This window comes from Gordonia sp. N1V (assembly GCF_029269935.1).
GTDB classification, from domain to species: Bacteria; Actinomycetota; Actinomycetes; order Mycobacteriales; family Mycobacteriaceae; genus Gordonia; species Gordonia polyisoprenivorans.
Genome location: NZ_JARJDD010000005.1, coordinates 1 through 57,671, shown reverse-complemented (window position 1 = coordinate 57,671; position 57,671 = coordinate 1). Strand labels below are relative to the sequence as shown.

General features: G+C 68.0%; 50 protein-coding genes and 2 pseudogenes (1 of these 52 running past the window's edge). 14 read left to right on the top strand and 38 right to left on the bottom strand.

Going from position 1 to position 57,671, the window contains the following annotated elements:
• On the top strand, positions 1-404 hold the 3' portion of the coding sequence (locus P3L18_RS08515; RefSeq protein ID WP_079929604.1) for an OsmC family protein. It extends 64 nt beyond the left edge of the window; only the last 404 of its 468 coding nucleotides appear in the window; its start codon lies off the left edge, out of view; its stop codon occupies positions 402-404.
• Between the two features lie 209 nt (positions 405-613).
• Positions 614-1,369 (top strand): alpha/beta hydrolase, encoded by a 756-nt coding sequence (locus P3L18_RS08510; RefSeq protein ID WP_079929603.1) that lies wholly within the window; start codon positions 614-616, stop codon positions 1,367-1,369.
• 25 nt (positions 1,370-1,394) lie between these two features.
• On the opposite strand, the gene P3L18_RS08505 is transcribed toward P3L18_RS08510, so the two are convergent.
• From P3L18_RS08505 to aspS, 7 genes are all read right to left on the bottom strand, one after another.
• Complete coding sequence (locus P3L18_RS08505; protein ID WP_276113872.1) at positions 1,395-2,834, bottom strand: MFS transporter; 1,440 nt, start codon at positions 2,832-2,834, stop codon at positions 1,395-1,397.
• Positions 2,835-2,921: 87 nt separating this feature from the next.
• Positions 2,922-4,307 carry a replication-associated recombination protein A gene (locus tag P3L18_RS08500; protein WP_079929602.1) on the bottom strand — a complete coding sequence of 462 codons (1,386 nt, stop codon included), beginning with the start codon at positions 4,305-4,307 and terminating at the stop codon, positions 2,922-2,924.
• A gap of 7 nt (positions 4,308-4,314) precedes the next feature.
• A complete protein-coding gene (locus P3L18_RS08495; protein WP_006370234.1) occupies positions 4,315-5,487 on the bottom strand; it encodes a hypothetical protein in 1,173 nt (390 codons plus the stop codon).
• A gap of 112 nt (positions 5,488-5,599) precedes the next feature.
• Positions 5,600-6,568, bottom strand: a complete 969-nt coding sequence (locus tag P3L18_RS08490; RefSeq protein WP_006370233.1) for a transglutaminase family protein — start codon at positions 6,566-6,568, stop codon at positions 5,600-5,602.
• Positions 6,565-9,321 carry a circularly permuted type 2 ATP-grasp protein gene (locus P3L18_RS08485; RefSeq protein WP_276113871.1) on the bottom strand — a complete coding sequence of 919 codons (2,757 nt, stop codon included), beginning with the start codon at positions 9,319-9,321 and terminating at the stop codon, positions 6,565-6,567. The genes P3L18_RS08490 and P3L18_RS08485 overlap by 4 nt, the downstream gene beginning before the upstream one ends.
• Positions 9,318-12,815, bottom strand: a complete 3,498-nt coding sequence (locus P3L18_RS08480) for a transglutaminase family protein (RefSeq protein WP_006370231.1) — start codon at positions 12,813-12,815, stop codon at positions 9,318-9,320. Before P3L18_RS08480 ends, P3L18_RS08485 begins: the two co-directional genes overlap by 4 nt.
• A 172-nt stretch (positions 12,816-12,987) precedes the next feature.
• Positions 12,988-14,826 carry an aspartate--tRNA ligase gene (gene aspS / locus P3L18_RS08475; protein WP_276113869.1) on the bottom strand — a complete coding sequence of 613 codons (1,839 nt, stop codon included), beginning with the start codon at positions 14,824-14,826 and terminating at the stop codon, positions 12,988-12,990.
• Positions 14,827-15,007: 181 nt separating this feature from the next.
• Here aspS and P3L18_RS08470 point away from each other — a divergent pair, with 181 nt between their 5' ends.
• Positions 15,008-15,880, top strand: a complete 873-nt coding sequence (locus P3L18_RS08470; protein WP_006370229.1) for a neutral zinc metallopeptidase — start codon at positions 15,008-15,010, stop codon at positions 15,878-15,880.
• A pseudogene (locus P3L18_RS08465) lies at positions 15,880-17,535 on the top strand (DUF885 domain-containing protein); the annotation flags it as partial. The gene P3L18_RS08470 and the pseudogene P3L18_RS08465, both read left to right, overlap by 1 nt.
• Before the next feature lie 63 nt (positions 17,536-17,598).
• Here P3L18_RS08465 and hisS read toward each other — a convergent pair.
• Positions 17,599-18,864, bottom strand: a complete 1,266-nt coding sequence (gene hisS, locus P3L18_RS08460) for a histidine--tRNA ligase (protein ID WP_014359897.1) — start codon at positions 18,862-18,864, stop codon at positions 17,599-17,601.
• Positions 18,861-19,592, bottom strand: a complete 732-nt coding sequence (locus P3L18_RS08455) for an MBL fold metallo-hydrolase (RefSeq protein ID WP_014359896.1) — start codon at positions 19,590-19,592, stop codon at positions 18,861-18,863. Before P3L18_RS08455 ends, hisS begins: the two co-directional genes overlap by 4 nt.
• Before the next feature lie 215 nt (positions 19,593-19,807).
• On the opposite strand from P3L18_RS08455, the gene P3L18_RS08450 reads away from it, so the two are divergent.
• Positions 19,808-20,911, top strand: a complete 1,104-nt coding sequence (locus tag P3L18_RS08450) for a peptidylprolyl isomerase (RefSeq protein WP_079929597.1) — start codon at positions 19,808-19,810, stop codon at positions 20,909-20,911.
• A 53-nt stretch (positions 20,912-20,964) separates the two neighbouring features.
• On the opposite strand, the gene P3L18_RS08445 is transcribed toward P3L18_RS08450, so the two are convergent.
• The 10 genes from P3L18_RS08445 to ruvC all read right to left on the bottom strand — a co-directional run bounded on the left by P3L18_RS08445 (position 20,965) and on the right by ruvC (position 32,892).
• Positions 20,965-23,340: a RelA/SpoT family protein gene (locus tag P3L18_RS08445; protein ID WP_079929596.1), complete on the bottom strand. Its 2,376-nt coding sequence runs from the start codon at positions 23,338-23,340 to the stop codon at positions 20,965-20,967.
• Positions 23,341-23,508: 168 nt separating this feature from the next.
• On the bottom strand, positions 23,509-24,222 hold the full coding sequence (locus tag P3L18_RS08440; RefSeq protein ID WP_079929595.1) for a PBS lyase heat domain-containing protein repeat-containing protein: 714 nt from the start codon (positions 24,220-24,222) through the stop codon (positions 23,509-23,511).
• A 26-nt stretch (positions 24,223-24,248) separates the two neighbouring features.
• A complete protein-coding gene (locus P3L18_RS08435) occupies positions 24,249-24,866 on the bottom strand; it encodes an adenine phosphoribosyltransferase (protein WP_253193941.1) in 618 nt (205 codons plus the stop codon).
• Positions 24,848-26,548, bottom strand: coding sequence for an ABC transporter substrate-binding protein (locus tag P3L18_RS08430; RefSeq protein ID WP_276113868.1), 1,701 nt, complete (start codon positions 26,546-26,548; stop codon positions 24,848-24,850). The genes P3L18_RS08435 and P3L18_RS08430 overlap by 19 nt, the downstream gene beginning before the upstream one ends.
• A 65-nt stretch (positions 26,549-26,613) precedes the next feature.
• Entirely contained in the window at positions 26,614-27,849 is a 1,236-nt protein-coding gene (gene secF, locus P3L18_RS08425) for a protein translocase subunit SecF (RefSeq protein WP_020171444.1), read from the bottom strand.
• On the bottom strand, positions 27,846-29,648 hold the full coding sequence (secD, locus tag P3L18_RS08420; protein ID WP_276113867.1) for a protein translocase subunit SecD: 1,803 nt from the start codon (positions 29,646-29,648) through the stop codon (positions 27,846-27,848). The genes secF and secD overlap by 4 nt, the downstream gene beginning before the upstream one ends.
• Before the next feature lie 237 nt (positions 29,649-29,885).
• Complete coding sequence (gene yajC / locus P3L18_RS08415; RefSeq protein ID WP_006370218.1) at positions 29,886-30,308, bottom strand: preprotein translocase subunit YajC; 423 nt, start codon at positions 30,306-30,308, stop codon at positions 29,886-29,888.
• A gap of 282 nt (positions 30,309-30,590) precedes the next feature.
• On the bottom strand, positions 30,591-31,709 hold the full coding sequence (gene ruvB / locus P3L18_RS08410; RefSeq protein WP_276113866.1) for a Holliday junction branch migration DNA helicase RuvB: 1,119 nt from the start codon (positions 31,707-31,709) through the stop codon (positions 30,591-30,593).
• Positions 31,706-32,302, bottom strand: a complete 597-nt coding sequence (ruvA, locus tag P3L18_RS08405; RefSeq protein ID WP_276113865.1) for a Holliday junction branch migration protein RuvA — start codon at positions 32,300-32,302, stop codon at positions 31,706-31,708. The genes ruvB and ruvA overlap by 4 nt, the downstream gene beginning before the upstream one ends.
• On the bottom strand, positions 32,299-32,892 hold the full coding sequence (ruvC, locus tag P3L18_RS08400; protein ID WP_276113864.1) for a crossover junction endodeoxyribonuclease RuvC: 594 nt from the start codon (positions 32,890-32,892) through the stop codon (positions 32,299-32,301). Before ruvC ends, ruvA begins: the two co-directional genes overlap by 4 nt.
• A 108-nt stretch (positions 32,893-33,000) precedes the next feature.
• Between ruvC and P3L18_RS08395 the strand changes: the two genes are divergently transcribed.
• Positions 33,001-33,618 (top strand): hypothetical protein, encoded by a 618-nt coding sequence (locus P3L18_RS08395; RefSeq protein ID WP_276113964.1) that lies wholly within the window; start codon positions 33,001-33,003, stop codon positions 33,616-33,618.
• Positions 33,619-33,669: 51 nt separating this feature from the next.
• Here the strand turns inward: P3L18_RS08395 and P3L18_RS08390 are convergent, their stop codons facing one another.
• The 16 genes from P3L18_RS08390 to P3L18_RS08315 all read right to left on the bottom strand — a co-directional run bounded on the left by P3L18_RS08390 (position 33,670) and on the right by P3L18_RS08315 (position 49,330).
• Entirely contained in the window at positions 33,670-34,422 is a 753-nt protein-coding gene (locus P3L18_RS08390) for a YebC/PmpR family DNA-binding transcriptional regulator (RefSeq protein WP_006370213.1), read from the bottom strand.
• A 127-nt stretch (positions 34,423-34,549) separates the two neighbouring features.
• Positions 34,550-35,161, bottom strand: a complete 612-nt coding sequence (gene pdxT, locus P3L18_RS08385) for a pyridoxal 5'-phosphate synthase glutaminase subunit PdxT (protein ID WP_276113863.1) — start codon at positions 35,159-35,161, stop codon at positions 34,550-34,552.
• Positions 35,158-36,012 carry an acyl-CoA thioesterase II gene (locus tag P3L18_RS08380; RefSeq protein WP_079929589.1) on the bottom strand — a complete coding sequence of 285 codons (855 nt, stop codon included), beginning with the start codon at positions 36,010-36,012 and terminating at the stop codon, positions 35,158-35,160. Before P3L18_RS08380 ends, pdxT begins: the two co-directional genes overlap by 4 nt.
• A 96-nt stretch (positions 36,013-36,108) precedes the next feature.
• Positions 36,109-36,549, bottom strand: coding sequence for a LuxR C-terminal-related transcriptional regulator (locus tag P3L18_RS08375; RefSeq protein WP_276113862.1), 441 nt, complete (start codon positions 36,547-36,549; stop codon positions 36,109-36,111).
• 222 nt (positions 36,550-36,771) lie between these two features.
• Positions 36,772-37,473, bottom strand: coding sequence for an FHA domain-containing protein (locus P3L18_RS08370; RefSeq protein ID WP_253193938.1), 702 nt, complete (start codon positions 37,471-37,473; stop codon positions 36,772-36,774).
• A 77-nt stretch (positions 37,474-37,550) separates the two neighbouring features.
• Positions 37,551-38,597 carry a protein phosphatase gene (locus P3L18_RS08365; protein ID WP_346348424.1) on the bottom strand — a complete coding sequence of 349 codons (1,047 nt, stop codon included), beginning with the start codon at positions 38,595-38,597 and terminating at the stop codon, positions 37,551-37,553.
• 94 nt (positions 38,598-38,691) lie between these two features.
• A complete protein-coding gene (pdxS, locus tag P3L18_RS08360; protein WP_276113861.1) occupies positions 38,692-39,651 on the bottom strand; it encodes a pyridoxal 5'-phosphate synthase lyase subunit PdxS in 960 nt (319 codons plus the stop codon).
• Positions 39,652-39,780: 129 nt separating this feature from the next.
• Entirely contained in the window at positions 39,781-40,320 is a 540-nt protein-coding gene (locus tag P3L18_RS08355) for an NUDIX hydrolase (RefSeq protein WP_276113860.1), read from the bottom strand.
• A gap of 24 nt (positions 40,321-40,344) precedes the next feature.
• Positions 40,345-41,469: a glycosyltransferase family 4 protein gene (locus P3L18_RS08350; protein WP_276113859.1), complete on the bottom strand. Its 1,125-nt coding sequence runs from the start codon at positions 41,467-41,469 to the stop codon at positions 40,345-40,347.
• Positions 41,466-42,401, bottom strand: a complete 936-nt coding sequence (locus P3L18_RS08345) for a phosphatidylinositol mannoside acyltransferase (protein WP_079929582.1) — start codon at positions 42,399-42,401, stop codon at positions 41,466-41,468. Before P3L18_RS08345 ends, P3L18_RS08350 begins: the two co-directional genes overlap by 4 nt.
• Before the next feature lie 14 nt (positions 42,402-42,415).
• Positions 42,416-43,102 carry a phosphatidylinositol phosphate synthase gene (gene pgsA / locus P3L18_RS08340; protein WP_208791059.1) on the bottom strand — a complete coding sequence of 229 codons (687 nt, stop codon included), beginning with the start codon at positions 43,100-43,102 and terminating at the stop codon, positions 42,416-42,418.
• A gap of 28 nt (positions 43,103-43,130) precedes the next feature.
• Positions 43,131-43,754 (bottom strand): HIT domain-containing protein, encoded by a 624-nt coding sequence (locus P3L18_RS08335; RefSeq protein WP_079929581.1) that lies wholly within the window; start codon positions 43,752-43,754, stop codon positions 43,131-43,133.
• Positions 43,747-45,816 (bottom strand): threonine--tRNA ligase, encoded by a 2,070-nt coding sequence (gene thrS / locus P3L18_RS08330; protein WP_079929579.1) that lies wholly within the window; start codon positions 45,814-45,816, stop codon positions 43,747-43,749. The genes P3L18_RS08335 and thrS overlap by 8 nt, the downstream gene beginning before the upstream one ends.
• A 116-nt stretch (positions 45,817-45,932) precedes the next feature.
• A complete protein-coding gene (locus P3L18_RS08325; RefSeq protein WP_079929578.1) occupies positions 45,933-46,346 on the bottom strand; it encodes a TIGR02611 family protein in 414 nt (137 codons plus the stop codon).
• On the bottom strand, positions 46,274-47,809 hold the full coding sequence (locus tag P3L18_RS08320; RefSeq protein WP_276113858.1) for a glycosyltransferase 87 family protein: 1,536 nt from the start codon (positions 47,807-47,809) through the stop codon (positions 46,274-46,276). Before P3L18_RS08320 ends, P3L18_RS08325 begins: the two co-directional genes overlap by 73 nt.
• An 81-nt stretch (positions 47,810-47,890) precedes the next feature.
• On the bottom strand, positions 47,891-49,330 hold the full coding sequence (locus P3L18_RS08315) for a carboxylesterase family protein (protein ID WP_276113856.1): 1,440 nt from the start codon (positions 49,328-49,330) through the stop codon (positions 47,891-47,893).
• A gap of 101 nt (positions 49,331-49,431) precedes the next feature.
• Between P3L18_RS08315 and P3L18_RS08310 the strand changes: the two genes are divergently transcribed.
• From P3L18_RS08310 to P3L18_RS08295, 4 genes are all read left to right on the top strand, one after another.
• The gene (locus P3L18_RS08310) at positions 49,432-49,869 is read left to right on the top strand and encodes a DUF1622 domain-containing protein (protein ID WP_271355633.1); all 438 of its coding nucleotides are present in this window, start codon (positions 49,432-49,434) and stop codon (positions 49,867-49,869) included.
• Positions 49,870-49,949: 80 nt separating this feature from the next.
• Positions 49,950-50,837, top strand: coding sequence for a D-hexose-6-phosphate mutarotase (locus P3L18_RS08305; protein WP_276113855.1), 888 nt, complete (start codon positions 49,950-49,952; stop codon positions 50,835-50,837).
• Positions 50,838-51,016: 179 nt separating this feature from the next.
• Positions 51,017-51,625, top strand: coding sequence for a recombinase family protein (locus P3L18_RS08300; RefSeq protein WP_079929574.1), 609 nt, complete (start codon positions 51,017-51,019; stop codon positions 51,623-51,625).
• Positions 51,622-51,885: a hypothetical protein gene (locus tag P3L18_RS08295; protein ID WP_276113854.1), complete on the top strand. Its 264-nt coding sequence runs from the start codon at positions 51,622-51,624 to the stop codon at positions 51,883-51,885. Before P3L18_RS08300 ends, P3L18_RS08295 begins: the two co-directional genes overlap by 4 nt.
• Before the next feature lie 204 nt (positions 51,886-52,089).
• On the opposite strand, the gene P3L18_RS08290 is transcribed toward P3L18_RS08295, so the two are convergent.
• Entirely contained in the window at positions 52,090-52,800 is a 711-nt protein-coding gene (locus P3L18_RS08290; protein ID WP_276113963.1) for an SDR family NAD(P)-dependent oxidoreductase, read from the bottom strand.
• A gap of 129 nt (positions 52,801-52,929) precedes the next feature.
• On the opposite strand from P3L18_RS08290, the gene P3L18_RS08285 reads away from it, so the two are divergent.
• Positions 52,930-53,436 carry a TetR/AcrR family transcriptional regulator gene (locus P3L18_RS08285; protein WP_276113853.1) on the top strand — a complete coding sequence of 169 codons (507 nt, stop codon included), beginning with the start codon at positions 52,930-52,932 and terminating at the stop codon, positions 53,434-53,436.
• Between the two features lie 443 nt (positions 53,437-53,879).
• On the opposite strand, the gene P3L18_RS08280 is transcribed toward P3L18_RS08285, so the two are convergent.
• Both P3L18_RS08280 and P3L18_RS08275 read right to left on the bottom strand, forming a co-directional pair.
• On the bottom strand, positions 53,880-54,092 hold the full coding sequence (locus tag P3L18_RS08280; RefSeq protein ID WP_276113852.1) for a hypothetical protein: 213 nt from the start codon (positions 54,090-54,092) through the stop codon (positions 53,880-53,882).
• 182 nt (positions 54,093-54,274) lie between these two features.
• Positions 54,275-54,841, bottom strand: coding sequence for a nitroreductase family protein (locus P3L18_RS08275; protein ID WP_276113962.1), 567 nt, complete (start codon positions 54,839-54,841; stop codon positions 54,275-54,277).
• Positions 54,842-55,433: 592 nt separating this feature from the next.
• Here P3L18_RS08275 and P3L18_RS08270 point away from each other — a divergent pair.
• The 3 genes and pseudogenes from P3L18_RS08270 to P3L18_RS08260 all read left to right on the top strand — a co-directional run.
• A pseudogene (locus P3L18_RS08270) lies at positions 55,434-55,640 on the top strand (hypothetical protein); the annotation flags it as partial.
• 142 nt (positions 55,641-55,782) lie between these two features.
• Positions 55,783-56,331 carry a hypothetical protein gene (locus P3L18_RS08265; RefSeq protein WP_276113850.1) on the top strand — a complete coding sequence of 183 codons (549 nt, stop codon included), beginning with the start codon at positions 55,783-55,785 and terminating at the stop codon, positions 56,329-56,331.
• A gap of 166 nt (positions 56,332-56,497) precedes the next feature.
• A complete protein-coding gene (locus tag P3L18_RS08260) occupies positions 56,498-57,580 on the top strand; it encodes a hypothetical protein (RefSeq protein ID WP_276113849.1) in 1,083 nt (360 codons plus the stop codon).
• Positions 57,581-57,671: the final 91 nt, after the last annotated feature.

The following is a 57,671-nucleotide window of genomic DNA, read 5'->3' as shown; positions in this document are numbered from 1 at the left end:
CCGGGTACCGCGACTACGACCGCACCGTCCGCATCGGCGTCGACGGTAAACCCGATGTGATCGGTTCGGCGGATCCGGCGTTTCGCGGCGATGCGACGCACCACAATCCCGAGGATCTGCTGCTCATCGCGATCTCGCAGTGTCACCTGCTGTCGTATCTGCACGCGTGTGTGACCCGCGGCGTCGTCGTCACCGGCTACACCGACGAGGCGAGTGCCGTCATGGCGCAGGAGGGCAACGGCGGACATTTCACCTCGGCGACGCTGCGCCCGACGGTCACGGTTGCCGACGAGTCGATGGTCGCCGACGCCCACGACGCCCACCACGACGCCCACGAGTGGTGTTTCATCGCGAACTCGGTCAACTTCCCGATCGGCCACCACGCCACCGTTACCGTCGGCTGATCGCTGATCACCGACTGCGCCGCCCTTGGCGAAGCGATCAAATAGGTTGGACGGCAGCACGATAGACCGGCTATGGTCAGGTTTCCGTGCAACGTCCCGAGGAGGTGCCACCTGTGAATCAATTGTCGTCGGTGCTCCTCGGAGGAGTCACGGTCGGACGATAGGTCGCCCGGGGCGCCGCACCTGTGCACGCTCCGAAAGGCACGGCCATGCATTTCACTTCTGAACGAGTTCTCGATGACGGTATCGCCGAGCGGGAGTTCACCCTCGGCGACTTCACCGGAATCCTGTGGACACCGCCGGCGGCTTCCGGGTCCACTCCGGTCCCACTGATCGTCCTCGGACAACCCGGCAGTATCGGGACCCGACACATGTATCCCCGGCTGGCGGCACGGGCCCGTTGTGCGGCCGCGGACGGCTTCGCCGCTGTCACGATCGAGCCGCCCGGTGCCGGCGATCGCACCCCGCTGCCCGGTGCCGACGACGTTCGAGCAGACCTGCGCCGCGCGATCGCCGCCGGCGAACGGCCCGGGGCAGACCTCATCGATCGGCTGGTGCTCCCCCTCCTTGAGCAGGCGGTGCCGGAGTGCCGGATCACTCTCGACGAGATCCTCGGGCGACTGGAGATCGGTGACAAGGTCGGGCTCTCGGGCGGCGTGATCGCCGTTGGTACCCGCCTGGCCGCCGTCGACCCACGTATTGCGGCAGCCGGGCTTTTCGCAGGTAGCTACGTGCCGTCGGTGACAATGGAAGAGGCACGCCTCGTCACCGCCCCGCTGCACGTTCTTCTCCAGTGGGATGACGAGAGCAACGACCGGCGGATGGCTCTCGATCTCTTCGACGCCTTCGGATCCACCGAGAAGACGCTCTGCGCCAACATGGGTGGCCACACAGGCGTCCCGCAATTCGCGGGTGAGGAGGCCGCCCGATTCTTCGTCCGCCACCTCGGCTCTGACGCCGGGTGAGGGGGGACCCACAACACCTCTCCCCTCACCGACTCTGACCAGTGACAGCGGCCGCACGCCGCCCGGGCATCGCGAGCGACACGACCGCGCCGAAAACAAGCAACGCCACCATCGCGGTCATCGACGCCCGGTATCCGGCGCCCACCGACGTCGCGGAGGTGAAGATCGTCCCGATCGCCGCGGCACCCACCGCGACCGACAACGCCTGCACGGTGTTGAGGACCCCCGACGCGGCACCCGCGCGGTGAACCGGAACCTCGTCGAGCACCAGCAGGCCTGCCGACCCGACCACGAGCCCGAAACCGGCCCCGGCCAGGACCAGGGTCAGCGCCAACCACCAGTAGGGGTCGTCAGTGCGTGCCGCGAGCATCATCGTGACCACGCCGACGGCGAAGACCAGTGCGCCGCATCGCAGCACCGATGCCCCGAACCGGGGTGCCAGGACTGTCGCCGACAGGCCTGCGGCGACGAACACCGTCACCGAGAACGGCAGCCACATCAGGCCGGTGCGCAGCACCGAGAAACCCAATGCAGATTGCACGTAGAGCGACTGGACCAGGAAGAACCCGCCGGTCGGCACCATGAAGGCGGCGAATGCCGCGAGTCCGGCGGTGAACGACCGGGTGGCGAACACCGCCGGGGGCACCATCGGCTCCACACCGCGCCGCGCCGAGGTCCACTGCCGACGACCGAATTCGGCCAGCAAACCCACCCCGAGCGCCATACATCCGAATCCCCATGCAGGCCAGCCATGTTCGGGACCCACGGTGATCGGAACCATCAGGCTCGCCAGCCCCGCGCCGAGCAGCACCGCCGACCTGACGACGATCGGGGCCGGCACCTGCGCCTTGGACTCCGGGAGGAACGCGCGAGCGGCCAGGATCGCCAGGACGGCGATCGGGACATTGATGAGGAAGATCGGCCGCCACGACATCCCCCACCAGTCACCTGCGGTGATGACGCCGCCGAGCAGCGGGCCCGCCACGGCGGCCAACCCGATCACGGAGGTGAACATCCCCATGGCGGTACCCCGCTGCGCGGGCGGATACAACACCTGGATGCAGGTGAGCACCTGTGGAACCATCAGGGCCGCGGCGAGTCCCTGAAGGAATCGGAAGGCGACCAGCGACGCCGGATCTGCGGCGAGGCCGCACGCCAACGAGGCGGCACCGAAGGCGGCCAGCCCGACCACGAACAACCGGCGCCGCCCGTAACGATCGCCGAGTCGCGCGCCGAGCACCAGTCCCGACGCGTACGCCAGCGGGTACCCGGCGGCAATCCACTGCAACGCCGCCGCGGACAGCCCGAGATCGGACTGCATGGTGCGCAGCGCGACGTTGACCACGGTGGCGTCCATCAGTTCCATGAACGACGCGGTCAACAGGCACAGCAGCGCCACTGTGCGGGCACGGGCGCTCAAGGCAGGTGGGTCCTGCACTCCCCCAACGGTTTCGGTGATCGACATGGTAAGTGTTCCTTCGGCTCGTCTCGGTGGGGAGATCCCCTGTGACGAAGACGGTAGGAACCATTGCGGTCAGAACCGGTCCGCGAATCAGCGTCGCTTCGAGGTTGCCCGTCGAATGATCGACCGCAATTTGCCCACCCGCGGCCCGATTTCGCGTTCGAAGCCGTGGTCGGTCGGCTGGTAGTAGTCGACGCCGACCAGCTCGTCCGGCGGATACTGTTGCGGCACAACACCATCTGGGTCATCGTGCGGGTAGCGGTAGCCGACGCCGCTGCCCATCTTCTTCGCGCCGGCGTAGTGGCTGTCCCGCAGATGAGGCGGTACTGCGCCGGCCTTACCGGCCTCGACGTCGGCCAGCGCGGCTCCGATCGCGCCGACGACGCCGGCCGACTTCGGAGCGGTCGCGAGATGGATGGTGGCTTGCGTCAGAGCCAATTTCGCCTCGGGCATCCCGACCAGGGCGACCACCTGCGCGGCGGCAACGGCGGTCTGCAGGGCCATCGGGTCGGCCATCCCGATGTCCTCGCTGGCGTGGATCATCAACCGCCGCGCGATGAATCGCGGGTCCTCCCCCGCGGCGATCATCCGCGCCAGATAGTGCAGCGCGGCGTCCACGTCGGACCCGCGGATGGACTTGATGAACGCCGAGGTGACGTCGTAGTGCTGGTCGCCGTCGCGGTCGTAGCGCACCGCGGCCTTGTCGATGGCCGCTTCCACGTCGGCGAGATCCACCGCCGGGATCTCGCTCGCGTCGCCCTGCGCATCGGGATCGGACCGATCCTGGGACACGACGTCGGCGGCGGCCTCCAGGGCGGTCAGGGCACGTCGGGCGTCGCCACCGGCTACGGCGACGAGGTGATCGTAGGCGGCGTCGGTCACGCGAACCGCCCCACCGAGTCCTCGCTCGTCGGTGACCGCCCGGCGGAGCACCTCGCGGATGTCGTCGTCGGTCAACGACCGCAATCGCAACACCAGCGAACGCGACAACAGCGGCGAGACCACCGAGAAGGACGGATTCTCCGTGGTGGCGGCCACCAGCAACACGATCCGGTTCTCGACGGCGTCGAGCAACGCGTCCTGCTGGGTCTTGGAGAATCGATGGACCTCGTCGATGAACAGGACGGTCTGCTCGCCGTCGACGAGTCGTCGGCGGGCAACCTCGATGACCGCCCGCACCTCCTTGACCCCCGCCGACAACGCCGACAGCGCCTCGAACCGGCCGCCGGCCGCGGTGGAGATCAGCGACGCCATCGTGGTCTTGCCGGTGCCCGGCGGGCCGTAGAGCAGGACCGACGCCGCACCGGAACCGTTGATGAGCCGACGCAACGGCGACCCCGAACCCAGCAGATGGGTCTGCCCGATGATCTCGTCGAGTGAGCGGGGCCGCATCCGGACGGCGAGCGGTGCCGAGACGCCGACGGGGGGTCCGCTGCTGGGTGACGCGGGATCGGGAGTGTCGAAAAGTCCGTTCATTCCCGCGTCAGGACAGCCAGACCCGGTGCAGCGCAACACCGATCGCGGCGGCGAAATCGGCGACGTCGGCGTTGACCGATCGCGCGGACGCGGCCAGGTCCGACCACCTCGCGACGATCACGCGTGGATCGTTGGAATGCAGTGCCCAGTCGTGCGCGTGGTCGGCGGTCGCGAACTCCTGCGGTCCTGCCGGGTCCGCCGATGTGAGGTCGGCATCCTCCTCGGGCAGCAACCACACCGTCGACAGCCACGCCCACAGCAGCCGGGCGACGACCAGCTTGCGCTGCAGATCGCCGTCGCGGCGCAGCGCCGGCCAGATGGTGTGCACCTCCGAACGCCACGCGTCGACCATCGCGGTCTCGAGCTGGTCGCGACGTTCGAGCGCATGCGGGCCGAGTTGCGCCGGGAAGGTCACCAGCGCGTAGGCGATATCGAGGGTCGCGTCGCGGAACCCGCCCCACTCGTAGTCCATGAACTGCACGCCGGCCTCGTTGAGCAGGATGTTCTCCGGACCGACATCCGACGGGCTGAACGCACGATGATCGCCCTCGTCGAACAGGGTGCACGCCCCCTCGAGCGCGGAGACGACCGCGCAACCCATCTCCACCCCGAGGTCGGCGGCTCGCGTTCGTGCGATCCGGACCGCGCGTCGGGCCTCCTCGCCGAGCAGGTCGCGCCCCTCGGTCCCCGAGGGCCCGCGGCGGACCAATGCGTCGAAGTCGACCTCGCCGCCGACGGTGGCCGCGTGCATGCGACCGAGCGCCTGACCCCACGCGCTCACCGCACGGGAGATCTCGACGACGTCGAGGCCACCGAGCAGGGTGGTCATCGCGTTGCCGCGGCCGAGATCGGAGAGCACCATGAGCCGCGCGTCCGGGTCGGAGGCGATCAGCTGGGGCCCCGGTCGGGACTCGATGGGCAGTGCCGTCGCGTACTTGTACGACGCGATCTCGCGGTGGAACGCGTGCGGATCCTCGTGCTCGGGGAGCGCTTTGATGACGAGGGTGCGGTCCATCGACAGGGGGTTCTGGGCGACGCGTACGCGCACCACGATGGTGCGCCCGCTTCCTCCGAGATCCTCCGGTTCGGCGAGCACGACCGGCGAACCGGCTCGATGCGACAACAGGGCCTCTGCGGCACGCACCACGCTGGTGATGCGGCTTTCTGTGATGACCGTCATGGCAACTCCCACGGTACCGAATGCCACCGACAGTCGTCACCGGCCGTTGGGGTTTCGTGACCGATCGGAGGACATCCGAGCGCGCACGCGGGGTACCCGGCCTCGGCGAACCTCACGCGGTTCCGGTGTCGGCGGCGACGTCCGGACGGACCGGGGCCGGCGGTGCGTCGGAGTCCGCGTCGACCGGGCTGACGTCGACCGATACCTTGATCTCGCTGCGTGTGGCATCGGTGTAGATGACCCCGCGCAGCGGCGGCACGTCGTCGTAGTCGCGACCCCAGGCGACGGTGACATGCCGTTCGTCGACGAGTTTGTCGTTGGTCGGATCAAAAGGCAGCCAGCGACCGTCGGGGAGCCAGACCGCCGCCCACGCATGGCTGGCGTCGGCGCCGAAGATGCGTTCGCGCCCCGGGGGCGGATCGGTCGCCAGATACCCCGATTCGTAGCGGCCGGCGAGCCCGACCGAGCGCAAGGCGGCGATGGCCACCCGGGCGAAGTCCTGGCACACGCCTTCGCGGCGGGCCATGACGGTGTCGACACGAGTGCTGATCGCGGTCGACCCCGATTTGTAGGTGAAGTCGCGGTAGATGCGGGTCGTCAGGTCGGTCACCGCCTCGATGAGCGGCCGGTCGGGGGTGAACACGGTGGCCGCGTACTCGGTGACCGCCTCGGTGATCTCCGGCGGATCGAGATCGAGGGTGAACTCCGTCGCCAGTTGCGGGCCGAGGGTCGCCGGGCGGGCCTGCTCCCAGGGCACCCGCGCCGCCGGGCTGACGATCAGGCCCGGGTCGATCGGGTCGACCTCGACGTCCGAGGTCCCGGTCACCACCAGTTCGGTGTGCGGGGTGTGGACGTGGAAGTAGGTGTCGGTGTTGCCGTAGACGTCCAGCCCGGTCGAGCGGTCGTCCGGTTCGGGGTCGACGCTCACGTCGTTGCGCAGCACCCGCTGGTGCGGCAGATCGCGCGGGATCAGGTAGCACCGCCCGTACGACGAGGACACCTCTGCGTCGTAGGTGTAGACGGTGCGGTGGGTCACGCGGTAGCGACGGGTCGTCGGCGCGACGGGTTGCGGGCCGGTCACGTGTCACCTCTCCCGAAGCCCCAGATGGGCTGCGCCGGTCGTGGCAACGCGAACCTGCTGCGGGCCAGCACCTCCGACAATTCACGTGACCCCTCGCGCAGCGTGGTCATCAATTCGACGAGGTCACCACGCCTGCCGTCGTCACCGACGGCGCCGAGATCGGCGGGATCGATACGTCGCAGTTCGGCGGTCATCTCCTCGACGAGACGCTCGGCCGCCGCCGACCGCAACGCGTCGGGCAGGCCGGTCAGGTCGGCGCGCATGCGGTCGAGCTGGTAGATCATCGCGCGCGGATTGGTCTCGTCGAACAGCAACAGCTGCGCCACCGGGAGCAGTCGGTAGAGACCACGGCTGCGCCTGCGGTAGATCACCGCCGACTCACCGGCGATCAGATAGGACTCCAACAATGCCTGTTCGACGGCGGTCTCGTGGGGTGTCTCGAAGAGCGCCCCGGTCAGATCGGCGAGGGTGATGACCCGTTCGATCCGGCGTCCGACGTCCATGAACAGCCAGGCCGCGTCGTGAACCATCGACTCGGCCTGCAACCCGACCAGCCCCAGCACCCCGTGCATGATGTCCTCGTGCGTGCGGGCCAGGTCGGGGGCGAGATCCAGCGACGCATCGCCGAAGATGCCCGCGGTGCGCGCGCCGGTGGTCTGGTCGACCTCGGCTGACCTGGCCACCTGCCGGGCCAGCGATTCCACCGCCCGTTCCATCGACGTCAGCACCATCCAGGTACTCGTCGACATCTGATCGCGCACCGCGCGGGCCGCCGCGACGAGCCGGTCCACGGCGAAGGCCACGGTGCCCGGCACCGTCGCGTCGACGGTCAGCTCGACGATGCGCATGATCGCGGAGTTGACCTGCTCGGGCGAGCGCTGGCCGTCGTCGACCAGCAGGTCGGCGGTGCGCAGGTGCTCGGCGGTTCCGGTGATCGTCGCCACCGCGTGCAGGAACAACGGAACCGCCGAGGTGCCCTGCATCCACGGCCGGTACTGGAAGTCCTGGCATCGTTCGCGAGCGACCTTCGTCAGGCGTGTCACCAGTTCGGTCCGCTCGCCGTAGCGGCCGAACCAGAACATGTCGGAGAGCACGCGCGGGCTCGCCGCGACGGCGGTGTCGACGTACTCGGCCGCCGACGGGCGCGGCGAGCGGATCTCGATGACCTCCTCGGCCGGCTCCCCGCGCGTTTCCGAACGACGCGAGACATGACCGCCGACCTCCGGGTTGGTCACCCACACATCCTTGGCGGCCACGGTCTGCAGTGCCGCCCCGCCCACGCCGTCGGCCAGCACCGACCCGAGTCCGCCGGGCATCACCGCATACGTCGGGCCCTGCGCGACGCTGAAGGCACGCACCGAGACCGGCGCGGCGCGCACCGCACCCGGACGCCCGGTCCCGCCGGGGGTGATGGTCGGCGCCACCGAGTATGCCTCCAGCGAGCGCGCGACCCACTCCGCGCCGTGCGCGGTGATGCGGCGCGCGAGGTCGTCGCGGGTACGCACATCGGTGAGGGGGCCGACGAACTCCTCGCCGGTGCGCACGTTGGTGACCGACAGGTCGGCGAGTTCGGCGAGCACCTTGGATCGCTGGAGCTCCTCACCCGCCCAGAACGTGGGTATCGACCCGAGCGCCAACTCCTCGTCGAGCAGCACCGGCGCGGCCGCCTCGAGCACCGTGTGCAGGGCGGGGTTCTCGCAGACACCGCTGCCGAGGGTGTTGACCACGGTCACCGTGCCGCGCGAGATCGCCTCGACGAGACCGGCGACGCCGAGACGTGAATCGGTGCGCAGGTCGAGTGGATCGCAGTATGCGGCGTCGATGCGGCGCAGCAACACGTCGACGCGTTTGAAGCGGCCCAGCGAACGCATGTAGACCGCACCGTCACGCACGGTCAGATCGGCGCCCTCCACCAGCGGGAAGCCGAGCATCGACGCGAGATACGCCTGGTCGAAGGCGGTTTCGGACATGCTGCCGGGGCTGAGCACGGCCACCGTCGGGTCGTCGACCCCGGGCGGTGCGTAGTCGAACAGCGCCAAGCGCAGCGTTCCGGCGAAGGTCGCCATGGGGCGCGGGGCACACGACTGGAACAGCTGCGGGAAGGTCCGGGAGACCAGTCGACGGTCGACGGTGGCATAACCGATGCCCGACGGCGCCTGCGTGCGATCGGCGTGGGCGACGAAACGTCCGTCGCTGCGCCGGACGAGATCGATGGCATGCAGGAACAGCGCATGCGGACCGGCAACCTCCAGACGTGCGGCCTTGCGGATGTATCCGGGATGGGCGAAGACCATCTCGGGGGGAATCAGCCCGGAGGTGATCAGTCGCTGGTCGCGGTAGAGGTCACGCAGGATCAGGTCCAGCAGCATCGACCGCTGGGTGATCGCCTTCTCCAGCGCCGCCCACTCGACGCCGTCGATGATCAGCGGGACGGCATCGACCGACCACGGTCGGGCGACGGTCGTGCTGCCCTGCACGGCGTTGTAGACCACGCCCTCGTCCCGGGTCGCCGACGCCAGGCGGGCGGCGGCGGTCCGCAGCCGCTCGTCACCGCGCATGCCGTAGCCGGCCACCAGCTCGTCCCAGGCCGGGCGCACCGCGCCCCCGACGTCGAGCATCTCGTCATGGTGGACGGGGCCGGCAGCGGCGCGCAGGACCCCCTCGTCGATCTGCGCGAGATCGAACAGCGCGTAGCCGTCGGAGCGATACCTGTCGAACACCGCGGGCAGTGGGCCACCCGCAGAATCGGTCACCGGAGAACTGTACGTGCCCGACGTAGGTCGAGGATCGCCGGGACCCCGGCGTCGATCGCGGCGCGCGCCAACCGTTCCCGCAACAGGCCGGTGTCGAGGGTGCCGGTCGTGTGTCCGGTGGCCTCGAACCGGCCGTTACGACGCGATTCGGCCTCGACCGCGTTCACCGGCGGCCGCTCGTAGGCGCGCCCGCCCGGATGCACCACGTGATAGGTGGCACCGCCGACCGACCGTCCGTTGACGGTGTCGACGAGATCGAAGGTCAGCGGGGTGTCGATGCTGATCGTCGGATGCAGCGCACTCGGCGGTTGCCAGGCCCGGAACCGGATACCGGCCACCCGTTCGCCGGCCCGGCCGGTCCCACGCAACGGAACCGGGAAACCGTTGCAGGTCAACACGTATCGATCGTCGTCGCCACCGGCGACGCGTACCTGAACCCGTTCGATCGAGGAGTCCACATAGCGTGCGGTGCCGGTGCCGGTGGCCTCCTCACCGAGGGTGTTCCACGGCTCGATCGCACCCCGCAGTTCGATCTCCTGATCGCGGATCTGTACCGTCCCGAGCCGCGGGAAACGAAACTCGGTGAACGGGTCGAGCCACGCCGTGTCGAACGGATACCCGGCCTCGCGCAGTTCCTCGGCCACCGACGCGATGTCGGCGATGATGTAGTGCGGCAACAGGTATTTGCCGTGCAGATCGGCGCCGTGCCGGATCAGCCGCGCCCGATAGGGCTGCTCCCAGAACCACGACACCAGCGAGCGCACCAGCAACGACTGCACCATCGCCATCCGGTGATGCGGGGGCATCTCGAACCCGCGCAGTTCCAACAGCCCGAGCCGGCCGCGCGCCGAGTCGGGACTGTAGAGCTTGTCGATGCAGAACTCGGCGCGGTGGGTGTTGCCGGTGATGTCGGTGAGCAGATGACGCAGGGCGCGGTCGGTCACCCACGGATTCGGCGCGACCCCGACCGTCGGCGCGTGCGGCTCCCCCTTGGCGTGCTTGACCGCGACCGGTGTCTTCTCGGCGAGCCGGTCGATCTCGGCGAAGGCGATCTCGAGTTCGTAGAGCGCCGATTCGCGGCCCTCGTCGGCCCGCGGCGCCTGGGAGGTGGTGCCGATGAACTTGCCGCTGAACAGATACGACAGCGCCGGATGGCGCTGCCAGTAGGTCAGCATCGACACCAGCAGGTCCGGGCGCCGCAACAACGGCGAGTCGGCAGGCGTGGGACCGCCGAGCGTGATGTGGTTGCCGCCGCCGGTACCGCCGTGCGAGCCGTCGAGGTCGAAGGTCTCGGTACCGAGCCGGGCGCGGCGGGCGTGATCGTAGAGCGACTCCAACAGCTCCGACTGTTCGGCGAAACTCGACGTCGGCTGGATGTTGACCTCGATGACGCCCGGATCGGGGGTGACGGTCAGCGTGGTCAGACGCGGGTCGGCGGGCGGGCCGTATCCCTCGATGACCACGGCGGTACCGGTCGCCTCGGCGGCGTCGGCGATCATCTCGATGATCGCGAGGTACTCCTCGAGTGCCGCCGTCGGCGGGATGAACACGAACAGCGTCTCCCCGCGCTGTTCGGCCACCACCGCGGTCCGCGGCACGAACTGCGTCGGGTCCATCTCCAGCACGGTGAAGCCCAGATCGTCGGAGGCCTTGTCGGGCAACGCGTCATGAGGCGCCGACGGATCGGACACGAACACCGCGGGAGCCGGCCCCCACGACAGCGAGTTCAGCGGCAACCGCAGTCCCGCCGGGGAGGTGCCCGCGGTCAGGACCAGACGGCCGCGGCGGGTGGTCCATCGTGCGCTGTGCCAGGCGGTCTCGTCCTCGGATCGGCTCAACGGCAACACATATGCCGTCGGGTGCACGACGTTGGCATCGAGGCGGTCGAGCAGTTCCCGACGCGCGGCGGTCGAGTCGGCGGGCGGTTCGAGGTCGACGTCGGGATCGTCGATCTCGACGGCGGCCTCGGCCCGCGCGAATGCGCGTGCGGCCGGCGTGGTGGGGTCGGCTCCCGGGTCACCCGGTGGCAGCGCGGCGAGTTCGCGCATCCGGACCAACGGGTCCTCAAAGGCCGGCATCACCTGCGAGGAGGGCACACCCAGGCGAGAAGCGAAGGTCTGCAACAACTTCTGGGCGCGCTCGGCACCCTCGGCGGTGGGCACCGGTCCCGCGGTCTCGATGGCGATGGACTCGGCGGCGCGCGCCGGATTCGACCACGGGTCGGCGAGCAATTCCGGCCGGGTCCAGATCGGCCGGCCGTCGGCGCGCCACATGATCGCGATCTGCCAGCGCGGCAAGGGCTCCCCGGGATACCACTTGCCCTGGCTGCGCTGGACCAGTCCGGTCGGGGCGTAGTCGCGGTGCAGGCGCTCGGCGAGGTCGGAGGCGAGCAGTCGTTTGTGCGGGCCGTCGGCGGCGGTCGTCCACTCCGGGTCGGTCTGGTTGTCGATGGAGACGAAGGTCGGTTCGCCGCCCATGGTGAGCCGGACGTCGTTCTCCGCCATCGTCGCGTCCACGCGGGCGCCGAGTTCGCAGACGCGATCCCACTGGGAAGCCGTGTAGGGCAACGTGACCCGCGGGTCCTCGTGGAATCGGGTGACCGTGTTGGAGAAGTCCAGGGTGGCGTGGCAGGGACCGGTCGATCCGGTGATGGGTGCGGCGGCACCGGGACTCGGGGTCGCCGCGAGCGGGATGTGTCCCTCCCCCGCGAACAGTCCCGACGTCGGGTCCATGCCGACCCATCCGGCGCCGGGTAGATACACCTCGGTCCACGCGTGCAGATCGGTGAAATCGGCGTCGGGGCCCGATGGTCCGTCCAGGGACCGGATGTCGGAGGTCAACTGGACGAGGTAGCCGGAGACGAAACGCGCCGCGAGGCCCAGCTCGCGCAACAGGGCCACGAGCAACCACGCCGAATCACGACAGGATCCGATCGCACTGGACAGCGTGTACTCGGGGCTCTGCACACCCTGCTCGAGACGCACCGTGTACCCGACGGCCTGCTGCACCGCCTGATTCAGCCCGACGAGGAAATCGATCACCCGAATCCTCGACGTCGGCCGGTGCGCGGCGGCGAACTCGGCGATCGCCGGATGCACGGGCGCACCGGCGAATTCGCCCTCGATGACCCCGACCGGACGCAGGTAGGCCTCGAGATCCTCCTTCAGATCGTCGGGGTAATCGAACCCGTAATGCTCGGCCCAGTCCTCGATGAAGAAGTCGAACGGGTTGATCGCCGTCAGGTCGGCAAGCAGGCTGACGGTGATCGTCAGCGACGTCGACGGCTCCGGGAACACCAGTCGCGCAAGGTAATTGCTGAACGCATCCTGCTGCCAGTTGAGGAAGTGCTCACCCGGTTCGACCTTCAGCGAATAGGCCTCGATCGGGGTGCGCGAATGCGGTGCGGGCCGGAGCCGGACCACGTGCGGGAAGATCTTCACCGGCCGGTCGAAGGCGTAGCTCGTGCGATGTTCCAGCGCGACCTTGATGGTCACAGCAGCCCACCTACCTTTCACGTCACCTCGGCGCGGGTGCGGGCGCCACAGGTGTCGGTGAACCCGCGGTCCCGCCTGCGGAAAATCACATCACAGATGTGACCCGTGCGCCCGTCGTGCGATCGGGCTCACCCCGATGGCCACCCGGGGTGGGTGGCCATCGGGTGGGCGGTCAGGCGGTGGGCTCGGCCGACCCGGCAGCGGGGGCGTCGGGGCCCTTCTTCGGTGCCGGCTTGGCGTCGATACCCGACTCCTTGCGCTGCTGTGCGGTGATGGGCGCAGGCGCGTCGGTCAGCGGGTCGACGCCGCCACCGGATTTGGGGAAGGCGATGACCTCACGGATGGACGATTCACCCGCGAGCAGCGCGGTGATGCGATCCCAGCCGAAGGCGATCCCGCCGTGCGGCGGGGCGCCGTAGGCGAAGGCGTCGAGCAGGAAGCCGAACTTCTCCTGCGCCTCCTCGGGCCCGATGCCCATGATCTCGAAGACCCGTTCCTGCACGTCGCGGCGATGGATACGGATCGATCCGCCACCGATCTCGTTGCCGTTGCACACGATGTCGTAGGCGTAGGCCAGCGCCGCACCAGGATCGGATTCGAGGTGCTCCAACGATTCCGGGGTCGGCGAGGTGAAGGCGTGGTGCACGGCGGTCCAGGCTCCGGAGCCGACGGCGACGTCGCCCGCGGCACTCGCCTCGTCGGCCGGCTCGAACAGCGGCGCGTCGACGACCCAGGTGAATGCCCAGTCCGCGGTCGCGGGGTCGATCGGTTCACCCGCTGCCGGGATGAGTCCCAGTCGCATCGCGATCTCCGAGCGTGCGGCGCCGAGCAACGCTCGCTGCGCCTTCGCGGGCCCGGCGGCGAAGAACACGCAGTCGCCTGGCGCGGCCCCGACATGTGCTGCCAGACCGTCACGTTCGGCGTCGGAGAGGTTCTTGGCGACCGGTCCGCCGAGAGTGCCGTCGTCGTTGACGAGCACATAGGCCAGGCCCTTGGCCCCGCGTTGCTTGGCCCACTCCTGCCAGGCGTCGAGGGTGCGTCGCGGCTGCGAGGCTCCCCCGGGCATGACGACGGCGCCGACGTACGGCGCCTGGAACACGCGGAACGGGGTCTCGGAGAAGTACTCCGTGCATTCGACCAGTTCGATGTCGAAACGCAGGTCGGGTTTGTCGCTGCCGAAGCGACGCATCGCGTCGGCGTAGGTGATGCGCGGGATCGGTGTGGTCAGCTCCACCCCGATCAGCCGCCACAGCGCGACGAGGATCTCCTCGGCGAGGGCGATCACGTCGTCCTGATCGACGAAGCTCATCTCGACGTCGAGCTGGGTGAACTCCGGCTGACGGTCGGCGCGGAAGTCCTCGTCGCGGTAGCAGCGCGCGATCTGGAAGTACCGCTCCATACCCGCGACCATCAGCAACTGCTTGAACAGCTGTGGGCTCTGCGGGAGGGCGTAGAACGAACCCGGCTGCAGGCGTGCGGGCACGAGGAAGTCGCGGGCGCCCTCGGGGGTCGAGCGCGTCAGCGTCGGGGTCTCGATCTCGACGAAGTCGCGGGCGAGCAACACCCCGCGGGCGGCGGCGTTGACCTTCGAGCGCAGCCGCAGCGCCGATCCGGGACCCTCGCGGCGCAGGTCGAGGTACCGGTGGCGCAGGCGCGTCTCCTCGCCGGGGTTCTCGTCGAGCTGGAACGGCAACGGCGCCGCCTCGTTGAGCACCTCGAGTCGCGCGGCGTTGATCTCGATCTCACCCGACGGCAGATTGGCGTTCTCGCTGCCCTCGGGGCGCACCTCGACGACGCCGGTCACGGCGATGCAGTACTCGGCACGCAGCCGATGCGCGGCCGCGGCGACCGCCTCGTCCCGGAACACCACCTGCACGAGTCCGGAGCTGTCACGCAGATCGATGAACACCACGCCCCCGTGATCGCGGCGGCGGGCCACCCAGCCGGCGACGGTGACGGTCTGCGTGGCATCGGCGCGGCGCAGGGAACCGGCGAGATGTGTGCGGAGCACGAAGGTCCTTCCTCAAGGGTGGAGACGTCGAGATCGGTGGGCGCGTCGGCCCCTGACAATCGTAGGCGGCCACCGCACGCAGGCGGCCACCGCCCGGGCGGTTGTCGCGCACGGCTGCGGCGTCGGCGAGTCTCGAACTGTTCGACCCGATCCGGGTGGTTCGTCTCGTTACGCTGTGGCCATGACTTTTCAGGGCAGCGGGCCACTCGACACCGGGAACGTCTCCGGCGGGGGTGGCGGTGGCGGCGCCGGCCGGATCGCACTCGGCGGTGGTGCCGGACTGATCATCACCATCGTGGCGTTGTTGTTCGGGGTCAACCCGGGAGACATCATGGGCGGCGGCACCACAGGGACCGGGAGCTCCAACTCGGCCTCGTCGTCGGTGATCGACGAGCACATCCGGTCCTGCACCGTGGAGATGGCCAATCAGGGTGACGCGATCTGCCGGATCGTGGCCACCACCAACAGCCTCGACCACGTCTGGCCGACGCTGATGTCGAACTACACCCCACCCAAGACCACGATCTTCAGCGGGTCGGTGAACACCGCGTGTGGTGCGGCGACCTCGGCGACCGGCCCGTTCTACTGCCCCGCGGACAAGACCGCCTACTTCGACCCGGATTTCTTCGACACCCTCGTCCAGATGGGCGGCAGCAATGGCGCCCTCGCGCAGGAGTACGTCGTGGCCCACGAGTACGGCCATCACGTGCAGAACCTGACCGGGGCACTGCGCAAGGGACAGCAACTCGGCTCGCAGGGACCGTTGTCGGGATCGGTGCGCGTGGAACTGCAGGCCGACTGCCTGGCCGGGGTGTGGGCGCATCACGCCAGTGACGAGGGATACGACAACCGGCTGCAACAACTGACCCAACAGGATATCGCCGGGGTCATCCAGACCGCCAAGGCCATCGGTGACGACACCATCCAGGGCGCCAACTCCAACCCGGAGGGCTGGACGCACGGGTCGGCGCAGCAGCGCGCGCGATGGTTCACCATCGGCTATCAGGGCGGCGACCCCAAGCGCTGCGACACCTTCGCCACCAACGACCTGTGATGCCGTCCGCACGCACCAGCACCGCCGTCGACGCGATCGCCGACGCCCATCTGCGCACGATGGCCACCGACGACCCGATCCTGGCCACCGAACTCGGGATCGATGACGCCGCCGCAGACCGGCTCACCGACTTCTCCCCCGACGCCGTCGCCACTCGCGCCGAGCACGCCCGCGCGACGCTGGCCGCGCTGGGCGCCGCCGAGGTGTCCGACGACGTCGACCGGGTGACCGTCGCGACGATGACGGCGTCGCTGCGCCGTGAGCTCGCACTCGCCGATGCGGGAGAACTGACCGGTGTCTGCAACGTCATCGCCTCTCCACTACAGGCGATCCGCGACATCTTCGATCTGATGGACACCGGTTCACCGGCGGCGCGTGAGACGATGGTGCGCCGGATCGCGGCGATCCCGGACGCGCTGACCACCGCGATCGCCGGCCTCGAACAACGACGCGCAGCCGGGCCGCCGTTCGCCCGCCGGCAGGTGGAACTCGTTGCCGCGCAGGCAGATCAGGCGCTTGCAGCGATCTCGGCGAACACCGGCTCCATCGTCGCCGACCCCGAACTGGCCGCCGACCTCGAATCCGCCACCGCCGCAGCGGGTTCGGCCTTCGCCGACTTCGCCGGGCACCTGCGCACCGGGGTGGCGCCCGACGCCGTCGACGACGATGCGGTCGGCCGTGACCGGTACCTGCTGCATCTGCCGCACTATCTCGGTGCCGACGCCGACCCCGAAGAGGCCTACGACTGGGGTCTGGATCATCTGCGGGAAATCGTCGCCGAACAGCAGGCCATCGCCGCGCAACTCGTACCCGGGGGGACGGTCGCCGACGCCCTGGCCGCACTCGATGCCGATGCGCGGTATCAGATCCACGACAAGCAGGCGTTCGTCGACTGGATGCAGGCGACCTCCGACGCCGCCGTCGACGGACTGGCCGGCACCCACTTCGAGATCCCGTCCCGGCTGACCAGGCTGGAATGCCGGCTCGCGCCGTCGTCGACCGGCATCATCTACTACACCCAGCCCGCCGCCGACCTGAGCCGGCCGGGCCGCATGTGGTGGGCGGTTCCCCCGGGGCAGACCGTGTTTCACACGTGGCAGGAGAAGACCACCGTCTACCACGAGGGAGTGCCCGGTCATCACCTCCAGCTGGGTTCGGCGATCGTCGACGATGATCTCAACTCGTGGCGCAAACTGGCGTCGTTCACCTCCGGGCACGGCGAGGGCTGGGCGCTCTACGCCGAACGCCTGATGGCCGAACTGGGCTGGCTCGACGACCCGGGCGACCGGATGGGCATGCTGGATTCGCAGCGGCTGCGCGCGGCGCGGGTGGTCGTCGACATCGGCGTGCACTGCCGATTGCGTGCCCCCGAGTCGGTCGGCGGCGGCATCTGGGACGCCGAGAAGGCCTGGAGATTTCTCACCTCGTCGGTGGCCATGGACCGGGCGGTGTTGCGTTTCGAGCTCGACCGCTACCTGGGCTGGCCCGGTCAGGCGCCGTCCTACGCATTGGGACAACGGGTCTGGGAACAGACCCGCGACGCCGCCCTCGCCGCGCATCCGGGGTGGACGCTCAAGGAGTTCCACACCCGCGCGCTGGCGCTCGGCGGGGTGGGCCTCGATGTCCTCGCCGAGCAGATGCGCCGAGCGGGTTGAGGCCGATCCGTATGACATTTCCTCCGGTTTCCGGAGGGAATGTCATACGGATCGACGTGCGCCTCAGCCCAGCAGGCCCCGTACCTCGTCGACGAGGCCGTCGAGCGAGGCCCGATGCTGGTCGCCGGTCGCGAGATTCTTGATCTCGATGGTGCGCTCGGCGAGTTCGCGATCACCGAGCACGAGCGCGAGCCGTGCCCCGGACCGGTCGGCCGCCTTCATCGCACCCTTCAGACCGCGATCGCCGTAGGCGAGATCGACGCTGATTCCCGCGGCCCGCAGAGTCCCTGCGACAGATACCAATTCGGCTTTCGCATCGGCACCGAGCGGAACCCCGAAGACCTCGACGCGCGCGGCGTCGGCACCCGCGACGCCTTCCGCTTCGAGGGCGAGCATCGTGCGATCGACGCCGAGGCCGAATCCGATACCCGACAGATCCTGCTTACCGCCGATCTGCTGCATGAGGCCGTCGTAGCGTCCGCCGCCACCGATCCCCGACTGCGCACCCAGTCCGTCGTGGACGAATTCGAAGGTGGTCTTGGTGTAGTAGTCGAGTCCGCGTACCAGCCGCGGATTGATCTCGTAGGGCACGCCGAGCCGGTTCAGGTGGGCGAGCACGGTGTCGAAGTGTGCCCGCGCGTCGTCGCTCAGATAGTCCAGCAGCAGCGGCGCGTCGGCGGTGGCGGCCTTGATCTCGGGACGTTTGTCGTCGAGCACACGCAGCGGATTGATCTCGGCGCGTTGACGGGTCGGCTCGTCGAGGTCGAGCCCGAAGAGGAACTGCTGCAACGCTTCCCGATACCGGGGTCGGCTCTCGTCGTCGCCGAGGGAGGTGATTTCCAGCCGGAAGCCGGAGAGCCCGAGGCGTCGGTAGCCCTCGTCGGCGATCGCGATGACCTCGGCGTCGAGGGCCGGATCGTCGACGCCGATGGCCTCCACACCGACCTGCTGGAGCTGGCGGTAGCGACCGGTCTGCGGCTTCTCGTACCGGAAGAACGGACCCGCATAGCAGAGTTTGACCGGCAACTGACCACGGTCGAGACCGTGTTGGATGACCGCGCGCATCACGCCCGCGGTGCCCTCCGGGCGCAGCGTGACCGAGCGGCCACCGCGGTCGGCGAAGGTGTACATCTCCTTGCTGACGACGTCGGTGGACTCACCCACCCCACGCGCGAACAGCGCGGTGTCCTCGAAAACGGGCAACTCGATGTGGCCGTACCCCGCACGCCGTGCCGCCTCGGTGAGTGTGTCGCGCACCTTGCGGAAGTCGGCCGAGGCCGGCGGGTAGTAGTCCGGGATACCCCGAGGTGCGGCGAAATCGTTGGTCACAGGCCCATTCGTCCCTTCTTCGCGGTACTGGTGCCCTCGGCGCCACCGGCGAGACCGGCGAGGAACGGATTGCTCGCACGTTCGGCACCGATCGAGGTCTGCGGTCCGTGCCCGGGCAGGACCTGGGTGTCGTCGGTGCGGGTCAGCAGCCGAGCAGCGATGGAGTCGAGCAGCTGCTGATGGTTGCCGCCGGGCAGATCGGTACGGCCGATCGACCCGGAGAACAATACGTCACCGGAGAAACACACCGGGACGGTGTCACCGGCGCCGCTCTCGTCGACCGGCACATCGAGGGTCAGCAACACCGAGCCCTGCGTGTGACCCGGTGCGTGGTCGACCGCCAGCCGCAGCCCGGCGATCTCCACCGTCTCGCCGTCGACGAAGTCGAGCACCTTGTCCGGTTCCCGGAACTCCAGCGACCCGATCACCGAGGAGAGCGCATGGCCGAGACCGATGCCCGGATCGGCGAGCATCGGCCGGTCCTCGGGGTGGATGTAGGCCGGGATCGAGAACTCGTCGCAGAGATCCGCGGCGGTCCACGTGTGATCGAGATGGCCGTGGGTCAGCAGTACCGCGACCGGGGTGAGATCATGCTCTGCCAGCACCTTCTTCGCCATCGGTGCGGCGTCCTGTCCGGGATCGATGACGACGGCCTCGCCACCGGGTGCCGGGGCGAGGATGTAGCAGTTGGTCTGGAACATGCCTGCGGGGAAGCCGGTGATCAGCATGGCTCCATTGTGTCTCATGGGAATCCGGCGGCCTCGGCCGCGGTCGGCGTACCAGCTCTTTTGTCGGCGCGAGCGTCGCCACGCCCGGCTGTGTCCTCGACCCGGTGCGGCGAGTTCACAGGAGATACTGGCACACTGCATGGGGTGTCCGGCGGGAGTCGGACGACGAGCAGAGCGCATACGACACCAAGCGCACACCGAGGAGGGGTCACAGCGTGGCGAGCAACAAGGAACCCGAGAAGCCGGGTGCCCACAACGATGCCGACAACGATGACCCGGCCACCTCGAGTCCGACGGGGCCGAACCTGAGCAAGAATCCCTCCGATCCCGCGGGCGACGGTCCCGCGGATCCGGCGACGGGCGACCGGGCGCTGACCAACGAGCAACGACGCGAGGCCGCCAAGCGCAAGCTCGAGGAACGGTTGGAGCGCGAACGCGCGGCTGCCCGCAAACGCAAGGTCCTCATCGGTTCGGTTTCGGGTGTGGTGGTCATCGCGGTACTGGCGACCGCCACCTACTTCATCGTCGACAAGATCCAGACCGATCGATTCAACGCCTCGCACACGACGTGCGATTACGTCGCCAAGGACAGCAACTTCAAGCAGATCCCGACGACGGTTCCCGCCGAGATCACCGATCCCGCCCAGCGCGCGCTCTATCAGGAGCAGATCGACAAGGTGAAGGCCGGCGAGTCCAAGCAGAAGACCGCGCCGATGCCCGACAAGACGCAGGCCAAGGACGGCACGTCCACGCTCACCCTGACCACCACGCAGGGTGTCGTGCCGGTCGATCTCAATCGCACCGGTGCTCCGTGTAACACCGGCGCGGTCATCTCGCTCGCCGATCACGGCTACTACGACAACAGCCCGTGCCATCGGATGACGACCGCGGCGCTGAAGGTCCTGCAGTGCGGTGACCCGACCGGCACCGGTCTCGGCCAGCCCGGCTGGACGAGCCCCGACGAGCCGCCGACCGATCTCAAGCCGTCCGGTCAGGCCAACCCGATGACCGGCCAGCAGGCCGTCACCTACCCGCGCGGGACCGTCGCGATCGCCAACAGCGGTAGCGCCCAGCAGGGTGAGGCGAATTCCGGTGGGTCGGCGCAATTCTTCATCCTCATCCAGGACGGCACCCTGCCGCCGAGTTACGCGGTGGTCGGCACCGTCGCACCTGACGGTATGAAGGTCATCGACAAGGTGTTCGCCGGTGGCGTGAACCCCGGCATCGGACCCAACCAGACGACCGGCGCGTACGAGCGCACCGCCGACGACGGCTCACCGAAGCTGCCGATCACCATCGAGACCGCCAAGGTCTCCTGACGCCGATCTCGCCACGGCCCGGCCGTGGCGAGACCCATCAGGCCGCCGACTTCTCAGGCAGCCGAGGTGACGCGGTACACGTCGTAGACGCCTTCGACATTGCGGACGACGTTCAAGACGTGTCCGAGGTGCTTCGGGTCGCCCATCTCGAATGTGAATTTGCTGATCGCGACGCGATCGCGGCTGGTGGTGACCGATGCCGAGAGGATGTTCACCCGTTCGTCGGCGAGCACCTTGGTCACGTCGGAGAGCAGCCGGTGACGGTCGAGCGCCTCGACCTGGATGGCGACGAGGAAGATCGATTCGGGTGACGGCGCCCAGGAGACGTCGATGATCCGTTCGGACTGATCGCGCAAGGCGGTGGCGTTGGTGCAGTCGGTGCGGTGCACGCTGATCCCGCCACCGCGGGTCACGAAGCCCATGATCTCGTCACCGGGTACCGGGGTGCAGCACTTGGCGAGCTTGATCAGCACATTGTCGACGCCCTCGACGACCACGCCGGCATCACCGCCCTGACGGGAACGGCTGGGCATGGTCGACGGGGTGGAGCGCTCGGCGATCTGCTCGGCGGCCTCGTCGATGCCACCGAGAGCGGCGACGAGACGGTTCACCACATGCCGAGCCGAGACGTGGTTCTCCCCGACCGCGGTGTAGAGCGCGCTGACATCGGTGTACCGCAATTCCTTGGCGACCGCGGCCATCGAGTCCGCACTCATCAATCGCTGCAGCGGCAGTCCCCCGCGGCGGACCTCCTTGGCGATGGCGTCCTTGCCGTGCTCGAGCGCCTCCTCGCGACGCTCCTTGGCAAACCACTGCCGGATCTTGGCCTTCGCACGTGGTGAGACGACAAAGTTCTGCCAGTCCTTGCTGGGCCCGGCCGTGGGCGCCTTCGAGGTGAACACCTCGACGACCTCACCGTTCTCGAGGGTCCGTTCGAGGGCGACGAGCCGGCCGTTGACACGTGCGCCGATACAGCGGTGACCGACCTCGGTGTGCACCGCGTAAGCGAAATCGACCGGTGTCGACCCGGCGGGCAGCGTGATCACATCACCCTTCGGGGTGAACACGAAGATCTCCTTGACCGCGAGGTCGTAGCGCAGCGACTCCAGGAACTCCCCCGGGTCGGCGGCTTCTCGCTGCCAGTCGAGGAGTTGGCGCATCCACGCCATGTCGTCGACCTCGGCGACATCGGATTTGCGACCCTTGCGATCCTTGTAGCCACTCTCCTTGTATCGCCAGTGGGCGGCGATGCCGAACTCGGCGGTGCGGTGCATGTCGTAGGTGCGGATCTGCACCTCGAGGGGTTTGCCCTCGGGGCCGATCACCGTGGTGTGCAAGGACTGGTAGACCCCGAACCGTGGCTGGGCGATGTAGTCCTTGAACCGGCCCGCCATCGGCTGCCACAGCGAGTGCACCACGCCGACCGCGGCGTAACAGTCGCGCACCTCGTCACACAGGATGCGCATGCCGACGAGATCATGGATGTCGTCGAATTCGCGGCCCTTGACGATCATCTTCTGATAGATCGACCAGTAGTGCTTGGGCCGGCCCTCGACCGTCGCGGTGATCCGGGCCGAGGACAGCGCGTTGTTGATGTCGGCGCGCACCCGCGCCAGATAGGTGTCGCGTGAGGGTGCGCGGTCGGCGACCAGCCGCACGATCTCCTCGTACCGTTTGGGGTGCAGGATCGCGAAGGAGAGGTCCTCGAGCTCCCACTTGACCGTCGCCATACCGAGCCGATGGGCAAGGGGCGCAATGACTTCCAGCGTCTCTCGCGCCTTGCGGGCCTGCTTCTCCGGGGGCAGGAAGCGCATCGTGCGCATGTTGTGCAACCGGTCGGCGACCTTGATCACCAACACGCGTGGGTCACGGGCCATCGCGATGATCATCTTGCGGATCGTCTCGGCCTCCGCGGCGCTGCCGAGGGCCACCTTGTCGAGCTTGGTCACCCCGTCGACGAGGTGGGCGACCTCCGCCCCGAACTCCGATTCCAGTTGCTCGAGGCTGTATCCGGTGTCCTCGACGGTGTCGTGCAACAGCGCGGCGACCAGGGTGATGGTGTCCATACCGAGGTCGGCGAGGATCGTGGCCACAGCGAGCGGATGGGTGATGTAGGGGTCACCGGACTTGCGGTTCTGCCCCTGATGACGTTCGTCGGCGACGTCGTAGGCGCGTTGCAGCAACGCGACGTCGGCTTTCGGGTAGATCTCCCGGTGCAGGGTGACCAGCGGTTCGAGCACCGGACGAACCGGGCTGCGGGTCGCGGTCATCCGGCGCGCGAGGCGGGCACGCACCCGCCGCGACGCGGACGAATGTTGTGGCAACGCATCGTTGGGGTCGCCCGCTGCTGCGGACTCGACCGATGCCGACTCCACCTCGGCGGGTCCGGCGTCGGTGATCGGGCCCGCGGTGTTCGGCTCGTCGGCCATCAGACCCTCCCTCGGCTTCGGCGGTGGACGCGGCGGGCGCATCGGATCGTTGCCTCACACCACAGGTCGGTCCCACCACACATGTCGCAAGTCTAATCCGCGCATTCGGGAGCACCGGCGGTCCGGCCGGAATGTGACGAGCCGGGCAGCCCGTGGCGGCATCACGGCTCAGCGATCGCCACGTATCCGCTTGAGCCGCGCCTTGCCGAGATTGGAGCGCACCACCCAGGCGACGTCGGGGTCCGGATCCTGTGACAGCGCGTCGAACACCGGCAATCCGGCGTCCGGGTCGGCGGCGACCGCGACGCTCCACCCGTATCCCAATCCCTTACGCAAGGTACGGGTGTCCGGTGCGCGCCGGCGTGCGTCGGGGACGGCACGCAATACGTCGGTGGCCCGTTCGCACACGTCGATCGCGTGGGCGGCCATCTCGGGGGTCCGCAGCAGCCTCGGTTCGCAGATCGCGGCGACCGCGGCGCGGGCGAGCAGGGGGCCGGGTCCGTCCGCCCACTCCCGTGCCACCGCGGCCATCGAGTCGGGATCGTCGTCACCCCACCGTTGCAGCGCCATGGCCACGCCCTCCCGTATCCGCCACCGCTCGTCGGCGGCGAGTTCACGCAGCCGGACAAGACCTTTCGAGCGGTCCTCGGCCGCACGGAGCAGACGTCCGATCCCGGCGGCCCCGCAGGTGGCCCGGTATTCGTCGGCGTCATCGACGGCCTGCCAGATCGTCGTGGCGGACGCCTCCTCCACGAAGGCGGCCAGCAAGGTCAGGTTCGCCCGTGGCCCGGGCAGACCCGAGTGCGCATCCAGATAGGCCAACCACCGCGCCGGCGCGTCGCCCAAGGCGGCGAGTTCGCGTCGATACTCCTCAACACCCATGCCCGCCAACGATTCTCATCGGTCGATCAGTCGGAGGTGACCGCGTGCACCGGAATGCCGGCGAATCCGTCGGCGATGCGGGCCCGACCGCCGAGCGCCGCGATCTCCATGATCACCGCGACCCCGATCACCTCGGCGCCGGCGCGACGGAGCAGTTCGGCCGCCGCCACCACGGTGCCGCCGGTGGCAAGGACGTCGTCGACGAGCAGTACCCGCGATCCGGTGATGTCGATTCCGCTCGCCGGGATCTCCAGTCGCGCACTGCCGTATTCGAGGTCGTAGTCGATCGAGTACACCGGTGGCGGGAGTTTCCCGCCCTTGCGGACGGCGAGGATTCCGACCCCCAGTTCCCGCGCGACGGCTCCACCGAGCAGGAAGCCGCGGGCGTCGATGCCCGCCACCAGATCGACCGACCCGCAGCCATGGGTCAGCGCGGTCACGATCGCCGACAACCCGTCGGGGTCGGCGAGCACCGGCGTCAGATCCTTGAAATCGATTCCCGGCGCCGGGAAATCGGCCACCATGCGGCCGTGTTCGGCGATCGCGGTTCGCGCCCGGGCCAGGGCGTCGACAGTCGGGGCGTCGACAGTCGGGGTGTCGGGGGTAGGGCTATCACTGTCCTTGCTCACTGGCTGCGTACCCATCGGTCCATGTTCCATCCCGTTCCGTTTCGCCCCGCACCTGCGACGACGTTGGTGATCCGATCTTTCCAGCCATGCGCGCGGGGGGCGGCGAACAGCGGGATCGAGGGCACTTGAGCCCACGCCGCGTTCTCGATGGTCCGGACGAGCGCGAGTCGCTCGGATTCGAGATCGGTGACCGCCAGAGCGTCGATCGCGTCATTGACCTGCGGGTTCGAGAAGTTCGCCAGGTCGAGTGGGTCGTCTCCACGCAGTTGGTAGGCATCGCGGGCCTCGTCCGCGGCCCCCGCGGCGGCGAAGGCGGCGCCGTTGGCCAAAAACAGCGCGTCGGCCGAGGAACCGAGTGTTCCGACCCCGTGGGTGTCGGCACCGACATCGGTGACGGTGATTCCTGCGGGGGCACACGCGGTGGCGATGCCCGCGACCATCTGTTTCCAGCGCTCGGTCGGTGCGGCATAGCCGATACGCACCGTCTTGGCCGGTCGACCCCCGGCATCATCGGCCGCCTGGGACAGCAGGTCACGGGCGCGCGGGAGATCGGGACGTGCGTATTGCGTGCCGAACTCGCCGTTCAGCGATGCGGCCAACTCGTCGCCCGGCGCGAGTACCCGCATATTCCACATCTGGGCCCCGTATCCGAATTGCCGGGCGAGCGCATCGCGTGGCACACAGGAGGCGAACGCCCGTCGCACCCGGGCGTCGGCGAACACCCCGCGCCCGGACAGCACGAGCCCCTCGACGCCGAGCGCCTGACCGGGCGCCCCGACCCGTAGTCCGGCACCGGCGGTGGCCGCGGCCGACGTGGCGCCCGACCGCATCTCGTCGGCGCCGGCGACGAGACCCGCGGTGACGTCGGCGACGTCGTAGTCGCCGTCGGCGATGCGTCCGGCGGCGTCGCTGCTGCGGCCGAAGATCGCGATCCGTGAGGTGGCCGGCGGATCACCCCACCACTTGTCGTTGGCCACCAGCACCACTCCGCCGGATGTCGAGTAGCTCGCGATCTTGTACGGTCCGGCGGACGGGAAGCGCTCGGGGTCGAGGTCTCCCGGGGCGAGGTCGAAGCCGGTGTTCCAGGCCGTGGCGATGCGCGCGATCGCGGCGCGGTTGCCGGTGCGGATCGGGTCGGACACGTCGGGGACCCCGGCAGCGCGGGCCACCACCTGCGCCGGCAGCAGCGTGCCCGCGCCGAACAGCGAGGCCCAGTCGGAGGGGTCGCGTCCGGCGGCGAAGGTGACGGTTGCCGTCTTGTCTCCGGGCGCGCAGTCGACGGAGTCGATGTCGCGATAGCCCGCGGTGGTCGCCGGGGTGAACTGGCCGAATCGCCCGCTCATCGCCGCCCAGGCCAGCACGAGGTCGTCGCAATCCATCGCCGTGCCGTCGGAATACGTTGCGCGCGGGTTGAATTGGTACTTCAGGGACAGCCGGGTACCGGGCTCACGGATGACCGTACCGACATCACGGTCGGGGGTGACCTGTCCGGCGTCGCCGAGATAGCTGAACCCGGGGAGCACGCGCGTGAACGCCATCAGCACGCCGTCGGCGTTGCCGTTCTCGGTGTTCGCGTTGTAGCTGCGGATGTCGGCGTCGACGACGTAGTTGATCGTCGGAGGCGCATCGTCCCGGGAGCAACCGGCGATCAGCCCGGCACCCACCACCAGGATCACCACCAGGACTGCTGACCTCATCACCGGTGTGGTCGTGCCATGCCAACACCTGGATTGCCGACCTCTGGATGCCACGACTGCCGAGACTATCGCGCGCGACGCCGTTTCCCGCTCGGTGCCGTCGGGGTGTCGTCCTCGGCGGCTCCCCGACCGGTCGACGCCCGGGACGGACGGCGACGCGGCGGTGTGCTGCCGGCGTCCGGGTCCTGCCCGGCGGCGATGGCCGCGCGTCGATCCAGTACGCGGGCGGTGTGGCGGGCGATCTCACGACGCCGTTCCTTGAGCGTCACCAGCAGCGGGGTCGCGAGGAAGATCGACGAGTAGGTGCCGACCACGACGCCGACGAGCTGGATCAGCGCCAGATCCTTCAACGTGCCAACCCCGAGCAGCCACACGGCGATGACCATCAGCGCGATGATCGGCAGCACCGAGATGATCGTGGTGTTGATCGAGCGCATCAGGGTCTGGTTCACCGCGAGGTTGGCCTGCTCGGCGTAGGTGCGACGCGTCGTCTGCAGTACCGAACGGGTGTTCTCCGAGACCTTGTCGAACACGACGACGGTGTCGTAGAGCGAGAAACCGAGGATGGTCAGCAAACCGATGACGGTGGCCGGGGTGACCTCGAAACCGACCAGCGAATACACCCCGGCCGTGCAGATGATGTCGAAGAACAGGGTCGCCAGCGCGGCGATCGACATCTCCCGGTCGAAGCGCACCGCGATGTAGACGAAGACGATCACCAGGAACACGGCGAGGGCGAGCAACATCTTCTCGGTGATCTCACGTCCCCACGTGGAACTCACCTCGGAGATGCTGACGTCGGCGGCCTTGAGTGTCGGCGCATACGCGTCGGTGAGGGCGACGGTTACTGCGCGTGCCTGCTCGGCACTGAGCGCGTCGGTGCGCACCTGCACGGTTTCGCTCGACCCCGATCCGGCGGTCTGTACCGAATCCGGGGCACTGCCGAGCGCCTTGCCGACGATGTCCTCGACGGACTGGCTGGTGATGCCCTGCGACACCGGGATCGAGATCTGCGTGCCGCCCTCGAAATCGATACCGAAGGTGAACTGGCGCACGCCGATCGAGATGATGCCGACCGCGAGGATCAGCGCGGTCACGAGGTACCACATACGGCGTTTGCCGATGACCTCGAAGGCGCCGGTGCCGGTATAGAGGCGCGAGAGGAACGACCGGGAGGTGTCGGCGTGGAAGTCGGCATCACTGCCGGCGATCGTCACCGCCGTCGCGGTCGCGGTACCCGACTCCTCGCCCGTCGTCGTGCTGCCGGTCGGTGCACCGCTGCTCCGATTGCTGCCGGTCATTTCGCCGATCCCTTCGTCGGACCAGAGGGGGTCGAGTCGGTTGATGTCGAGGCCGCGCCTGCCGGTGCCGCGCTTGCCGGCGTCTTGGACGGACTGAGGTTCGACACCCGTTCGGCCCGTGAGGTTCTGCGCGCTCGCGCGACCTCGCTGACCGCACCGAGTCCGTTGACCCGCGGTCGCGACAGGAACTCCGAGCGGCTGGCGAGCACGACGAGCGGGTGCGTGACCAGGAACACGACCACGATGTCGAGGATGGTGGTCAGGCCGAGGGTGAAGGCGAATCCGCGCACCTCGCCGACGGCGAGGATGTAGATGACCGCCGCGGCCAGGAAGCTGACGGCGTTACCCGACCAGATCGTGCGTCGCGCGCTCGCCCAGCCGCGCGGGACCGCGGACCGGAAACTTCGTCCCTCACGCATCTCGTCCTTGATGCGTTCGAAGTACACGACGAAGGAGTCTGCGGTCATACCGATACCGATGATCAGACCGGCGATACCGGCCAGATCCAGGGTGAACCCGATCCAGCGACCGAGCAGCACGATGATGCCGTAGACCATCACCAGCGACAGCAGCAACGACGCCACGGTGAGGAAGCCGAGCATGCGGTAATAGGCCAGCGCGTAGATCAGCACCGCGATCAACCCGATCGCACCGGCCAGGAGGCCGGCCCGCAACGAGGACAGACCCAGTGTGGCCGAGACGGTTTCGGCGTCGGAGGTGGAGAACGACAACGGCAGTGAACCGTACTTGAGCACGTTGGCGAGATCGGTGGCCTCGGCTTCGGTGAACGGCGAGCCGGTGATCTGGGTGGCCCCGCTGATCGCCTGGTTGATCACCGGCGCCGACACCACGCGGGTGTCGAGGGTGAACGCGGTCTGCTTGCCGATGTTGTTGGCGGTGTACTCCGGCCAGGTCGTCGCGGCGGCGCCCTTGTATTCGAGGCTGACGATCCACTCACCGGTCTGTGGGTCGGTGCCCGCACTGGCCGATTTCACATCCCGCCCATCAATGATCTCCGGCCCGAGCAGGTACACGGTCTTGCCGTCGGTGGAGCAGGCGACCAGGTATTCCTTCGGGTCGTCGTTGCCCAGCAGTGGGTCGTTGGCGCCGTTGGCGCAGTTCATCTTCGACATGTAGCCCTGCAGCGCCTGGGTGTTGGCGCCGGCGGGAGCCTGCCGGTTCTTCTTCTCCTGGGCGATCTGCGCGGCCACCTGGTCGGCGGGGAGTTCGTTGGAGTCCTGGGTGCGCGTGGTGTTGGGCGGCTGCGGCGTCGCCGGTGCCGAGGTCTCGACCGGACGCACGTACAGCCGGGCGGTCTGACCCAGCGATTTCGCCTGGGAGCCGTCCTGGCCGGGCACGGTGATGACCAGGTTGTTCCCGCTGACCACGACCTCCGAGCCGCTCACGCCGAGCCCGTTGACGCGCTGCTCGATGATCTGCTTCGCCTGGTTCAACTGGTCGCGGGTCGGCGCCTGGCCGTTGTCGGTGCGGGCGGTCAGCGTCACGCGGGTCCCGCCCTGCAGGTCGATGCCCAGCTTCGGTTCGGGCGAGCCGCCACCGGTGAGGAAGACGAGGAGATAGACGAGGGCGAGGAGCGCGACGAACGCCGTCAGCGGCTGCCACGGCGGGATCTCGATCGACGACGAGCGGCCCGGCGGACGGCGCCGGGTGCCCTTCTTCGATCCCCCCGCCGACCGCGATCGGGTCGATTGGGCCGGCGCCTTCCGCCCGCCGGGACCTGCCGTCCCGGTCGAATCGGCGGCGGTTCCCTTCGATTCGGCCCCACGCGAAAAACTCACGTACTCGATCTCCTTTGATGAGCGTCGACCGGCGCACCTGGGCACACTCGTCGACGCGGACTACGCGGCGCGAACAGCCCGAGGGCCTCGATCGCGCGATCGAGTGGCCACTCTACTGCCCCGCCCGCGCAGAACGGCACGCCACCGCCCCCGACGGCCCGGCGTCACGGGCGACAGCCCTCCCCCCGGTGGGCCCGACGGGTCGGTCAAGCGGCCTGCGGTCGGTGTCGGGTGTTCCTACTTGTCCGAGTCGGCGGACGTGTCGCCGCCGGACTTGTCGAGGTTCGGCCGATCGGTGGTGACGTCGGTGGGGGTGATCGTCTCGGGCGCCTCGTCGATCGCCTCGGCGTCGGCCGCGGCGAACGGCGGGGTGTAGCCGGGGTAGGTCGCGGCGGCCTCGTCGGTGGGTATCACGCGCATGACGGCCAGCCGGTTCCATCGGGTGACCAGGCCGGTCGCGATCTCGACGTCGATGTACTCCGACGAGGTCGCGTCGATCACGGTGCCGAAAAGTCCGCTCGACAGCTGGATGCGGGTACCGGTCTGGACGGAGTTCTGCATTTCCTGCGTCTCGGCGGCACGCTTCTTCTGCTTGCGCACCGAGAAGAACATGAAGCCGACCATCAGGACCAGCAGAAGTGGGAGAAACAGAGATTCCATCGAGGTGTCGTCGTCCTTGTCGTATCGAGATCGTCACCCGCGGCGCGGCGCTGATGCCACGCTCGGCGGGTCGCCGGTGAGGGGCTCCGGCGAAGTCACGCGCCCGCGACCCGTCGCCCCGGGGTGATGATGATGACCACCGGTGACGTCGGCGCCGAGCGCACGCACTCCCTCAAGTGTGCCATGCGGGGCAAGTCGCTCCCAACGCCGAGAATGTCGGCTTTGTCGCATATATGCCGCAATGGCGCGATGAGAGGGTCGGACCTTCCTCGCCGTGGGCGCTCAGATGTCGTCGAACAGCGACGGGCTGCCCATCTCGCGCGGGCGGACCCCGAAGGTCGCGTTGAGTGCACCGGCGGGCGGTGTGAGTCCGAGGTGGTGCCACGCCGCTGCGGTCGCCACGCGTCCTCTCGGTGTGCGTGCGACCATCCCGGCGCGCACCAGGAACGGTTCGCACACCTCCTCGACGGTCGCCGGCTCCTCGCCGACGGCCACCGCCAGTGTCGACACCCCGACCGGCCCGCCACCGAATGCCCGGATCAATGCATCCAGGACGGCGCGGTCGAGGCGGTCGAACCCCAGTTCGTCGACGTCGTAGACGGCCAGCGCCGCACGTGAGATGTCGACGGTGATCACCCCGTCCCCGCGGACCTCGGCGTAGTCACGAACGCGCCGCAACAACCGGTTGGCGATGCGGGGCGTGCCCCGGGAGCGGCTCGCGATCTCCGAGGCGGCGTCGGCCTGCAGGTCGATGCCCAGGATCCCCGCCGATCGGCGCAGCACCCGGACCAGCTCGCCCGTCTCGTAGAACTCCATGTGTGCGGTGAACCCGAAGCGGTCACGCAGCGGGCCGGTCAGCGATCCGGATCGGGTGGTGGCCCCGACCAGGGTGAACGGTGCCACGTCGAGCGGAATCGAGGTCGCGCCGGGTCCCTTGCCGACGACCACGTCGACCCGGAAATCCTCCATCGCCAGATACAGCATCTCCTCGGCGGGCCGGGCGATCCGATGGATCTCGTCGATGAACAGCACGTCACCCTCGACCAGGTTGGACAGCATCGCCGCGAGGTCGCCGGCGCGTTCGAGAGCGGGCCCGGAGGTGACCCGGATGGCCGCACCCATCTCCCCGGCGATGATCATCGCCAGCGACGTCTTGCCCAGACCGGGTGGCCCCGACAGCAGGATGTGGTCGGGAGTGCTGCCGCGTTTCTTCGCGCCGTGCAGCACCAGCTCGAGCTGTTCACACACCCGCGGTTGGCCGATGAACTCGGCGAGCGATCGCGGACGCAGCCCGGCGTCGAAGTCACCGTCGGAGCGCACCGGGGTCGCACTGACCTCCCGCTCCTCCTCGAGTCCATCGTCGGGGAGGCGGTCGTCGGCGAGGCGGTCGTCGGGGTTCATGCGGACTTCCCGAGCAGGGCCAGCGACCGGCGCAGCGCCATCGACGCGTCCGCATCCGGTTGCTCGGCGAGCACCGCGGCGACCGCCTTCTCCGCCGGCGCCGCGGTGAAGCCGAGTCCGACGAGCGCCTCGGCGACCTGACCGGCCACCCCGACCGGCCGCGCTCCCGCACCGCCGGCGACGTCGGCGACCGGCCGGTCGACCTTGTCACGCAGTTCGACGACGAGCCGCTCGGCGACCCGCTTCCCGATACCCGGCACGCTCGTCAACGCCTTCACGTCGGAATCGGCCAGCGCCCGCCGCAACGCATCGGGCTCGAGTACCGCCAGCGTCGCCATCGCCAGACGTGGCCCGACACCGGTGACCGTCTGCAGCAGGGCGAACAACGCACGGGCGTCGGGTTCGGTGAACCCGTACAGGGTCATCGAGTCCTCGCGCACGATCATCGAGGTCAGCAGCGTCATCTCGTCGCCGCGTCGCATCCGCGAGAGTGTGTCGGGGGTCGCCAACACCCGGTAGCCCACCCCGGCGCAGTCGATGACGACGTGGTCGAGGGCGACCTCGACCACCGGTCCGCGTACCGACGCGATCATGAGCTCGTCCCCTTCCGCCCGGCCGGCACCGTCGCCGCGCGCGCCGCGGCGACCCGTTGCCGGTGTACCCGGGCCATCTGTTCGGCGCGCTGCTGTGCCTGTGCCATCCGTTCGATCATCGGTCCCCGCCAGCAATGGCAGATCGCGAGCGCGAGGGCGTCGGCGGCATCGGCCGGGCGGGGTTTGGTCTGCATTCCGAGGATACGGGTCACCATGGCGGTGACCTGCGCCTTGTCGGCGCGGCCGCTGCCGGTGACCGCGGCTTTCACCTCCGATGGGGTGTGAAAACGCACCGGCACGTCGCGTTGACCTGCGGCCAGCGCGATGACCCCGCCGGCCTGCGCGGTGCCCATCGCCGTCGACACCTGGTTCTGGGCGAAGACACGCTCGATCGCCACCACATCGGGCTGGTGGATGTCGAGCCACTGGCTGGCCGCGGTGTACACCGCGAGCAGGCGTTGGGCGAGTTCCATGTCGGTGGGTGTGCGGACCACATCGACGTCGAGGGCGGTCACACTGCGACCACTCCCCGACTCGACCAGCGCGATCCCGCACCGGGTCAGCCCCGGGTCGACGCCCATCACCCGCACTCGACACTCCTCCACCGACAACGAACAGTTGTTCGAGATTCTAGCGACGCCGACCGACAGAGAGTGGGATCGACACGGCAACCCGTGGCGAACGAACACGGCCGAACCGTGGAGAATACGGCCGTGCCCGCCTACCGCCCGATCGACCCCGAGGGCCTGGTCGTCACGTGCGCCGAGAGGTGCGCGGCCCTGCCCGGTCAACCGGTGGTCGGGATCGACGGTGCGGTGGCGGCCCGGCCGGACCTGTTGGCGCTGCGGGTCATCGAGGTGCTGCGCTCCCGCGGACGTGCGGCGGAGGTCGTCCGGGTCGGCGACTACGTCCGCCCGGCCTCGCTGCGGCTCGAATGGGGACCGCACGACCCCGAGGCGTTCACCACCTCGTGGTACGACTTCGCGGCGCTGCGCCGGGAGGTACTCGACGGTATCCGCGACCACCGACGATGGTTGCCGCGGCTCTGGGATGAACTCTCCGACAGGTCATTTCGCGATCAACGGCTCGATGCCGCCTGCCAGATCACTCTGATCGCCGGTGAGATGGTAGTGCGCGACGATCTCGACCTGGACCTGACGATCGCGCTGCGGATGAGTCGCGCGGCACTGTTACGCAGGACGCCGTCCGACCGGCAGTGGACGATCGACCCGTTGCTCGACCATCAACGCGACGCACCCGACCCCGACGTCGAGGTCCGCTACGACCAACCGGACCGGCCGGCGCTGCGGGGTTGAGGGCTGAGCGGTTGACACAGCTGAACCGATGCCGGCTGCGGTGTCGGGGGCTCAGCTGTCGAGTTCGGCGAGCACCTCGTCGCTGACGTCGACATTGCTGTACACGTTCTGGACGTCGTCGGAATCCTCGAGCGCGTCGATCAGCTTGAACACCTTGCGCGCCCCCTCGGCGTCGACGGGCACCTCCACCGACGCACGGAAGTCGGCCTCGGCCGATTCGTAGTCGATGCCGGCCTCCTGCAGGGCGGTACGCACCGCGACGAGATCGGTCGGCTCGCTGACCACCTCGAACGTCTCGCCGAGGTCGTTGACCTCCTCGGCGCCGGCGTCGAGTACGGCCATCAGGATGTCGTCCTCGCTCTGACCGTTCTTCTCCAGCGTCACCACACCCTTGCGGGTGAACAGGTAGGCCACCGACCCGGGATCGGCCATGTTGCCGCCGTTACGGGTCATCGCGGTCCGCACCTCGCCGGCGGCGCGATTGCGGTTGTCGGTGAGGCACTCGATGAGGATGGCGACACCGTTGGGTCCGTAGCCCTCGTAGGTGATGGTCTGCCAGTCGGCGCCACCGGCCTCTTCGCCGCCGCCCCGCTTGCGGGCCCGCTCGATGTTGTCGTTGGGCACCGACGACTTCTTGGCCTTCTGGATCGCGTCGTAGAGAGTCGGGTTGCCGGCGGGGTCACCACCACCGGTGCGCGCAGCGACCTCGATGTTCTTGATCAGCTTGGCGAACATCTTGCCGCGCTTGGCATCGATGACGGCCTTCTTGTGCTTGGTGGTCGCCCATTTGGAATGGCCGCTCATACGCTCTTCCGATCCTTCCCGTGCACCGGAGGAGCCCCTGACGGGGAGATCCGGGCATGACTTCTGTGGAACACGTCACTACTCGTCGAACACGTCGGAGATCGATTCTACCGACGCGCCACCCGCCTCAACCGCGCACCATGTCGACGAAGTGCGCGTGCACCCGCCGATCACCGGTCACCTCGGGGTGGAACGAGGTGGCCAGCACATTGCCCTGCCGCACCGCGACGACCCTCTCGGCGGCCGGGCCGCCGGGCACCCGGGCGAGCACCTCCACGTCGGCGCCGACCTTCTCCACCCAGGGCGCGCGGATGAACACCGCACGCATCGACGGTCCGCCCTCGGTGATGTGTTCGACGTCCAGGTCGGTTTCGAAGGACTCGACCTGACGGCCGAAAGCATTGCGGCGCACCGTGATATCGAGGGCATCGAGATGCCGGGCGTCGGGTCGCGTGTCGAGGATATGGGAGGCGAGCAGGATCATCCCGGCGCACGAGCCGTAGGCGGGCATGCCCTCGGCGAGCCGCTCGCGCAGCGGTTCGTACAACTCGAAGATCCCCAGGAGTTTGCTCATCGTGGTCGACTCGCCACCGGGGATCACCAGACCGTCGACCCGGTCGAGTTCGGTCGGGCGTCGGACTGCGGACGCCTGCGCGCCGGCACCGGTCAGCGCGGCGAGATGCTCGCGGACGTCACCTTGGAGCGCGAGCACCCCGATCCGAGGTCGGGCGCCGCTCACCGGTTCTGCCGGGCGTGCTGATCGGCGGGCATCACGCGCCCGGTCCGGCTCAAGCCCTCTTGGGTCACCGCGGCCACCATCCGTCCGGCCCGGTCGAAGATGCGGCCCTGGGTCAGGGTGCGCCCGGCACCCGCCGACGGCGACGTCTGGTCGTAGAGCAGCCACTCGTCGGCGCGGAAGTTTCGCATGAACCACATCGCGTGGTCGAGGGACGCCGATTGGGGTTCGACGCCGGGATGGGGCACCTTTGAGGACCCGAGCAGGGTCATGTCGCTCATGTAGGCCAACGTGCACACGTGGATCGTCTGATCATCCGGCAACGGTTTGCGGTATCGGAACCACACCCGTTGCTGGGCGACGAAGAACGGTGAGGTGACCAGTTTGTCGGCCGGAACGATGCGGATGTCGAAGTTGTCCCACTCCTTGAACACCGCTTTTTCGTCGTCGCCGGCCAGGACGTGCCGGTCGGGCAGGTCCTCGGGGGCCGGTGCGGGCGGAATGGGGTCCTGATGTTCGATGCCCTCGTCGGTGGTGACATGGAACGACGCCGACATCGTGAAGATGGCCTCGCCGTTCTGGATTCCGGTCACGCGACGGGTGACGAAGGAACGGCCGTCACGGATGCGGTCGACGAGGAAGACCGCGGGAATGTCGGGGTTGCCGGGCCGCAGGAAGTACCCGTGCAGCGAATGCACCGAGAACTCGTCGGAGACGGTCCGTGTCGCCGAGACCAGCGCCTGGCCGGCAACCTGTCCGCCGAAGGTGCGTTGGAGCTGACTCTCGAAGGCCCCGCCCCGATAGATGTCGGTCTCGATGCGCTCGACCCTGAGGACGTCCTCGATCTCTGCCACCCGACCAGTATCCCGTATGCGTTCCGTCGACACTCGAAAGGGCCTGCGCAGACGGCTCGCCGCGCGGACGCCGTGGGCACCGGGTGCCCGGATTCCTCACAGCTCGTCGAGACGAACCAGACCATCCTGAACGGCGCGCGCGACGAGCGCCGCCTTGGTCGGCGCGGTACGGCCGATCTCGGCGTACTTGGCGCGGATGCGGGTCAGGTGGGTGTTGACGGTGCCGAGCGAGATGAACAGCTCCTGCGCCACAGCGGGTTTCGAGTCCACCATCAGCCAGGTGCGCAGCACCTCGATCTCGCGGTTGGTCAGGCTCGGCCGGGGCAGTTCGGGAGCGGCGGCCTCCTCGACGGGTTGCGGCGCCTCGGGAACCAGGCGCATGTGCGGGCCGGCCGGCATCGGCTGCTGACCGGGCAACGGCATCCGGCGGGCCGCGAGGCGCGCGAGCGCCTCGGTACGCCGACGGTCGGCCTCGGCGCGGCGACGAGCGGCCTGGGCGAGCTGACTGGCGGGGATGTGGGAAACGACTGCGGTCATGGTGTCCTCCTGGATTCGCGTCATGCGTTGGGCTCCGTTGCCCCGATGCAGAAGACGTTATGAGCGATCCGACGGGAGGTCGATGGGGAGAACTCCCCTGCCCATGGGTAGAACTACCCATGGGATAAGCGCAGGTCAGAAGGGGTAATTTCGAGCCGGTGAGGAGTTGTTGCCACGACTACCCATGCGTCGTTCCCCAGGAAGGGGGAACGGGCCCCGACATCAGCTCGCGGCGTTGCGCGCGGCTTCGGCGTCGATCAGCGGGAGATCGTCGCGGGTGACGATGCGGGAGGCGACCGCGTACTCGACCAGACGGGCGCGGCGGTTGCTGGCGAGCTTGCCGCCCCCGGCGCGCATCCCGCTGACCCCGAGTTGATCGAGCTTGTCGCAGACGTTGTCGAGTTTGCGGTTGAACTTCGTCAGCGGCCACCCCAACCGGGCGGCCGCCTTCGCCGACGACGGGATCGCGCTGGCCCCGGTGCCCTCGCGCCGCAGGATCTCTTCCGCGAGCACGACGATGAGCAGTTTCTGGCTCTCGGTGAGCATCGGGACGCCCTGGGTGGTGCGACCGCCGATGAAGGACTGCTCGGTGAGCGGGCGCACCTGTGGGGCCGTGGCGTAGACGCTGAGTTCGTAGGTGGTCGGGCCGGCGGTGAACACGATCGTCGTCTCGCCGAACACCAGCGGCATACGAGCACCCGGGCCGAGGGTCGCCGAGAACCCGACGTCGCCGGCCGACACGCTCGCCGAGAGGTGGGTGCCCAGGTTGGTGAGCCACCACAGTCCGTTTTCGTTGTGCAGCACCAGGAATCGGCGATGCAGATAGGGGTTGTCGTCGACGGAGAGGTCGGCTTCGCGCCCGACGGTGAATCGTCGGTCACCCATCAACGGATAGCGCTCACCGCAGTATTCGACGTAGGTCATTCCCGGGGGCACCGGAGTGCTCCCCGAATGCTCCGACCCCGGATGTCGCGGTTCAGGAATCATTCATCCGACCCCGATCACTTCTCCGGCGTGGGCTCCACGTCGCCCCCGTCGGTTGCGGTCCCGTCGGCCACGGTTTCCGAGGCCACCGTTTCTTCCGCTTGTTCGGCCCCTGCGTCCTGGGCCCCTGCGTCGTGAGTTCCTGTCTCCTCGACAGCCGCCCCGTCGATCGCGGTGCCGTCGACCCCCGCGTCGTCCGCCGCAGCGCCGTCGACCCCAGCGCCGTCGCCCTCAGCACCGTCCGCGTCGCCGTTCACGGCGGGCATCCGGATGGTCGGGACCGATTCGTGGACCTCGACGACGATCACGGTCACGTTGTCGTGAGCGCCGAGTTCCAGTGCGGCGTCGACGAGTTCGTCCGCGGCGTCGACGACGCCGCCGGCGTCACCGAGGATGCGGGCGATCTCGTCGTCGGGTAGTTCCCCGGTCAAACCGTCCGAGCACATGAGCAGGATGTCGCCCGGCAACGCGACGGTGCTGAAGTAGTCGGCGACGGGCTCGATCATGCCCGCGCCGAGCGCTCGGGTGATCACGTTGCGGCGCGGATCGGTGCGGGCGTCCTCGGGGGTGAGGAACCCGGCATCGATGAAGTCCTGGACCTGCGAGTGATCGCGGGTCAGCTGCTGCAGGGTGCCGTGCTGGAACCGGTAGGTGCGCGAGTCGCCGATGTTGAGGATCAGCCAGTGCGGCTCGCCCTCGACGGTGACCAGCACCGCACCGGTCGTCGTGGTTCCCGCGCGGCGTTCCGAGGAGGTCTCGATGTCGGAGATCCGGGCCTGCGCCTCGTCGAGGAGGTCGATGAGGGCCTTCTGCGTCTCGATCAGCTCGCCGGCACTCGTGGCAGCCGACAGCGTCAGCAGCGCCGCCTCACTGGCGAGTTCCCCGCTGTCGTGCCCGCCCATACCGTCGGCCAGCAGGTACTTTCCCGGCATGGCCAGAGCAGCGTCCTCGTTGGTCTCACGCACCCGGCCGACGCTGCAACGCACCGCCCACTCCAGACGCAGATCCTCCACGAAGTGGGTGCCCGAGGTCGCCTCGTCGCGGACGATGCTCACCGAATCCATGGTCAGCAGATCCTACCGGCGAGACCTCGCCGGATAGCGTCGGACCACACCGGAAAACAGCCGTTCGGTCGACGGATACTCGCGGTCAGGACGGTCACCAACCTCGTTCGGCGAGCCGGTGCGGCGCCGGGATGTCGTCGACGTTGATCCCGACCATCGCCTCACCGAGTCCGCGCGAGACCTTCGCCAGCACGTCGGGGTCGTCGTGGAAGGTCGTCGCCTGCACGATCGCGGCCGCACGCTGCGCCGGGTTGCCGGACTTGAAGATGCCCGATCCGACGAACACGCCCTCGGCGCCGAGTTGCATCATCATCGCCGCATCGGCCGGGGTCGCGATGCCACCGGCGGTGAACAAGGTGACGGGCAGCTTGCCCGCCCGCGCGACCTCGGCAACCAGCTCGTAGGGCGCCTGCAGCTCCTTGGCGGCCACATACAGCTCGTCGGTCGGCAGCGAGCTGAGCCTGCGGATCTCGTCGCGGATCTTGCGCATGTGCGTCGTCGCGTTCGAGACGTCGCCGGTGCCGGCCTCACCCTTGGACCGGATCATCGCCGCTCCCTCGGTGATACGGCGCAGCGCCTCACCGAGATTGGTGGCACCGCAGACGAACGGCACCGTGAACGCCCACTTGTCGATGTGGTTGGCGTAGTCGGCCGGGGTCAGCACCTCGGACTCGTCGACGTAGTCGACGCCGAGGCTCTGCAGGATCTGGGCCTCGACGAAGTGGCCGATACGGGCCTTGGCCATCACGGGGATCGATACCGCGGCGATGATCCCGTCGATCATGTCCGGATCACTCATCCGCGAGACGCCACCCTGGGCACGGATGTCGGCGGGCACACGCTCGAGCGCCATCACCGCGACCGCGCCGGCGTCCTCGGCGATCTTGGCCTGATCGGGGGTGACCACGTCCATGATCACGCCGCCCTTGAGCATCTCGGCCATGCCCCGCTTCACCCGCGCGGTGCCCTGTCCGGACTCGGGGGTGCCGTGGTGTCCGTTGATCGCGGACGTCGCATCAGACCCGGGGGTGGTCCCGGACTGGGGTTGGCTCACTGGAGGTCTCCTGATTCGCGGTTCTTCGAGTCTCGGCGACGGCGCAGCCCTCGGCTGCGCAGCGCGTCCCACCAGGATAGGTGAGGTGTCCGGCGCACTCGCCACACACCTCGGTTTGGCCGACTCCGCTCAGTCGGCGGTGCCGGGGGTCACCCGCTCGACGATCTCGAAATACTCGGGTCGCTGTGCGCGTCCGCCCAGGCGCAACAACCGCACCAGGAAGCGGTCGGCCAGGCTGAGGGTGTCGCGGACGGCGTCGTTGTAGAAGCGGCGGGCCATCATCACCCGGGTCTCGGCGTCGGCCAATTCGGCGATCAGTCCCGGTGGACGGACCGACGGGTCCACCCTGCTCAGCGCCGTGGACAAGGCATTCTCGGCATCCTCGCGGGAGGCGCGCGGAGCGTGCTCGGCGGCGTCGGCACAGGCGGCGAGGTGCCGTGCGGCGGTGGCGATCTCCGGATCACCGGAGTCCTCCATCCACGCGGTGAGTACCCGCACCACCACGGTTCGACGCTCCAGTGCCGCCTCCAGCGCCTGCCAGGCGAGGTCGACGCGGACGTTGAGCCGGTCGAGCCGATTCGCGCGACTGTAGGCCCAGGCACCGATGATCACCAGGATCGCCACGACGATCACGACCACCACGATCGTCAACGCCGACATCTCCTCCACCCCCTCGGTTCGTGCGGCACGACGTCAGTCCGACACCACGACCGGGCCGGCACCGACGGTGACGGTCTCGTACACGCGCATGATCTGATCGGCGACCCGCGACCAGTCGTAGCGGGCCGCGCGGGCACGTGCGGCCCGCACCTGGTCGGCGCGGGCGTCGTCGTCGGCGAGTAGTTCGATCAGTCCCGACGCCAGTTCGTCGGCGGCGCCGACCGTGAACAGCCGGCCCGCCCGGCCGTCGTCGAGCACGCGCCGGAACGCGTCGAGTTTGCTGGCGATCACCGCCGCGCCGGCGGCCATGGCCTCGACGAGCACGATGCCGAAGCTCTCGCCACCGAGGTTCGGCGCGCAGTACACCTCGGCCGAGGCCAGCGCGCGGGCCTTGGTGGCGTCGTCGACCTGACCGAGGAACACGAGGTGGTCGGCGAGATCTCCGGCGCGGCGACGCAACGCCTTCTGGTTACCACCGCCGACCACGAGGACCCGCAGGTCGCCGAATTGCTCCACCACCGTGGGCAGTGCGCGCATGAGGATGTCGATGCCCTTGCGGGGCTCGTCGTAGCGACCGAGGAACAGCACCGTACGCCCCGGCCACGGATAGCCGTCGAGGGGTTCGGCGTCGGCGAACGATCCGACGTTGATGCCGTTGGGGATCTCCACCGCGTCGGAACCCAGCGACTCCATCTGCCATCGTCGTGCCAGTTCACTGACCGCGATCTTGCCCGAGATGCGCTCGTGATAGGGCCGCAGCATGCCTTGGAAAGTGCTGAGCCACAACGATTTCGACGTCGATGTGTGGAATGTCGTGACGATCGGCCCGGAGGCCACCATCAGTGCCATCATCGACAGGCTCGGCGAATTGGGTTCGTGGACGTGCAACACGTCGAAGTGGTTGTCGGCGATCCAGCGACGCAGTCGTCGATATCCGTTGGGGCTGAAGTTCACCCGCGATACCGAGCCGTTGTAGGGAATGGCGAGCGCCGGGCCGCCGGAGACGACGTAGTCGGGTAGGTCGGTGTCACCGTCGGCGGGGGCGATCACGCTGACATGGTGTCCGCGTTCGATGAACACCGCGGCGAGTTCGGCGACGTGCGCCTGCACTCCGCCGGGGACGGAGAACGAGTACGGGCACACCATGCCGATCCTCATGTGCTCTCCCCGGCCCCGTGCACCCGATCACGCTGGCGCTCCGACCAGTCGGCTTCCCACAGGGGCTGCAGCATGTGCCAGTCGGCGGGGTGTGCGGCGATGTTCTCGGCGAAGGTGTCGGCGAGCGCCTGGGTCGCGGCCTCGACACCGACGGATACGTCGATCTCGTTGCTGACGGTGATCTGCGAGCCGGGCGCGTCGGTGAACCAGTGGTGCACCGGCAACAAGCCGGCTCCGGTCTCGATGGCCAGCCGCGCCGAGCCCGCAGGCATGCGGGTGCGTTCGCCGAAGAAGGTGACCGGGACGCCGTGGCGCGCGATGTCGCGTTCGCCGAGCAGGCACACGATTCCGCCGGCGCGAAGGCGCTCGGCCAACAGGCCGAACGGTGGCTGCTCGCCGCCGGAGAGCGGAAAGATCTCGAATCCCAACGACTCCCGGTAGTCGACGAACCGACGGAACAGCGATTCCGGTTTGAGTCGTTCGGCGACGGTGGCGAAACTCCCGCGGTTCTGCACCAGCCAGACGCCCGCCATGTCCCAGTTGCCCGAGTGCGGCAGCGCCAGGACCACACCCTTGCCGCGGTCGAGAGCCGCATCGAGTCGTGCCTGATCAGGGGGTGGGACGACGACGGTCTCGGCGGTGGCCGCCAGGTCCTGCGCGGGCAGACGGAAGGCCTCGTACCAATACCGCGCATAGGAGCGCATCGCATCGGCGACGAGGTCGTCGGGGACCTGGGCGCCGGTGGTGCCGAGGACCCGGGCGAGATTACGGCGCAACTGCTCCGGTCCGCCATTGCGGCGCCCGGCGAAGGCACCGGCCCGGTCGAAGGCGGCGCGCGCCGGTCCGTCCGGAGCATGGCGGACACCGGCCCACCCGGCCCGATAGCCGAGGTCGGCGGCACCCGCGGACAGCCGCTCGAGTGCTGACCCCACCCTCGTCGACCCGCTCACCGGGCGTCCGCGCCGGGTTCGGTTCCGGCCCCGTCCGGCCCGTCGGAATCGGCGGCTGCCGCGGCCATCGGGATCAGTTCACGCGCGCCGGGTGACGCCGCGATCGACCACATGCGCTGACCGACGGTGATGACCGAGCCGACCGCGAGCAACCACATCGCAACATGGATGGCCCACCACAGACCCAGTCCGGTCAATCCGGCCCCGACGAGCACGATGATGAGCCGGTCGGGTCGCTCGATGAGACCGCCGTCGCCGTCGAGGCCGGCAGCTTCGGCGCGGGCCTTCGCATACGAGATGACCTGAGAGGTCACCAAACAGATCAGGGTGGCGACGAAGAGCAGCTGGTGCGGGTGGGTCCAGGCACACCACCAGGCCAGTCCGGCGAAGATCGCGCCGTCGGCGATCCGGTCGCAGGTCGCGTCGAGCACCGACCCGAAACGGGTGCCACCACCGCGGGCTCGCGCCATCGCACCGTCGAGCATGTCGAACATCACGAACAGCCAGATGACCATCGTGCCCCAGAACAACTGCCCCATCGGGAACAGCGTCAGCGCCGCGGCCACCGAGGCCACGGTGCCGATGAGCGTCATCATGTCGGGGGTGAGTCCGGTGCGCAGCAACGCCCGCCCGATGGGCAGCGTCACCTTCGACACCGACGCGCGGCCCCGGATGCTCAGCACCGATGCGCTCCTTCTCCCCGATCGAGATTCACCGCTCGCCCCGCCCCTCACCGAGCCCTTGACCTGCACCGAACCGTTCCCACGCCTCCGCGAGGAGGTGACGGGTATCGCGCAGCAATTGCGGCATGACCTTCGCGCCGCCGACCACCGTGATGAAGTTCGCATCCCCCACCCAGCGCGGAACGATGTGCTGGTGCAGGTGTTCGGCCAACGATCCCCCCGCGGCGTAACCGAGGTTCAAACCGACGTTGAACGCGTTGGGGTTCGAGACCGACTTGATGGTGCGGATCATCCGCTGGGTGAAGGCCATCAGCTCGGCCGACTCCCCCGGCGTCAACGCCTCCAGGTCGGCGACCTGCCGATACGGCACGACCATCGTGTGCCCGGGGTTGTACGGGTACAGGTTGAGCACCGCGTAGACGTGCTCACCGCGCGCGACGATCAACCCGTCCTCGTCGGTCATCGTCGGGATGTCGAGGAACGGATGCCCGGTGGACTTGGTCGCCGGCGGGTCGGCGGTGATGTAGGTCATCCGATGCGGACTCCACAACCGCTGCAACCGATCCGGATCGCCGGTGCCGCAGTCCCGGATCTGCTCGTCGGTGCTCTGCTCGTTGGCGCTCGGCTGGTCGGCTCCGCGGTCCTCAGCCATCGTGGTCCCCACCCGCCCCGGCGGCGATGAGCTCACTGGTCGGCGAATCGTTGCGACGGGCGCCGATCCACTCGGCGATCGTCTCGACCGCCTGCGCCGTGGGCACGCCGTTGACCTGGGTTCCGTCGCGGAAGCGGAAACTCACCGCGCCTGCGGCGACATCGCGTTCGCCCGCGAGCAGCATGAACGGCACCTTTCCGGTGGTGTGGGTGCGGATCTTCTTCTGCATGCGGTCGTCAGAATAGTCGACCTCCGCGCGGATTCCGCGTTTCTTGAGGTCGTCGACGACGCCTTGCAGATGATCGGCGAAGGTGTCGGCGACCGGGATGCCGACCACCTGTACCGGCGACAACCACGCCGGGAACGCGCCCGCATAGTGCTCGGTGAGTACGCCGAAGAATCGTTCGATCGAGCCGAACAACGCACGGTGGATCATCACCGGACGCTTCTTGGTGCCGTCCGGCGCGGTGTACTCGAGCTCGAAAAGCTCCGGCTCGAAGAAGTCGAGCTGCAGGGTCGACATCTGCCAGGTGCGGCCGAGTGCATCCTTGGCCTGCACCGAGATCTTCGGGCCATAAAAAGCCGCTCCGCCCGGATCCGGCACCAAGTCGAGTCCCGACGCCTCGCCGACCTCGCGCAGGGTCTCGGTTGCCTGTGCCCACAGCTCATCCGAACCGACGAACTTCTTGGGGTCCTTGGTCGACAACTCGAGATAGAAGTCGTCGAGGCCGTAGTCGGTGAGCAACTGCAGGACGAACTCCAGGGTGGTGGTCAGCTCTTCGACCACTTGCTCTTGCGTGCAATAGATGTGTGCATCGTCCTGGGTGAAGCCACGAGCACGCGTGAGCCCGTGAATCACGCCCGATTTCTCGTACCGATAGACCGAACCGAACTCGAAGAGCCGCAACGGAAGTTCCCGATAGGAGCGACCCCGGGACCGGAAGATCAAGTTGTGCATCGGGCAGTTCATCGGCTTGACGTAATAGTCCTGCCCCGGCTTTCGGACAGTACCGTCCTCGTTGTACTCGGCATCGAGGTGCATAGGCGGGAACATGCCGTCGGCGTACCAATCGAGGTGCTTGGAAACCTCGAATAGGTGCCCCTTGGTCAGGTGTGGCGTATTGACGAACTCGTACCCCGCCGCCACGTGACGGGCCCGGGAGAGGTCCTCCATCTCCTTGCGGATGATCCCACCCTTGGGGTGGAAGACCGGGAGGCCGGAACCGAGCTCATCGGGGAAGCTGAACAGGTCCAGTTCGGCGCCGAGCTTGCGGTGATCGCGTTTCTCGGCCTCGGCGAGCATCTTCAGGTACGCGTCCTGCGCCTCTGCAGACTCCCAGGCGGTCCCGTAGATGCGCTGCAGGTCGGCGTTGTCCTGATCGCCGCGCCAGTAGGCCGCCGAGCTGCGGGTGAGCTTGAACGCCGCGATGTACTTGGTGGTCGGCACGTGCGGACCACGGCACAAATCGCACCAGATGCGTTCTCCGGTTCGGGGATTGAGGTTGTCGTAGGCGGTGAGTTCGGCGCCGCCGACCTCCATCACCTCACTGTCGGCGGCCGCGCCCTTGTCGTCGATGAGTTCGAGCTTGAACGGCTCGTTCGCCAGTTCCATCCGGGCCTCGTCCTTGGAGGCGTAGACCCGACGCGAAAACCGTTGGCCCGACTTGATGATCTGCTTCATCTTCTTCTCGAGGGCGGTGAGATCCTCGGGGGTGAACGGCTCGGCGACGTCGAAGTCGTAGTAGAAGCCGTCCTTGATGGGCGGACCGATGCCGAGTTTGGCGTCGGGGAACAGTTCCTGCACGGCCTGCGCGAGGACGTGGGCGGTCGAATGCCGGATCACGCTGCGACCGGCTTCGGTGTCGGCGGCGACGGGCTCGACGTCGGTGTCGAGTTCCGGGGTCCACGACAGATCGCGCAGGTCGCCGGCCGCGTCGCGGACGACGACGATCGCCTGCGGCCCCTTGTTGGGCAGATCGTGCTCACGCAGCGCGGTGCCCGCGGTGGTCCCAGCAGGCACACGGATCGTGGCTGGGTAACTCACCTTGAGATCGTCGGGCACGGCGAACGCTCCTCACACATGTGGCGGCACCGGTCGCCGGTGCCGCCGAATTATCGATTTCGTGGTCGATCGTATCCGCGCCGGGTACGCGGGCGTGCCGGAGGATGGGCCGCGGGTCACAGGATCGGGCTCTGGGCCCAGTCGGCGTGGACGTCGAACCATCCCGCGACCGTTCCGAACACGCCCAGCACCCACAGTGAGGCCAGCACCACCACACACGTGGCCAGCCCGAACATCCCCTGCACCGACCAGTGCCGGCGCTTCATCCACTCCAGCCAGGCGTCGTAGCGGCCGCGGGCGAAGCGCAGCAACCGATGCGCCCACTCGAACTCCGACGCGAGGATGCCTAGACCGAGGAAGACGATGAGCCAACCGGGCCCGGGGTACGGGATGGCGACGATTCCGCCGGCGAGAACGACCGCGCCGACCACGCCGACGCCGATCCGGTAGGTCAGATTCAGTCGGGGGTCGCGCCGGACGATGTAGCGGCGTTGCCGTCCCCAGATGCGAAGTCGTTCCCACGCCCGCACTGTCGGCTCCCGTCCTGCTCTGGTCGATCCCGATTGTCGGTTCGATCCGTGTGATCGCCGGAGTCGTCGTCGTCCGGCGTGCCGCCAGGGTACCGATCGATGTCGAGTTCGTCGGATACCGGGCGTCGGGAGAGGCCCACGACAAGCGTCACCGCAATGGTGACGAGCAGCACCGCGACGTAGGCACCCGAATAGAAGACGACGGCCGCACCGTCGTACCAATGCACGTTCGGCCAGCGCGGCATCATGAACACGCCGATTGCGATGGCGTGATCGGAACTCTGGTAGCGCCCGCTGGTCCACCAGTTGTACGACCAGGCGAACGTGGCGAGAACCAACGCGACCGGCAGGACCCACCACCACAGGCGCCGGCGGTCGGCGAGAGTGCCTCGGTAGGCCACGTCGATCGCGACGATCAGCAACGGCACGAACCACACCCAGTGGTGGCCCCACGAGAACGGCGATGCCGCCGCCGCGGTCATGCCGGTGATGGTCACCGACAACAACCGCCAGCCCCGGCGATAGGCGAGGACCGCTGCGCACAGGCCCGCCACCACGACCACCGCGGCGACCGGCACCCACATCCACGTGGGTGCCTCGAACACGGTCCCGCCGTCGGCATACGGGTGACGGAAGGAGGTCGCACCGAAATAGGCGAGCAACTGCGAGAGGAAGCCGTTGATCGACTGGTTGGCCGGTGAATCGACGCGACCCACCCGGTCGGCCGCCCCGAGGTAGGTGGTCCAGTAGTCGCGGGAGTCGCCCGGAATGACGACGAAGGCAACCGCGACGGTCACCGCGAAGCCCACGACCACCCCGATCGCGGCGCGCCAGCGACGCAGAGCGAGCAGATAGAGAACGAAGAACCCAGGGGTGAGCTTGATCCCCGCGGCGATGCCGACCCAGAACCCCCGGACGCGAGAGTTCGGGCGGTTCAGGTCACAGAAGACGAGGTCGGCGAGGATCAGGAACATCAGGAACACGTTGATCTGGCCTAGCCAGATCGTCGTGCGGACCGGTTCGAGCGCGGTGACGGCGATGGCCAGCAGCACCGACAACGTCCACAGTCGTGCGTCGGCACGGTAGCCCAGACTGCGGAACCCGAGGAGCACGGTGATCACCAGCACGACGCCGATTGCCGCCCACCACAACAGTTTTGCGGTGGCGAATCCGACCAGGGACAGCGGCGCGAAGAGCACCGCGGCGAACGGCGGATAGGTGAAGTCCAGATCGGCGATCAGCGAGTGATGGTAGAGCGGCGCCGCGGTGACGACGGTGTGGCCGCCGGCGCGATAGACCCGCAGGTCCACTCCGTTGTGCAACAAGCCGTAGAACGGGTTGTGCATCGGGATGACGGTGATCTGCCAGACGAACACCGCGATGGCCGCAATCGCGGCAAGACCGACCAGTCCCCACCCGACGGAGCGGGGTTGCCGCCCGACGAGGGTCGCGCTGCTCGGCATGGCTAACACCGTACGACGATCCTGGGCCGATCAGAGGACTGCGGGCCCCGGACACGCCGACGACGTGAGCGGGTTACGTGGTCAGTCGAAGCGGCGGATCTCGCCGCCGGCGGCGTACGGGGACCATCCGGGATCGCCCGAGGTGGCGAACCGTACCCACGTGGCGTGCATGTCGTCGGCGATCCGCTGGTCGGGTTCGGGGCCCACGAGCGCGTGCGCCTCGTCGAGGTGATCGAAGACGAATGGGATCTCGACCGCATGCCCGGCGCGGATGTCCCCCTGCGGGCTCTCGTATCCGAACTCGTAGAGATGGGTGGAGGCCCGCTCTCCCTGAGCACTACCGCGCACCTCGGCGATCGTGGTGGTCGGGCCGGAGAACGCGGCGCGGCTCAGGGCCTCGCTCAGCGCGTCACCGGGGCTGACGCCCGCGTCGAGGCGGTTCCGCAGGAACTCGGCACCACCGTCGGTCGAGCCGAGCATCGCCGCCGCCCCCTCCTCCGTGACCGCCGACGCCCCACCGGTGGCCACCATGAAGAACCGGAACTCGTCGGCGTTCCAGCCGGCGAGTAACGGCACCGAGGCGCCCGCACCGGCCGCGATGGCGTCGACCGGCCGCGCGGTGAGCACGTCGCCGTCGATCACCGGGAACTGCGACATGATGCCGAGGCCGACCTTCACGATCGACTCACCCCATACCTGCGGATCGGGGGCCAACATGAGTTCGAGTGCGACCTGGGTCTGCGCTTTCAGCAGTTCGTCGCCGGAGACCTGACCGAGCGCGTCGGCGGTGGCGTCCACGCGCAGCAGCGCCGCGAGCCGGTCGGTGACCTTGCGCGCATCGGCGGGGTCGGCGGCCGCATTGCCGTTGCCGCTCTCCATGATCGCCCGTCCGAACAGTCCGTCCACCCGTGGCGAGGACAGCAGCGAGGCGACGCTCATGGCGCCGGCGGACTCGCCGAAGACGGTGATGTTGTCGGGGTCGCCGCCGAATGCGGAGATGTTCTCCCGCACCCACCGCAGCGCGGCGATCTGATCGAGCAGCCCGCGGTTCTCCGGAGCGCCGGCGACCGAAGCGAATCCCGGTGTGCCGAGCCGGTAATTGACGCCGACGCAGACGACGCCATCGCGGGCGAAGGTGTCCCCGGCGTACATCGTGATCCGGTTGGAACCGCGGGTGAAAGCACCCCCATGAATCCACACCATCACCGGCAGCCCGGCCCCGCCCGGGTCCGGAGTCCAGACGTTGAGGTTCAGGTAGTCGTCGCCGTCGACGATGACGTTGTCGAGGAGCGCGGCGATCGGTGCGGGGTACGGCGCCTGCGGTGCGGTCGGGCCGTAGGCGGTGGCGTCCCGAACGCCGTCCCACGACGGTGCAGGCTTGGGTGCGGCAAACGCATCGGGCCCGACCGGCGGTGCGGCGTAAGGGATTCCGAGGAATGCGGAGATCCCATCGGTGGTGCTGCCGGAGACTGCGCCGCCGGCGATCGAGACGACGGGGGCGTGAACATCAGCGCGGGTCATACCCGCCGACGCTACGCCCATGTCCGGGGTCGGCTCGGCAGAACCGCATTCGCGATACCGATGCGCTGGTGAGTGCCCGGACGCGGCACTACTCTCCAGCAATGGACATCGAGAGGGTCTTCTCCGGAGTCGCGGTCACCCTCGAGGTGATCGGCGCGGTGGCGATGATCGCCGGGTTCGTGGTGGCGGTGGTGCTCAGCGTCCGATCGTTGCGTCGCGACGAGGGTGGTGCGACCGCATTCGCCACCCTGCGCAATACCCTCGGTTCGGCGATCCTGCTCGGCCTCGAGATCCTCGTGGCCGCCGATCTGATTCGCACCATCACGTCCAAGCCGTCGATCACCGACGCCCTGATCCTCGGCATCGTGGTGCTTATCCGGACGATCCTGTCGATGTCGATCCAGATCGAGATCGAGGGCGTGTTGCCTTGGCGGCGTGCGCTTCTCACCAGTGGTGGCCAGTTGATGGGACATGCCGTCGCCGCGGATGTGCGCGCATCACGGGCGCATGCGGCGCGGGCGGATGAACCGGGGCCGTGACGAGGTGCGGCGCGGTCTCGGGTCGGTGATCGTGCACCGGGCAACGGGCGCCATGGCGACAGGCGTGCGACGCTGAGTCGGTGACGACATCGGGTGACGACGCAATGCAGCACTCCCACGGGGTCCGCAGGGGCACCGTTCACGGGCTCGACGCCCACCTCATCGAGACGCCGCACGCGCAGGCGGCGATCTCGGTGTTCGGCGGGCAGGTCGTGTCGTTCCGGCCTTTCGGGTCGGCTCACGACGCGGTGTGGGTGTCCCCGGTGTTGGCCGATCTGCCGACGCCCATCCGCGGCGGAATCCCGGTCTGCTGGCCCTATTTCGCTCGCGAGGGCCAGACCGGCGACGTTCCCTCGCACGGTTACGCGCGCACCGCCCGGTGGGCGATCACCGGAGCGGTGGTCACCGAGACCGGCGAAGTCGAGATCTCGTTGGCACCAGAGGGACTCGACCAGCTCGAGTTGCGCCTGTCGATGACCGTGCAGGTCGGCGCTACGTTGGAGCAGGGTATCCACACCCACAACCCGGGCACAGCGCCTGCGCGGCTCACCGAAGCTCTGCACAACTACTTTCGCGTCTCCGATGTCGCTGATGTCCGCGTCGAGGGGTTGGCCGGGCTGACCTATGCCGACAAGTTCGACGGCGGCGCGATCCATCCGCAGCACGGCGAATGGACGTTGCCGAGTTCCCCTGCGCGCAGCGACCGCCTGTACCCGGGGGCGGGCGGCACCTACCGGATCGTCGACCCCGGCTTCGGTCGGGTCATCGAGATCCGTGGACGCCAGGCGCGCACGGCCGTCGTCTGGAATCCCGGCGCCGACGTTGCCGCGGGCATGGCCGACGTCGGTCCGCACTGGCGCGAGTTCGTGTGTGTCGAGACGGCCAATGCCGGCCCCGACGTCGTCGAGGTTCCCGCCGGGGCCACCCACTCCATGTGGCAGACCATCTCCGTCACGCCCGTCTCATAACTCTGGGTATCGAATCTCGTAAGTCTCATAATCCACCGATGCGCCTCACGCTGGGCCGTGTCCGTAAAACACTGTCTTCGAAGACCGATCCGGCGTAGAACCTGCTGACGCCTCTGCGGTCTCATATCTCACTGCGTGTCTCGTCTCGGTAACTCGTCTTTTGAGATAGCCTCGTCGGCATGCCCACCACCGATCCGGGAGCGCAACCCGGGATGCTCCTCGGTTACGCGCGGGAAAGTTCGGATTCCCCTGCACTCGATGAGCAGATCGATCTGCTCATCGACAACGGTGTCGACCCGGAGCGCGTGTACTCCGATCACTCGCGCCACGACTCCCCCACCGCACACCGCCCGGGGCTCGACGCGCTGCTCGGCTACGCCCGCTCCGGTGACACCGTCGTGGTCGTCGGGATGGATCGGCTCGGACGCAGCACACCTGAGTTGCTGTCGACCGTGCGCACCCTCGACGACCGCAGCATCGGTGTCCGCTCGATTCGCGAGCGATTGCGTACCGACGACGACGTCGGAGCGACACTCGTCGGCGTCCTCGCCTCACTGGCGGTGGTGAACGACGAGGCCGCCCGAACACGCCAACGAACCCAACCCAGGCCGACCCGACACAGCGGCAGCTCCCCGCTCGGACGCCCCCGTGTGCTGACCGACGAACAGGTCGAACTCGCACAACGCATGCGGGACAACGGGGATCCCGTTCCGACCATTGCCACGACCCTCGGGGTCAGCCGCGCCACCCTGTACCGAACTCTCGCCGAGAAGAGGACCACTCGATGACCACCAGCAACTCCCGCGTACTCGCCTTCCCGACCGCCATTCCGCCGGAATCGGCGATCAGCGACCCCACCCTCGACGAGGCGGAATTCCAGCGCGGGTACGACGAGGCATCGGACTACCTCGCGACCTTGCCGCGTGCCTGGGCGGTCAACCACGCGACGGCGGCGTTGGCCGCCGGCGAGATCCCCCAGATCACGCAAAGTTACGAACGTGGTTATCGCGCAGCGCTATACGGTTACAGTCGGCATCCGCGGCGCTGAGATCGCCGCGGCCTCATCGCATCGACGCGGCGGCGGCGGGTTCCGAGCTCGTCGTGGTTCGGCCCATCAGATCTTGCCATGGGAATTTATCGGGGATCAGTCGATGACGTCGACGTTTCCGACGATCCCGCGGAGTGAACGACGAACAATGTTGCTTCCGAACAGCATTGAGGGCTTGCCACCAGACGTTGTCACCAGACGTTGTCACCAAGGGACAGCGTCGCCGTGGCGGTCGAGGTAGCGGAGGCCGGGTATACCCCTTTGTGCCTCGACGGTGTCGATCAGCGGTGGGATGGCCTCGGACACTTCGAGCGCAGCCTTCGGCCCACCAAGATCGGTTCTGACCCAACCCGGCGCCATCAGGAGCAGCGCTCTCCTCTCGTCGGCGTGGCGAGCGGCATGGCTTCGCATCATCTGATTCAGCGCCGACTTTGTTGCGCGGTACACCTCGAACCCTCCCGACGTGTTGTTGGTGACGCTGCCCTGCCCGGAGGACATGACTGCGATGGTCCCTGTCGGATGTACCAGGTGCTGTAGACGTTCCACGGTGCGCATGACGCTCAGAACGTTCGTCTGCATCATCCGCCCGAAGTCCTTGTCGGCGATATCGGCCGCGATCTCGTTCATCGGCGCAAGCGAGATGCCTGCGACGACGAAGAGCAGGTCGAAGACTCGCCCAGCCAGGCGCTCGGCGAGCGCGGCGAGCTGTGTCGGGTCGTCGATATCGACGTGTTCGATCTCCACCTGTCCATCGGAGCGGCGGGCGAAGTCGTGCAGAAGCGTCGGCGCTGCGCCTCGCGCAGTACCCATGACGTGCGCGCCACGGGTCGTGTACTCCTCCACGATCGCTTCGCCGAGTCCGCGAGAGGCACCTATCACCAGCACCGACTCATGGGTAAGTGCCCCCGTTGTCATTTGCTCATCCATGTCTGCCTCCTCAGTCGAGCATTTGGCTCATCACCTGTTGAGTCAACAGTACACCTCACTCATCGCTTGTAGAGTGAATCCATGGGTGAACCGAAAACCCGAGCCGAGCGTCGAGCCGTGACGGCATCGAAGATCCTGCGGGCGGCTCAGCAAGAATTCGGCGACCACGGGGTCGACGGCACAACCATTCGTGGCATCGCCCGGCGGGCGGGTGTCGATCCATCCCTCGTTCTTCAGCACTACGGATCGAAAAAGGCGCTGTTCGCGCTCGCTGTCGAGCCGGTCGACGAACTCGATGACACGGAGGTTGCGCTTCATATCAGCGTTGTCCTCGAAAGACGGATGCGCGATCTCGCGCCTGCGACCCGCGCGCTAATGCGATCAATGCTCACCTCCCCTGAGGCCACCGGTGTGATGCGCGACTACCTCCAGGAGCGCGCCGACGTCCTTGCCGCGACTTCCTCGGCGGATGACGCCGATCTCCGCGCTGCCCTGGTCGTCGCCAGCATTCTCGGCATCACCATCGCTCGGCACTTCCTCGACTTGCCCGCTCTCAATACGACCGACGGCACACTCGCGGCCGATCACCTTGCACATCTGCTCGACCCGTCTCGGCCATCGTGACGAGCACCCCTGAATCGAGCACTACTGAACTACGTGCAGCTCGAATCGAATCTCGGCCTCAGCGGCCGTGGAACCCTCACACGCGGCTGCGAAGCAAGGCAGCGATCATGGGCTGTGCCGCGGTGACCGCAACATCGAGATTCCCCACTGATGCGCGGGGACCGGTGTGCTCTTCAGCAGCGGCAAAGGTTCCGGGTCGGCCGAGAGCATCACAAGCGCGGGCATCACGAGCGGGGGCCGCGGCGATCCTCCCGCTCCGTGAGACGCAACCACCTCCTGCAACCTCCGTATGCCCGATCAGGGTCTGCGTGCCAGCGTTCGCGACCGCCACGACGCGGACGCGGACTTCGGGATCGAGAACGTGAAGTCATACGGCGTGAGTTCCTGTCGCGTCCAGCGATCGACGTTGGTCCGAGCGCAGGGGCCCAAGCCCCACCATGCGCTCAGCGACCCGCCCCGCGGTCGGCCGGCAATCGGGGCAGGCGCGACCCGAGAGGCTTGCCAGCGATCGGGTCGCCGCCCATGCCGAACCGAAGTTGCAGCGCAACCTCAGAGACCTGATCACCCTCCACGATCTGCCCGCCTCCTGAGCCCGGCGACGCCGCCGGCGAGCCGACGTCGGGCGGTGTGCCCTCAGCGTTGTCGTGCCTCGTCACGTCGTAGTACCTCGTCAACGGAGTGAGAGCGACCTGTCGCCGTCCGCCACAGCGACCGTGCGCAGCAGGTACTTGTCGCTGTCACCGGCACTGATCATCCGCATCGAGATCGTCACACGTAGGCATCACACAGCGCCCCCGTCGTGACGACCCGTGGGCGAGGGTCGTGACCGTTCGCTGATCTATTCACGCGCCCAAGTGATCTCATCAATGCTCGCGCGCTCCCGACTGGTCCCCGGTGCCGACAATTCTCCGGCGGCGTGCGCGGCAAGGCCGAAGGCGGTCATGGAGGTGACCTCGAAGTGAGGCTGAACCTCGAACTCGGCCGCGATCGCGTCCCGGTCGAACGCACGGAACTGATGCGCGTCCAACCCGACCGAAAGACCCTGGATGATCATGTGCGCCACCGCCTGCCCCAGGTCATATCGGGAGAACTCCGAGTACTCCCAGTCGGTCGTTCCCTCGACGTATACCTGCGCCAGGTTCACTACCAACAGTGAGGCATCGGGCACCCACGCCGTCGAACTACGCGCTAGATGCGGAACGATCCGACGATGCACACCGTCGCCCCGGTGCGCGACGATGAACATCCACGGTTGCGAATTCCCCGCCGATGGCGCCCGGCGGGCGGCATCGAGCAGAGTGTCGACCTGACCGGTGCTCACGGTCGTGTCTGGATCGAACGCGACCGGACTGAATCTCGTGGCCAACGCCGGATGAACCTCCGGACGGGCAGGAACCTTGCACATAGCCATACCCACAGTCTGAGGCACCCACGACGCCACGGGCCCAAGAACCCCGGAGACGTGTACTTGCGGCGTAGCCCCTGACCCACGGCATTCGACCCCGATCCACCCTGTGCACAACCGAATAGCGCAACGCATGACGAGCACCGCCCAGACGATCGACCCGGGTCGAGTTCGTGGGTGGAGAAGGGCCGGGACCGTCGTTCCGTCTGAACAGTCGTGGGCGAGCATGCAAAGGAAGCGAGCGTGGATCGGCCGTCGTCGCCGCAGAGTCAGCCACCGGACGCCAGTCGGCGTTTCCCGCTACGGCATTCGGCCGCCACCGGCGTGGGACGCACCCTCCCTGAGGGTGCGTAGACGCTGAGTATCTCTGCATCCGCTTCGGCGTCGCTGCCGAAAGGAAATTCGAGACAGCGGTGATCGATGAAGCACGCGCGGTCCAGGCGCTCAAGCTCAAAGTAGTTCCAGCTGGCCGCGAACCTCGTGCGCGGCGTCAGCGGAACGTGTCAGGGAAGATCGACCGAGATCATTAACGACGACTCCCCCGAACTGGACGGACTAGGGACGACAGGGTACGGCTCACTTGCGCGAGGGGCCGCTCGGGCATACGTGGGTCATCGGCGGCGGCTACGTCGATGGCCTCGGCAAGGCGCTCATCGCCACCAGCCCGACCTACGGGTGGCGCGACGAGGTCGCGGTCCGCGAGACCATCAGCGCCGAGAACAACGAGTTCATCGCGATCGCCGAGCGATCTGTCGTCGTCGGCTGGGAAACGGCCGTCGCGACCGCCTGGCTCACCTAGACCACCCGGCGAGTCACTGATGGGGCGGTGCCCTTTCCTCCTTTCACCACCGCCCCAACCCACCCCGGGGCGGTGCTGGTTACGGACCGGCCGCCCCGGGTGTCGGGATCGCCACCTCTCCTCGAACAGATAGGACAACCTGATGGGCAAGCTCCGGCTCCGCGACATCACCCCAGAAGAGAAGCAGCGCTTCGCGATCTGCGCACACGAGGCAGGTCACGCCATCACAGCGACGGTGCTCGGCGACACCGTTGGCACGGTGGCCCTCACGCCCGACCACCCCAGGAACCTCGGGCAATGCACCCTCGCCGCCGAGCAGTTCCCCGGCGTCAACGCGGCAAGAATCGCGTTCACCGGCCCGTACGCCGAGGCGTACTGGCGACATGGCGGGCCGCCGACGTCGGGCACGCTGCGCCGGGTACTCACCGCATCCGGCCGGGAAGATGAGCGAGTCGTCCGCGCCAGCGGTGACCCGCGACCCGAAGACGTCCCGCGTCTCATCGCGAACTGCTGGGGCTCGATCTCGGGCCTTGCTCGGCACCTGTTCATCAACGGCACCGCGACTCAGGCCGACGTTGACCGGGCGTTGTGGCTCCAGGAAGACGAGCCCGAGGCACGCGCATTCGCGCTTGCGTCGATCCGCTCGGGCCGCACGCCGGGCAGCTTCAAGGTGATACCCGCGCTGCTCTAGCGCCGACCGTAGACAGCACGACGCCCCGACTGTGAGGATCAGCCGGGGCGTCGTCGTGTGGCCTCACTAAGCCGCACACCTCGACGGTATCGAGGGGCGGTGCAGTGCTGTCCCGAAGTTCCCATGCCCGGCACGCACACGCCTCCCGACGGCTAACGTCCGATCTATGGAGCAGCCGAAGAATCCCTTCGCAAATATGACGACCGAAGAGCGAAAGCGAACTCAAGAACGCATACTGCTTGAGTTCGCGTATCGAGTCGGCGAGTTCGACGGAATCACCGACCGTGAACGACCAGACTTCGCTCTGCATTGGGCGGCTGACTCGATACCCATCGGTGTCGAAATCACCCAGCTCTTCCCCGACGAGTCTCACGCCCGCCTGCACATGTTGCCGGGCTACATGGAATCACTCTGGGAAGGCGGCAGGCACCGCCATAAGGACGACGTCGAGACTCTCTCGGTCGCGACCGGCATCGTCGTCACCGACCCAGATGGAAAGGTCAAGACTAGGAACCTCACCGGTATTGTCACCAAGCCTCACCATTGGTCTGATTTCCGCGCTGGCTTAACCGAGCTGATCAACCATAAATCTGGACTTGCGTACGACCTCGACGGCTTTTCTCACGTCAATCTCGTTATCCTCGACTGGTACCACCTGCACTTCGATGCCTCGAAGTACTCGACTTCCTTGTTGGTAGATGATTCCGTGCGCCAGGCCTTGGTCTCGACGCCTTTCCGCGAGGTCGATCTCCTCATCTACTCCAGTGCGTCCGGAAATGACGATTCGGGCACCGAGGCTGCCCCCGACATGCGCACGCCCACACAGGACCTCAAGCGGATCAGGCTCAAGCAACTTACGCTGTTCGATCGTTTCTACTGCGCGTGCCGCGCGATCAACGACCATCTGGAGGCCACCGGACTCGGCGAGACTGCGACACCTGGCTACATCAACGAGGTCGCCTGCGGCATAGTTGCGAGACTGCTGGCCTGCCCTGTCGTCACCCACGCGGGCGTTCCTTACGTGCGCTTCGGTGCAAGCGCCGTAGCGCTGACCGAGGAGAGGTTCAGCATTCTCGACTACGAAGAACACCCAATCAAGAACGAACTCACGGTCGACGTCGCCAATCCGCTATCAACTGATGACGAGAGCCAGATCCTCCAAGTGCTCTCGCAGCACTCGATGGAGACCGGAGGGTTCGCTGAGGACGCCTACGACTCACCGACAATAGAGCAACTGATATTGGGCTAACTGGGACTAGCGGCAATACCGTTCAGTTAATCGGGTCGGTTGTGTAGATCGGTGACTGTGTCGGTTGCGGCCAGGAGGCGTGGTGAGCGCG

Excerpts from the sequence above, each read along its gene's own strand:
- P3L18_RS08315 (WP_276113856.1), bottom strand. The coding sequence starts at position 49,330 with ATGACCCGCGCTGATGTTCACGCCCCCGTCGTCTCGATCGCCGGCGGC.
- P3L18_RS08510 (WP_079929603.1), top strand. The coding sequence starts at position 614 with ATGCATTTCACTTCTGAACGAGTTCTCGATGACGGTATCGCCGAGCGG.
- P3L18_RS08310 (WP_271355633.1), top strand. The coding sequence starts at position 49,432 with ATGGACATCGAGAGGGTCTTCTCCGGAGTCGCGGTCACCCTCGAGGTG.
- P3L18_RS08455 (WP_014359896.1), bottom strand. The coding sequence starts at position 19,592 with ATGCTGATCACCGGCTTCCCCGCAGGCATGTTCCAGACCAACTGCTAC.
- P3L18_RS08300 (WP_079929574.1), top strand. The coding sequence starts at position 51,017 with ATGCCCACCACCGATCCGGGAGCGCAACCCGGGATGCTCCTCGGTTAC.
- P3L18_RS08440 (WP_079929595.1), bottom strand. The coding sequence starts at position 24,222 with ATGGGTGTTGAGGAGTATCGACGCGAACTCGCCGCCTTGGGCGACGCG.
- ruvA (WP_276113865.1), bottom strand. The coding sequence starts at position 32,302 with ATGATCGCGTCGGTACGCGGACCGGTGGTCGAGGTCGCCCTCGACCAC.
- P3L18_RS08290 (WP_276113963.1), bottom strand. The coding sequence starts at position 52,800 with ATGACAACGGGGGCACTTACCCATGAGTCGGTGCTGGTGATAGGTGCC.
- ruvB (WP_276113866.1), bottom strand. The coding sequence starts at position 31,709 with ATGAACCCCGACGACCGCCTCGCCGACGACCGCCTCCCCGACGATGGA.
- P3L18_RS08430 (WP_276113868.1), bottom strand. The coding sequence starts at position 26,548 with ATGAGGTCAGCAGTCCTGGTGGTGATCCTGGTGGTGGGTGCCGGGCTG.
- yajC (WP_006370218.1), bottom strand. The coding sequence starts at position 30,308 with ATGGAATCTCTGTTTCTCCCACTTCTGCTGGTCCTGATGGTCGGCTTC.
- secF (WP_020171444.1), bottom strand. The coding sequence starts at position 27,849 with ATGACCGGCAGCAATCGGAGCAGCGGTGCACCGACCGGCAGCACGACG.
- P3L18_RS08375 (WP_276113862.1), bottom strand. The coding sequence starts at position 36,549 with ATGACCGCAGTCGTTTCCCACATCCCCGCCAGTCAGCTCGCCCAGGCC.
- P3L18_RS08265 (WP_276113850.1), top strand. The coding sequence starts at position 55,783 with ATGGGCAAGCTCCGGCTCCGCGACATCACCCCAGAAGAGAAGCAGCGC.
- P3L18_RS08495 (WP_006370234.1), bottom strand. The coding sequence starts at position 5,487 with ATGACGGTCATCACAGAAAGCCGCATCACCAGCGTGGTGCGTGCCGCA.
- P3L18_RS08390 (WP_006370213.1), bottom strand. The coding sequence starts at position 34,422 with ATGAGCGGCCATTCCAAATGGGCGACCACCAAGCACAAGAAGGCCGTC.
- P3L18_RS08470 (WP_006370229.1), top strand. The coding sequence starts at position 15,008 with ATGACTTTTCAGGGCAGCGGGCCACTCGACACCGGGAACGTCTCCGGC.
- P3L18_RS08365 (WP_346348424.1), bottom strand. The coding sequence starts at position 38,597 with ATGGATTCGGTGAGCATCGTCCGCGACGAGGCGACCTCGGGCACCCAC.
- P3L18_RS08370 (WP_253193938.1), bottom strand. The coding sequence starts at position 37,473 with ATGACCTACGTCGAATACTGCGGTGAGCGCTATCCGTTGATGGGTGAC.
- P3L18_RS08335 (WP_079929581.1), bottom strand. The coding sequence starts at position 43,754 with ATGGCTGAGGACCGCGGAGCCGACCAGCCGAGCGCCAACGAGCAGAGC.
- P3L18_RS08505 (WP_276113872.1), bottom strand. The coding sequence starts at position 2,834 with ATGTCGATCACCGAAACCGTTGGGGGAGTGCAGGACCCACCTGCCTTG.
- P3L18_RS08500 (WP_079929602.1), bottom strand. The coding sequence starts at position 4,307 with ATGAACGGACTTTTCGACACTCCCGATCCCGCGTCACCCAGCAGCGGA.
- P3L18_RS08275 (WP_276113962.1), bottom strand. The coding sequence starts at position 54,841 with ATGTGCAAGGTTCCTGCCCGTCCGGAGGTTCATCCGGCGTTGGCCACG.
- P3L18_RS08445 (WP_079929596.1), bottom strand. The coding sequence starts at position 23,340 with ATGGCCGACGAGCCGAACACCGCGGGCCCGATCACCGACGCCGGACCC.
- P3L18_RS08260 (WP_276113849.1), top strand. The coding sequence starts at position 56,498 with ATGGAGCAGCCGAAGAATCCCTTCGCAAATATGACGACCGAAGAGCGA.
- P3L18_RS08435 (WP_253193941.1), bottom strand. The coding sequence starts at position 24,866 with ATGGGTACGCAGCCAGTGAGCAAGGACAGTGATAGCCCTACCCCCGAC.
- P3L18_RS08350 (WP_276113859.1), bottom strand. The coding sequence starts at position 41,469 with ATGAGGATCGGCATGGTGTGCCCGTACTCGTTCTCCGTCCCCGGCGGA.
- P3L18_RS08295 (WP_276113854.1), top strand. The coding sequence starts at position 51,622 with ATGACCACCAGCAACTCCCGCGTACTCGCCTTCCCGACCGCCATTCCG.
- P3L18_RS08320 (WP_276113858.1), bottom strand. The coding sequence starts at position 47,809 with ATGCCGAGCAGCGCGACCCTCGTCGGGCGGCAACCCCGCTCCGTCGGG.